The organism is Nesterenkonia massiliensis, from assembly GCF_000455245.1.
GTDB classification, from domain to species: domain Bacteria; phylum Actinomycetota; class Actinomycetes; order Actinomycetales; family Micrococcaceae; genus Nesterenkonia; species Nesterenkonia rhizosphaerae.
Genome location: NZ_HG005165.1, coordinates 567,723 through 623,765, shown reverse-complemented (window position 1 = coordinate 623,765; position 56,043 = coordinate 567,723). Strand labels below are relative to the sequence as shown.

Below are 56,043 nucleotides of genomic sequence, written 5' to 3'. Positions count from 1 at the left end.
GTTCAGCAGGGCCGAGACAATGGCCACCACGATTCCGCCCAGGACAGCGGCCCAGAAGCCGTCCACCTCGAAGGAGGACCATGGCAGAACGCTGGTCAGCCAGCCGGTCAGCAGCAGCATCAGCGCATTGATGACGATGGCGAACAAGCCCAGGGTCAGGCAGGTGATCGGCAGGGACAATAGCGACACGATCGGTTTGATGGTCACATTCACCAAACCGAAGATCGCGCCGAAGAACAGATACGACAAGATGATGTCCCCGGTGCTGTCACCTGCTCCGCTGCCGCTGATCCCCGGGACAAGCCAGGATGCTGCCCCCAGCGCAAGAGCGTTGAGAATGATGGCCAGTAAGATTCTCACAAGCATCATCTTCTCATGAGGGGGTAGCAGCACGCCATGACCCAGACCGGCAGCACCCAGACGCCCAGTAGCGGCCCGACACACGGCAGCACCCAGACATCAGGCAGCAACCCAGTATCGGGCATTCTGCCCCGACCTTCCGTAGCAGCCCTGCCCGTATATGCCGCCGGCAAACCACCGGTCCCGGCGGAGGGACTGACTCCGTTCAAACTCTCATCCAATGAGAACCCGCTGGGTCCAGTGCCCGCAGCTGCTGAGGCAATTGCAACTGGCCAGGCTCTGCACCGCTACCCCAACCCGGGAGCTGAGAACCTTCGCGCAGTCCTTGCCGAACACCTTCAAGTCCCTTTCGAGGACATCGTGACCGGCACTGGCAGCCTGGGCGCACTGACTCAGATCATCAATACCTTCGCAGGCACCGACCCGAGCGGGCACCAGGACGAAGTCATCTATGCGTGGCGCTCCTTCGAGGCCTATCCGATCGTGGTGCGCACGGCCGGGGCGAAGGACGTCACTGTCGCCGTCACTGGAGATGGTCGACACGATCTGCCCGAGATGCTGGCTGCGATCACTGAACGCACCAAGGTCATCCTGCTGTGCACCCCGAACAACCCCACCGGGCCGGCGCTGAGCCACACCGAAACTGAGGAATTCCTGCAGCAGGTGCCCGGCAACGTCGTCGTTGTCATTGACGAGGCCTACCAGGAATTTGTGCGCAGCTCCGACCCGGTGGACGCGCTGGACCTCTACCGCCGCTATCCCAATGTGGTGGTCCTGCGGACGTTCTCCAAGGCGCACGGTCTGGCAGCGCTTCGCGTGGGCTATTCGATCGCCGGGCAACCGATCACCCAGCATCTGCGTAAGACGGCAGTGCCCTTCGGGGTCAACGCGCTGGCTGAAACTGCCGCCATCGCCTCGCTTCAAAACCTTGAGCAGGTTCAGGAGCGCGTGCAGCAGATTGTGGAGGAGCGACAAAGAGTGACCACCGCACTGGCAGATGCCGGATGGCAGATACCAGAGACCCAAGGCAACTTTGTCTGGCTGCCGCTCGGCGAGGCGGCTGCGGACTTTGCCGCAGCCGCGGGGGCCCAGGCGCTGGCCGTGCGGGCCTTCGCCGGTGAAGGAGTGCGGGTCACCATCGGTGAGCCAGAAGCCAATGACCGATTTATCGCGTTGTGCAGAACCTACAGCGGCACCGGTGCAGCCGGCTGACACAATGAGGCCCATGGAACCTGTCCAGCTGCTCTCCCCTGATGGCACGCTGCGCGAGGACGAGCGCTACAGCCCGTTCCTCGAAGCGCTTGATGACGCCGGTCTGCGCGATCTCTATCGCCATATGGCGCTGGAGCGCCGCTTCGATCAGGAGGCCACCTCCCTGCAGCGTCAAGGCCAGCTTGCCCTCTGGGTACCTGCACTCGGCCAAGAAGCCGCGCAGGTAGGAACTATCGCAGCGCTGAAGCCCACTGATCGGGTGTTTCCCACCTACCGCGAGCATGCCATGGCGCTCTACCGCGGCATCAGTGCAGAAGAGCTGATGGCCACTTTCCGCGCCACCAAACACGCTGGCTGGGACCCCCACGCCTACAACTTCCACGGCTACAGCATTGTGCTCGCCGCGCAGACTCTCCACGCTGCCGGTTGGTCCATGGCGGTGAAACAGGATGAGCGACTCGGCCTGCGGGCACGGGACAAGGCCGCCGATGAGATCGTGCTGGCCTGTCTGGGAGATGGCGCCTCCAGTCAGGGCGATGTGCACGAATCCATGGTCTTCGCCAGTTCCTACGAGCTGCCCCTGCTCTACTTCATTCAGAACAACCACTGGGCTATCTCGGTCCCCACGGCCACTCAGTCCAGGCACCCCCTGGTGCACCGGGCAGACGGCTATGGGTTCGAAGGCGTGCGGGTGGACGGCAACGATGTGTTGGCAAGCTACGCCGTGGCAGCGGAAATGGCCGTCCAGATCCGCAACGGATCAGGGCCGAAGCTCATCGAATCGGTGACCTACCGGATTGGCGCCCACACCACCGCCGATGACCCGACCAAGTACCGCAGCGACGACGAGGTCCAGGCATGGGCGGCCAAGGACCCGGTCACCAGGTTCCGCAGCTGGCTGGAATCCGGTGACCGTGCAGACCAGGCCTACTTCACCCAGGTGCAGGAAGAAGCCGAAGAGCTGGCCACCGAACTGCGCCGAGCCGTGCTGGCCATGGAATCCATCGACATCGAGCGCGTCTTTGACACTGTCTACGCCGAACCGCACCGTCAGGTCGAGGTGGAAAAGGCCTGGCTGAAGGACTACGAGGCAGGCTTCGCAGAAGCTGGGGGAGATAAATGAGCCGCGTGACGCGTGAACAGGACACCGGCACCGAGTCCTCCGTGCAGACCATGCCGCTGGCAAAGGCCATCACCGCAGCCCTTCGCGATGAGCTGGCAGCTGATGAGAAGACCTTGCTGATCGGCGAAGACATCGGCAAACTCGGCGGCGTCTTCCGGGTCACTGACGGGCTGCAGGCCCAGTTCGGTGAGCATCGGGTCATCGACTCTCCGCTGGCTGAATCCGGCATCATCGGCACCAGCATCGGAATGGCCATGCGCGGCTACCGGCCAGTGGCGGAGATCCAGTTCGACGGCTTTGTTTTCCCAGCGTTCAACCAGATCACTACTCAGCTGGCGAAGATCCACAACCGCACCGACGGCGCCCTGACCGTCCCGGTCACCATTCGACTGCCCTATGGCGGGCATATCGGCTCCATTGAGCACCACTCCGAATCCCCGGAGGCGCTCTTCGCCCACACCGCCGGGCTGCGTGTGATCACGCCCTCCAATGCCCATGATGCGTATTGGATGACCCGTCAGGCGATTGTCAGCGAGGACCCGGTCATCATCATGGAGCCCAAGCGCCGCTACTGGCTCAAGGGTGAAGTGGATACCGCCAATCCGGCGCCGGACGCCTTCCGAGCTCAGGTGCTGCGTGAAGGCAGTGACATCACCATCGCCACCTACGGTCCGTTGGTCCCAGTAGCCCTGGCCACCGCGGAAGTGGCCCAGCGTGAGGGGCGCAGCGTAGAGGTCATCGACGTGCGCTCCATCAGTCCTCTCGACGATGAGACCATCGCTCGTTCCGCCGCCAAGACCCGCCGACTCGTCGTCGCCCATGAAGCGCCCACCTTCGGCGGATTCGGCGCGGAGATCGCTGCACGGGTCACCGAACGCGCCTACGATCGTCTAACTGCCCCGGTGCTGCGGGTAGGCGGCTTCTACATGCCGTATCCGCCTTCAGGGCAGGAAGACCGGTATCTACCCGATATTGACCGTATGCTCGAAGCCATTGAACGCAGCTTCGCCTATGGAAGGACTCGCTGAAATGACGCAGACCTTCAACCTGCCCGATGTCGGCGAAGGCCTGACCGAGGCCGAAATCGTCTCCTGGAAGGTCCAGGTGGGTGACACCGTCGCCATCAATGACGTGATCTGTGAGATCGAAACGGCTAAATCCCTGGTGGAGCTGCCGGTGCCATTCGCCGGAGAAGTCCAGGAGCTGGTGGCCGCCGAAGGCGACACCATTGAGGTGGGGCAGCCGCTGATTCGGATCAGCGCAGGTGCAGATCCCGAAGGTGCTTCACCGGCTTCTTCCCCGGTGGATTCCGCCCCTTCGGAGGCTGAGTCGACGAGCCCCACCCCCCAGACGCAGAGCCGTGACTCAGCCGGGGAGAATCAGGCGCTGGTGGGCTCTGGTCCGAAGGCTGACGTAGCCAAAGCCCGCCCCCGAGTCCGTGCCACAGCTCCGGATCTGATCGATGCGTCCGAGTTCGACGACGACGTGCCGGCTCCTCAGCACGGCTTTAATACCGGAGATATCGCAGACATCGTGGCCAAAGCCAGCCCGCCGGTGCGTGCACTGGCTAAGCGGCTTGGCGTTGCGGTCTGGGAGCTGGTGGGATCCGGGCGCAACGGCCAGATCACCCGTGACGACGTCGAACGTCAGGCCCGTCAGAAGAAGGCTCAGCGCGAATCCGGCAAAACACCTGCCGCCGGTGCGCCGGTACCGCAGGGGCGTCGTCTTCCCTCCGATGTGGGCCTGCTCTACGACGGACCCCGCGAGGACAAGATCCAAGTGCGCGGAGTGCGCAAAGCCACAGCACTGAACGTGACCGCATCGGCTTCCACCGTGCCGCACGTCTCAGTGTTCAAAGAAGTGGATGTCACCCGCACTATGGAGCTGCGGCAGGCGCTGAAGAACGAGCCTTCCTATAAGGGTCTCAGCGTTTCCCCGATGCTCTTCGCAGCCAAGGCCATTATCTGGGCGGCGCGGAAGAACCCGCAGATCAATGCCACCTGGCATGACACCCACTACACGCTGCGCAACTATGTGAACCTCGGCATCGCTGCAGCGACGCCGCGCGGACTGGTGGTCCCGGTGATTCACGAAGCCCACACTTACAACACTCAGGGTCTGGCTGCAGCGATTACCCAGCTGACCGTTGACGCTCGTGAAGGCAAGACCACTCCGGCAGAGATGCAGGGCGGAACCATCTCCATCACCAATATTGGCACCCTGGGACTGGACTCAGGGACCCCGATTCTTCCTCCGGGGCAGGCCTCTATCGTGGCACTTGGCGCAGTGCGTAAGAAGCCCTGGGTGGTCGACGGTCAGATCGTTCCCCGCGATGTCATGGTCATCGGTGGATCCTTTGATCACCGGCTCATCGACGGCGACCTAGCCGGTGCCTTCATTGCTGATGTGGCTGCAGTGATGGAGCAGCCAGGACTGCTCATCGACTGAGCCTTTAGTTCACGGAGTCTCTAGTTGATCTCAGTGATGGTCAGCGGGGCGCTGTCTTCCAGCCCCCAGGTCTGGGCCAGTGGCACGTCACCTACCAGGACCTCGGCCGAGGCGGCGCCGGTGGCGGCGCGGGCGGTGGTTTCAATCTGCTTCAGAATCTGCCAGGACTCGCAGTAGCCGGGGGAGACCGGCACCCCGCCGAGGGCAACAGCGACCTGAGAACCATGCAGCTCTACTGACTCCACGCTGAGGTCAGCCGACCCGGCCAGCGGATTGGAATAGCCGGCCCGAACGTGAGTGCTGCTCTGCAGTGAGAGCAGGTACTCCAGGGCGGAAACGGCCGGATCATCGGTGCGCAGCGGAACCGTCTCCACAATGGAGAGCACACTGCCGCAGCCGAAGGGTTCAGTGCGTGCGATTTCTGCATCAGATACCGCAGTTCCGTCCTCCGGCGGGGCCGAGGCAACCAGGGCCACCGGCATCCTGATGAGGTCATCGGATTCGAACTCCGGCTGCCGCAAAGGGTTCTCCGCGCCTTGCTGGGTCTCCGCCCCCTGGTTCTGATCCGGATCTTCGTCCTGAGGTGTAGGGGAGCCACATGCTGTGGCGATCAGAGCGAGACTGATTCCGGCGGCCACAAGCCTGCCGCGCGTCACCGTGGAGATCATTGAATCAGGATAAAGGAAAGCGCACGATGACTCTGTTCGGCAGCACTGTGACGGCCATTGCAGAAGACCAGGATCGACCTTCATTATCCGGCAAGCGGGCCAGGCTGAAGCCGGCTCTCGGGTAGGCTGAGACCATGCCAATCCGGAACCGTCGAGCCGCTGCTCTGCCCGCCAAACTCTCCCGCTCCTGGCTGCTGATCAACGCAGGCAAAGAGGAAGATTACGCGCCGGGTCTAGCCAGCGAGGCGGACTCGGTCATCTTCGATCTCGAGGCCTCGGTACCGGATGAGAAGAAGGACGCTGCCCGTGCCTCAGTGCTGAGGGCTCTCAACGGTGGAATGACCGCCTGGGTGCGGATCAGCCCCACCACGTCCCGGCACTGGGAGGACGACGTCGCAGCACTGGCCGAGGCCGGGGGGCTGCGCGGTGTCATGCTCGCTGAAACCGAGCGCCCGGATCAGGTCACCTACACCGCTATGCGGCTGCGCGCCGGCACGCCGGTGATCGCCCTGGTGGAATCAGCACTGGGCGTGGAGAACGCCACGCAGATCGCCTCAGCACCGGGCACATTCCGGCTCGCGTTCGGCACCAACGATTTCCGTAAAGACACTGGTGTCTCCAGCGATCCGATGGCTCTGGCCTATGCGCGCTCGCGCCTGGTCATCGCCTCTCGCGTGGGCGGATTGCCGGGGGCTATCGACGGGCCCGCCGAAGCCACCGCCGATGAGGCCGCCATCGCCGAAGCCTGCCAAGTGACCGCATCTATGGGCATGACAGGGAAGCTCTCGCTCAACCGCGCCCAGGTGGAACTGGTCAATAAAGGCCTTAGCCCCTCCGAAGATGAGCTGAACTGGGCACGCGAGCTGATCGAAGCCCACGAAAAGGGCGCCTCCATTGGCGACGGTTCCTACCTGCCGCGACTGGCGCGTGCGCAGAAGATCGCCAGCCTCGCCGATTCCTACGGTCTCTGGAACGCTTAAACCCCCTGGTGGAAGGCTCCAGCTGCAGCATGTAACCTCAGTCACATCACTGGTGGAGCGATCAGGAGGTTGGTGTTGGGCAGGGAGACCTATACGGGCGACGTCGCTTTTGAAGTCCGCGGCCACCTGGGGATGATCACGCTCAATCGGCCCAAGGCGCTCAACGCGCTGACCCAGCTGATGTGCGAGTCCATCCTCATCCAGCTGCAGGACTGGGCCGAGGACCCGACTGTCGCCCAAGTGCTCATCCGCGGTGCTGGAGACCGTGGTCTTTGCTCAGGCGGAGATATCTCCAGCGTCTACCGGGACATGCAGGAGCACCAGCCGCGGGACGGCGGGGGGCTGCTGCCCGAATCCACCCCGAGCTACGCTGCGGCGATGCCGGCTGAAGAGTTCTTCGCGGTGGAGTACCGGATGAACCTGACCATCGCTGAATATCCCAAGCCCTACATCGCGCTGATGGACGGTGTGGTGCTCGGCGGCGGCGTGGGAGTCTCCGCCCACGGCAGTCACCGGGTGGTCACTGAGCGCAGCCGGGTTGGCATGCCGGAGACCACCATCGGGTTCTCCCCGGATGTGGGCGGTACGTACTTGCTGCCCCGTTCCCCCGGCAACACAGGACTTCACCTCGGGCTTACCGGTATTCACCTCACTGCCGCCGATGCCATCTTCACCGGTCTCGCGGATACCTTTGTGCCCTCCGAAGCTCTAGAGGAACTGACCCAGCAGCTCACCGAGCACCCCGTGGATCAGATACTTCCGCGCTATACCACGCATCCTGGAGACTCTGCAGTGGAACAGGACGCCGAATGGATAGATGCCGCCTATTCCGCAGGGACCGTTGAGGAGATTCTCGAGGAGCTGGAAGAGCACAGTTCCAGCTACCCAGGTGCCCAGCAGGCCGCGGCAGCTTTACGCGCTAAGAGTCCGACGATGCTTAAGGTAGCGCTGGAGGCCATCCGCCGGGGTGCTCAGCTCAGCCTCTCTGGAGCCCTCGCCCAGGAGTACACCATTGCGATACACGCCTTGCGATCCCATGACTTCCGGGAGGGAATCCGGGCACAAGTGATCGACAAGGACCGCACCCCGCGGTGGAGCCCCGGACAGCTCGAGACTGTGGATGAGGACCTCGTTGCCCACTACTTCACCCCGGTGCCGGGCAAACTCTTAAGTCTGGAGTGAGCCCGTGCGTGCCCGTCACACTCGGCGGAGGCCGTAGTCATCCTGAAAGTATGGAGGCCTACGGGGAGTCATGCGCCTCCGGGGGAGTCATGCTGGGCATAGAGGGGTGCTGATGGGGGAAACACATAGCGCGCAGAGCGAGCCCGAATTCGTCACCAGCTATCAAGAATCGGTGCGCACCGGTAAACCTCTGCGCGGGGATGACGGCACACTCATCTATACGCACTTTAATAACCGTCCGCGTCCACACTTCACGCTCGATCCGTTCCACCGGGTGCTGTTCTGGGGGTCGGTCATCGCCCCCACGGTTCTTATTGTGTGGTTCATACTGCGGCTCATCAGCGGTTCACTTGCCGAAGAAGTGCCCCTGCATTATGGGATCGATGGTCAGCCCACTCGCTATGGTTCGCCGCTGGAGGCGCTGATACCGCTGATCCTGCTGGCTGGTTCGCTCTACGGCATCGCTGTGCTGACGCGCTACCCTCGGATCTACAACTTCCCCTTTGAACTCAACGAGCATAATGTGCAGCGCCAGTACAAGAACGCAGTGCAGATGATGATCTGGATACAGGTGTCGATGGCGCTGGTTCTACTAGCGATGCTTCTGGACTTCCAAGGCTTCAATATCCTGCTTCCGCTCATGTCTGCGGCTATGGCCACCATGTTCGGGTCCCTGGTACTGGGAATCATCCGGATGTACCGCCTGTGTTGACGCAACTCCCCAGGAGAAGGACGAAATATGCTGGAATCAGCCGCGGCCGAAGGACTCGCCACAGCACTGATAGGCCTGGCGCTGGTGCTCGGCGTCGTCGGCGTGATCCTTCCGGTACTGCCAGGAAGCCTGATCATCATCCTGGGGCTGCTGACCTGGGGTGTGCTGGTGGGAGGCCCCTTGGTATGGACTGCTGCAGTGATCGGTGTGGTGCTGGCGATCTGTGGTTGGAGCGCTTCAACGGTGCTGACAGGTCGTGCTCTGCATCGCGAAGGGATACCGCGCGGCCCTATCCTCATCGCGGTAGTGGTCGCATTGGTCGGGATGATCCTGCTGCCACCTTTGGGGCTCTTTATCGGATTTGCTGCAGGGCTCTTTGGCGCTGAGGCGGTACGCCGGGACTATGACTTCCGAGCCGCAGGCGCTGCGAGCCTTAAGGCACTGCGCGCTATGGGACTGGGCATCCTCGTGGAGTTTGCTCTGGCGGGGACTGCGGTATCCGTTTTTGTCTTGGCAGCGGTGATACATTTCCTGTTCTGAGATCCGCATTTTCCTCTCCGGCGGGGCTAACTGAGCCTGAGCTGTATATGATCTGTTGACAGGGTTTCGCGGGGTGGGAGGACGTATGGAGAGTGCCGAAGCATCGGCAGCGCAGCCGCTGCTGCGCATCTCCTCACCCGTGCTGATCCTGGCTGGACCTTCGCCGGCTTCCAATGAACTGGCCCGGAGGCTGCGTGCCCTGGACGTCAAAGTCCTCAGCGCCCCCAGTGGATCTGCCGGATTAGGCATAGCGGAGGAGGAGGGAGTGAACCTCCTGGTGGCTGATGGCCGAACCTCACGTCGCGTCAGTGACCTGCAGGAGGCTCTATCCGGAATCCGGAGTGCGCGACCGGACTTGGTTGCGCTGTTCTGGTTCGATGCGGAGGCCGAGGATGCCGAGGTTCTGCAACTGTGTACCAGCGCTGATGACCATATGACCGGCACGGTGGGCGTAGCTGAAGCCCTACGTCGGCTGCATCTGCTCAGCGGGAGGCTCCCGGAGCGGCGCGAGGGAGAACGTCTGGTGGTAGGGGACCTCGAACTGGATACCACGACCCGCACGGTGACCCGGGCAGGCCGGGATATTGATCTCTCGGATACTGAGTTCCGGCTGCTTCGACTCTTGATGCGGCATGCACGCACAGTCCTGCCCAAGGCGGAGATTCTCCAGCAAGTCTGGGAGTACGACTTCGCGGGTCAGGCCAATATTGTCGAGCTCTACATCAGCTATGTGCGCAAGAAGATCGAGGCCGATATGCCGCGCATGATTCATACCGTCCGCGGCGCCGGGTATGTGCTTCGGCCTGCTGTGGTCCAGGAGGATCCCACCGGATCAGCAGGCTAAAAGGGTCTGACGCACCTGCCGAATCGGCGTCGGCTCATCCGTGCAGACGCCGGGAGAGGGTCAGCGAACCGACACCGAGCCCGATGATCAGCAGCGCCACAATCGTTAACGCGGCTGCCGCCTGAGCGTCCATACCTGTCAGTGCCAGATCATCACCCTCATCTTCAGAGTCAGTATCAGACTCTGGGAGCTCGCTCTCTGGCGTCTCTCCAGGTGTGGCAGAAGCTGTGGGCTCAACGCCAGCTCCCGGCAGCCAGGGCAGCATCGGGATACCTGGAACAGGGAGGAGAATGCTGGGCCTCTCTGGCCCTTGGCTAGGTGACGGGGCGCCCGGCACACTCGTCGGTACAGCGGTGGGCTGGCCATCGACACTCGGCGGCTCTGGCGGAGCCGCGGTTCCGGGCTGTTCGGTGGCAGGCTGCTCGGTAGCAGGCGGAGTGGTACTTGGTGTAGGAGTCAGCTCGGGGGACTGCGGCGGGCTGGTGGCACCCTCATCCGGGTCAGGAGATCCGGGGGGAGTAGGGCTCGGTGTCTCTCCGTAGACGGTGAAGAGAATCTGGCACGTATCTCGCTGGTCCTGCGAGTTGGTGCCTTCAACAGTGAAGAAGTCCTGTCCGGTGCCCACATAGCTCGACGGCGCGGTGTAGGTCACTTCATTGCCGCTGAGGCTGACACTGCCACCCAGCTGCGAACTAGTAGAGCCCAATGCCAAGGAGGTTCCCGGAGGCGCACTGATGAAGACGGAGACCGACGCGCCGGGAGGCACGCTTGAGTTGGAGCATTGGATATTCAGCGGCGGCGGTTCAGGAGACGGCTCTTCCGGTGGCTCAGTGGCGTCGTCGTCCTCGTCCTCCTCAGGAAGCGGCGATGTGGTCGGCTCGTCCGTCGTACCTGGATCCGGTGTCGGCTCAGTCGACTCCTGAGTGTCCTCGCCTTCTTCCTCCTCAGCGGTGGGCGAGGGATCAGCAGTCAGAGCGGCCGCGGAAGAAGTATCTTCCGGGGCAGCAAGAGCCGCAGCAGGGGCGCCTAGGACCAGCGCGCTGATCAGCGCGCAGCAGGCGGCAGTGCGTTGGATAGGGGCAGCCACGGTGACAAGTTTACGTCAGGGCAGCAGTGCAAAGTGCCTAGGCCAGTCGCGCCGGCGGAGACTTGGTCAGAGCGGGGTCGTCCTGGGCCAGATGACCGACCACCGCATCAATGGCCTCCATGGTGGAACCATCCAGCTCGACACCTGCTGCGGCAACATTCGAAGCAATCTGCTCGGGACGTGAAGCCCCGACTAGGGCGGACGCAACATTCGGGTTCTGCAGCACCCAGGCGATGGCCAGCTGGGCCAAGGTGAGGCCATGGTCCTCGGCAATGGGCTTCAGCTTCTGTACCGCAGTCAGGATCTCCTCGGTGAGGTACTTCTCAATGAACTGCGCACCGCCGTCCTTATCTGCAGCACGGGAGCCCTCTGGCCAGGGCTGGCCCGGCAGGTATTTGCCGGTGAGCACGCCCTGAGCGATGGGGGACCACACGATCTGGCTGATGCCCAGCTCCTCAGAGGCAGGGATGACCTCGGGCTCGATGACTCGCCAGAGCATGTTGTACTGCGGCTGGTTGGAAATCAGCCGAATGCCCAGTTCCTTGGCCAGCGCGTGACCGGCGCGCAGCTGTTCGGCGTTCCACTCGGAGACGCCGATGTAGAGCGCCTTGCCCTGCCGGACAACATCGGCGAAGGCCTGCATGGTCTCTTCCAGCGGAGTCTCGAAGTCATAGCGGTGAGCTTGGTAGAGGTCCACATAATCGGTGCCCAAGCGCTGCAGGGATCCGTTGATGGACTCCATGATGTGCTTGCGGCTCAGGCCGGTGTCATTGTGGCCCTTGGGGCCAGTGGGGAAGTAGACCTTGGTGAAGATCTCCAGGGACTCGCGGCGCTGGCCCTTCAGGGCGTCGCCGAGGACCTGCTCGGCCACGGTGTTGGCATAGACATCAGCAGTGTCGAAGGTGGTGATGCCTGCCTCGAGCGCGGCATGGACGCACTGCGTGGCGACATCCTGCTCGACTTGCGCGCCGTGGGTCAGCCAGTTGCCGTAGGTGATTTCTGAGATCTTGAGACCGCTGTTGCCGAGATACCTGAACTCCATGCGGTCAGCCTAACTCCATGTCAGTGTCCCCGCCATAGAGTCAAGGACTTCACTTGCAGCTCAGGCGGTGCCTGGGTCTGTGGCAGAGGCTTTCACCGGGGCGCGGGCCTCTGGTCAGATTGCCGCCTTTCATGTTACCGGTCAGTCACATAGCATGTGGCTATGAATGTGATCTTCCGAACTCTGCTGATCCTGCTCAAAGCCCGACGACGCCCCCGCGTCTCTCCCTGGGAGTCCACAGAGATCACCCTCAGAGCGCTGCCCACGGATGTCGATATGCTGATGCATATCAACAACGGTCAGTACTTTTCGCTCTTTGATCTGGGGCGCTATGACCTGATGGCCAGATCGGGACTGTGGAAGGCAACCCGGCAGCGCGGCTGGCACCCCGTGGTGCAGGCCGAGCAGGTCACATTCAGAAAATCAGTGAACTTCTGGACCAAGTTCCAGATCTTCAGCAAGATCATCGGAATAGATGATCGCTGCTTCTACATCGAGCACCGCGTGGTGGTGGACGGGGAAATCTATGTTCGGGCCTTCGTGGCCGGTCGGTTCATCGGGGAGGCAGGGCCAGTCAGTAACGAGGACATCCTGCAGATGGCTCAAGAGATTGGGCATCCGGCGCCGGCTGACTTCGAAGTCAGCGAAGAGCTCCAGCGCTGGCGACGGGAGTCCGCGCTGCCGGCCGCGCGCCGGCCCGCCCCGCACACCGGATTCTGACACCATCTCGCGTGGGGCGCACCGCTCCCGAACCTAGGCCAGCGGGCGGATGAGGCGGTCGAGCGCTTCTTTCATATGCGACTCCACTGCTTCGACCAGTGCTGCGTCATTGTTCTCTGTGATTGCCTCGGCGATCAGTCGGTGTTCGTGAACCTGATCCTCCGGGTCGCGATAGGTGCCCTCCAGTGCGGTGAGACACATGCGAGTTTCGACCATGAGGGTTTCATGCATCCGTTGCAGGCGGGGGCTGCCGGAGGACGCGACAAGTGTCTCGTGGAAATGCAGATCGGCATCGGAGAGTTTCTCCAGGTCGCCTGCCTCAGCCTCTGTCTGCATGGCGGTGCAGGCCTCTCGCAGGTCATTCGCTGCTGCTTCAGTGCGCTCTGGATTATCGAGCCCGGCGCGAATGATCAGTCGCCCGCAGGAGGTTTCGATGGCAGTGCGGGCAGTGTAGAGATCACGAATCTCATCCTCGTCCAGTTCTTTGACAAAAAGACCTCTGTTGGGCTCACTGCGCACTAGTCCTTCTTGCACCAGCCGCTGCATCGCCTCTCTGAGTGGGCCGCGACTGACGCCGAATTGTGCGGCAAGGGTCACTTCCGAGAGCTGGGTCCCCGGAGCCAGGCTGCCGTACATAATTCCCTCGCGCAGTTGGCGGGTAATCAGTCCGGCAGTGGATTCCCGGTGGACCCGCTGGAACGAGGTGGCAGACATGAAAACTCCGTAGGCAACAAGGGTGGTCGATAGCGCGGTAGCACTGTGAGGATTGTTGACAATCTTCGCAGGGCTTCCCTAGTGTAGCAACATGTCAGAGCCCCATCCGGTGATCACCGTGCTTTGCCCTACTGATCCCGACGTCGAGCTGCGTACCCCTCCGGGGCTGGACTCACTGCGCGAGCAGGCCCAGATCCGCATCACCGACCCGGAGCATCTGGCTGAGGACATCAGCGGCAGCCACGTGCTATTCCTCTGGGACTTCTTCTCCGAGGCAGTGCAGCAAGCCTGGCCGCATGCCGATTCGCTTCAGTGGATCCACGTCGCTGCCGCCGGGGTGGACACCCTGCTTTTTGATGAGCTCGCCGACTCTTCGGTCACTGTGACCAACGCCCAGGGCATCTTTGATCGGCCCATCGCAGAGTGGGTGCTCGGGGCGGTGCTGGCTGAAGCCAAGGACTTTACTGGAAATTATCGGAACAAGACGCAGAAGCGCTGGGATCATCGGGAGACCAAGCGTGCTGAGGGCGCACAAGCGGTCATCATCGGCACCGGTGCCATCGCCCGGGAGATTGCCAGGTTGTTCAGCGCAGTGGGGATCGAGGTCATCGGCGCCGGCCGCACTGGCCGGGACAGTGATGAGGATTTCGGCGTCGTCGTGCCTTCTGGCTCCTTGGAGGACCATGTGGGTGAAGCCGACATCATCGTCAATGCCGCCCCGCTCACTCCCGCCACGGAAGGGCTGATCGGTCCGGTGACCCTGGCGGCGGCCAAGCCCGGAGCGCATTTGATCAATATCGGCCGCGGCGCGTCGGTCAATGAGGAGGAACTCGCCAAGGCGCTGCGCGGGGGGCCACTCGGTTTCGCTTCGCTGGACGTCTTTGCCGAAGAACCGCTGCCGCAGGACTCGCCCCTATGGGAGCTGGAGAACGTGATGATCAGCTCCCACATGTCAGGTGACGTGCTCGGTTGGAAAGAAGCACTGGCGGATCAGTTCCTGGCCAATGCCCGCAGGTGGCTGGCGGGGGATCAGTTGTTCAATGTGGTGGATAAGACCAAGGGCTACGTGCCGCGTCACTAGCGACTGTCGGTTCCCGGCGGCGAAAGGGGAGGGAAGCCCATGACGGACCTTGCGGAGCTCAGCGCAGCAGAGTTGCTCAGCGGCTATGCGCACGGAGAATTCACTCCGGTGGACGCCACCCAGGCTGCCCTTGACCGTATCGCCCAACGCGACGGTGACCTCAACGCCTTCGTCCTGGTAGACGAACAAACTGCTCTCACGGCTGCGGAGGCGTCCGCGGCCCGTTGGCGCAGTGGGGAGACCCTGGGACCAGGCGACGGCGTCCCGACCTCGATCAAAGACATCTTCCCCACCACCGGGTGGCCAACCCTGCGTGGAAGCAAACTGATCGACGAGGCAGGCCCCTGGGAGTTCGACGCCCCGTGCGTTGCCAGACTGCGGGAGACTGGTGCGGTACTGCTGGGCAAAACAGCCACACCGGAATTCGCGTGGAAGGGAGTGACGGACTGTCCGCGCAACGGCGCCACCTCGAATCCCTGGAACCCCACTCTCCACGCCGGCGGGTCATCTGGCGGATCCGCTGCAGCGGTGAGCGCGGGAATGGGCCCCTGGTCAGTGGGTACCGACGGCGGCGGCTCAGTCAGGATTCCGGCCTCCTTCACCGGGACAGTAGCCATCAAACCCACTTATGGCACTGTGCCGATGTTCCCCTCCTCACCGTTTGGAACCCTGGCTCACGCCGGACCCATGACGCGGACTGTCACCGACGCAGCCCTGCTGCTGGATATCATCGCCGGCTTTGACTCCCGGGACTGGTCGGCGCTGCCCACCCCACGGTCATCTTTCACCGACGGGCTCGGGGATGGGGTGGCGGGACTGCGCATCGCCTATTCGCCCGCACTGGGCTTCGGGGAGAACCACCCGGAGGTGGAGCAGGTGGTGACAGAGGCGGTGGGACTGTTCGAGGAGGCTGGCGCCGTCGTTGATCAGGTGGACCCCGGTTTTGAGGACCCTGTAGAGGCTTTCCACGTGCTGTGGTTCACCGGTGCGGCGAAGGTGCTTGAGGTATACGGTCCCGATGCGCTGGGTGAGATTGACCCGGGGCTGCGTGCCAGAATCGAACAATACCGCGGCGCCACAGCCAGCGATTATCTCGACGCTACCGCCGTGCGGATGTCAATGGGGGTGCTGATGGGAGCATTCCATGAGGAATATGACCTATTGGTGACACCGACCATGCCGATTCCGGCCTTCGACTGTGCTCGACAGGCCCCTTCAGGGTGGAAAGCTGACCTGTGGACCTCATGGACGCCGTATACCTATCCGTTCAATATGACTCAGCAGCCGGCGGTCTCGGTGCCCTGTGGACTGACCTCCAGCGGCTTGCCGGTGGGGCTGCAGATCGTCGGGGCCCGCACCCAGGACCGTCTGGTGCTGCGAGCGGCCCGGGCTTTCGAAATCGCGTCAGGAGAGCGCTTTACCCGCCCGGTTCCGGCCTGAGGCCTAAGCTCGTCAGGCGCGGGCTAGGCTCGAGGGCATGGGGAAGATCTTCAACAATCAAGTTGGTTTTGACCGCTGGAACCGCGGTACCGAGTGGCCCATGGCGATCATCTCCCTAGTTTTCCTAGGGGTCTATGCCTATGTGGTGATCGGTAACCTGCGGCCTTCGGATACTGACTGGCCCGAGGTGCTGATGAATGCGATCTGGGTGCTCTTTGCCCTGCATTACGTCATCTCGCTCATTCTGGTTCCGCATACCGGGCGCTGGTTCCTGACCCATCTGCATGAGCTGGCCATTGTGGTGCTGCCCTTTCTGCGTCCACTGCGACTGCTGCGCCTGGTCACGCTGCTTTCGGTGCTGCAGCGCTCCGCCGGGGCGGTCCTCCGCGGGAAGATCACCCTGTACGTGGGGTTTACCTCCGGTCTGCTGGTGCTCATCGCGGCGCTGGCCATCCTTGATGCCGAACAGAACCACCCGGAGGCCAACATCACCAGCTTCGGCGACGCCACCTGGTGGGCTGTGGTCACTATCACCACGGTCGGGTATGGCGATCACTATCCGGTGACTGATCTTGGACGATGGATCGCAGTGGGCCTGATGATTGCAGGCCTCGGCCTCATCGGTTCGATCACCGCAACACTGGCGAGCTGGTTTGTGGAAAAGGTCCGCGAAGCTGCCCAGGAACATGAGTCAGCGGTGGTCCACGAGCAGGCCACCAGCCAGGCTGAGGGTTAAGCGCCGGCTCGGAGCTGATTCCTGCGTCGCGGTCTCCACTGGGCCAGTGCCACGCCGGTGAGGCAGATCGCGCCGCCGGTAATAGCCAGCGGCGGCGGGACTTCGCCCAGGGTCAGCCAGGACATCACGACGACGACGGCGGGGACCGTGAGGGTGGCTGAGGCAACACGACCGGTGGGGAACCGGGTCATGGCGTAGCCCCAGAACCAGAAGCCCAGCGCAGTGGGGCCAATGCCCATATACACCGCGCCCAGCAGGGTTGCGGTGCTGATGCCATCGCCGCTGCCGGTCCAGCCCAGCTCGGAGAAGGTCTGCGGAAGGAAGGGTAGAAGTGCCAGCAGGCCGGAAGTGCAACCCAGCCAGGTGGCGGTGAGTGGGTCGGTGTGCTGCAGTGCCAGCTTCTGCACCATCATGCCAGCGGCATACAGCACAGCTGCAGCGAAGCCGATGAGCAGCCCGGCGACGGCGAGCTGGCCGGTGCTGCCAGCTGCGGTGATGAACCCGATACCGGAGAGCGAAACCAGCATTCCCAGGAAGAGCCGGCGCGGGAAGGCCTCCTTAAAAACGACGACGGCGGCCACACCCACCATCAGCGGTGCCAGGTTGACCACCATCGCCACAGTCCCGGCATCCAGGAAATGACCTGCCCAGTTAAAGGCCAAGGTGTACACCGCGAACCAGATCACGCCGAAAGCCGCTGTCAGCAGCAGCCCGCGCGGACCTGGCATCTTCGGGCGGCCCCGCCGGGAAATCAGCACCAGGGCTGACAGGGTGAGGGATCCCGCGAAGAGCCTGATCAGAGCCAACGGACCAGGGGAGATGTCCACTGCCGCCGCACGCATAATGACGAAGGTGGAGGCCCACATCAGCACAGTTGTCACAATCGCGGCCACAGGGAGCAGGGGCGCAGCTGGTTTGTCCTCAGCAGCGGCGGAGGCAGGGGCAACGGTCACTGCATGATCATCTCAGGAGAATCGTCGCAGCACCGGCTTTGCCGAATGCGATCAGCCGGGATACCATTGACAGTCGCAAGCTGAACTGTGCTGTGCCCGGAAACGGGTTCGGCTCCGGAAAACAGTCCAGCCCTGTGAAGCCTGGATTCCAGCGCACCACAGACAACACCGTCAAGGCACTTCGGTTGGATCTCACCCAGCCTGGTCGTCCTCGTACGTCACGGTGATTCAAAGGTGGCGGGACTCGGCTCAACGATTGCGTCCTTCACAGTCTGCTGTGCAGAAGAGCGTGTTCGCGGGTACCGCCCGTTACATCTACGTACTGATAGTTAAGAGGAGTGATCATGGCAGCACGTTGCCAGGTGACGGGAGTGACGCCGCAGTTCGGCAACCAGATCTCCCACTCGCACCGCCGCACCAAGCGCCGGTTCGACCCGAACATCCAGAAGAAGACCTACTGGGTGCCTTCGCTGGGTCGTAAAGTGACCCTGAACCTGTCCGTTAAGGGCATCAAGACCATCGACGTGCGCGGTATCGACGCCGTCGTCGCCGACCTTCTGAAGCGTGGTGAGAAGATCTAATGGCAAAAGATAAGGACGTACGTCCCATCATCAAGCTGAAGTCGACCGCCGGCACCGGGTTCACCTACGTGACCCGTAAGAACCGTCGCAATAACCCCGACCGCATCGTGCTCAAGAAGTACGACCCCGTGGTCCGCAAGCACGTCGACTTCCGAGAGGAGCGCTGATCATGGCTAAGAAGTCCAAGATCGCAAAGAACGAGCAGCGCAAGGTCATCGTTGAGCGTTACGCCGAGAAGCGCGCCCAGCTGAAGAAGACCCTCGTTGATCCCAACGCATCTGACGAAGAGCGCGAGGCAGCTCGCGTGGGCCTGCAGAAGCTGCCCCGCGACGCTTCCCCGGTCCGCGTCCGCAACCGCGACAGCATCGATGGTCGCCCCCGCGGTACCTTCCAGAAGTTCGGTATTTCGCGTATCCGTTTCCGCGAGATGGCTCACAAGGGTGAGCTGCCGGGCATTACTAAGTCCTCTTGGTGATGCTGGCCTAAGCCGCTGAAGCAGCATAAGCGGGGTCTCCTTCGGGAGGCCCCGCTTTTTGTTTGCGCGCACGGGCCCCGCCGGAAACACAGAGGGCTGCAGGAACAGGCGAAGAGCGCCTCAACGGTCCGCTGGCAGCGGAATGACGGCCCCAACACGCTGTACACGCCCGATTTCATGCGGGTTTGACCCCCGCTGCGTGGTAAGTTGCCTTTCTGAAAGCCCAAAGGGCCTCCCGATCCGCGGAAATCCGCGGATTTTCCGGACCAATGGGAACTCATAGAACAGTCCAGGAGGACACAGTTATGGCACTGAACCGCAGCGAGCTCGTCGCAGCCGTCGCCGAGAAGTCCGGCAACTCCCAGGCCGCCGTCAACGGCGTGCTGGATGCCGTCTTCGAGGTCTTCACCGAGCAGGTCTCCAAGGGCGAGAAGGTCTCCATCCCCGGTTGGCTGTCCGTGGAGCGCACCGAGCGTGCCGCTCGTACCGGCCGCAACCCCCAGACCGGCGAGACCATCCAGATCCCCGCTGGTTACTCCGTGAAGCTTTCCGCAGGCTCCAAGCTGAAGGCTGCCGCTTCCGGCAAGTGAGCTTTCACGCTCGGCTAGCATCACGCTAGCCCCGAATACGACGACGGCTCCTGACCTGTAATGGGTCAGGAGCCGTCGTCGTCTGGTGTCACGTGGGGTGCGCCCCAGTTCTACCGGGCGTAGAATTCTGGTATGGCATCTGGCCCCCTCCCTCTCCCGCTCACCGCAGTCTCCCAAGTGGGGGCGATGGCCGCGGACGCGCCGACCTGGGCACCGATCGTTTTCGCCGCCGGAGCCTTCGCGGTGGTCGTCCTTGTCCTGATTCTGATGCGCCAGAAGCTCAAGCAGTCAGAATCCTGGCACAAGGACCACGAGGGGCCGGGTTCCGAGAATCTGGGCCCCGGGCAGTCCGATGCTGAGGACGACGCTGAGGACCACCGGCCGGGAGACGAAGCCCGGTGACAACTCAGACTTCTTCGCGGCGGGCCCTCTGGGCGGCGCCGCTTCCGCTGACCGCGCTGACGCTCGCTACTGGTTTGGCGGCGTTGATCCTGGCTGCGGTGCTTACTGGTATGGGCCGTTCCGGGGTGATTTCCAATCCCGGCCTGCTGACTCAGTGGGGGCTGCCGGTGGCGCGTTATGTCCACCACATCTCCATGGCGGTGGCGGTCAGCGCGGCGATCCTTGCCGCCGTCGCGATTCCGGCCCGCACAGGTCCTAGACAGCGACAGAAACGCTGGGCGGGCCAGGAGCACCCGTTGTTCTCTCGGGCCGTGCTGATCGCCCAGTCTGCCTCGGTCGTTTGGACGATGGCGGCACTAGCGGTGCTGGTGCTCTCTTTCTCGGCCTTGGCCGGCCTGCCGGTTTCAGCTGGCGAGGGCTTCTCTGCCGGTTTCTTCGACTACGCGGTCAACATCGCGACCGGCCAGGCTTGGCTGAGCATCGTGCTGATCGCAGCACTGTTCTCCACACTGGTGGCGGCAGTGCGCAACCCGGCCGGGCTTGGCTTCACCGCGGTACTAGGGTTGGGCGCCATTGTTCCCATGGCCATGGTGGGGCATTCGGCCTCTGGAGATGATCACACTGCAGCTGTGAACTCTCTGGGACTGCACCTGCTGGGCGTGGTGGTCTGGGTGGGGGGCCTGCTGGTGCTTGCCCTGCTTGCCCCGCAGATTGCGCGCACTGCGCAGGAGCTGACCGCCCGCGATCAGGGCGGTCCCCAGATCCTGGGTACTCTGCTTCGTCGGTACTCGGTGCTGGCGGGGCTGGCGCTGGTCACGGTGGCGGCCTCGGGAGTGGTCAATGCGGACTTACGCATTGAGAACCTGCAGCAGCTGGTGAATACCCCATATGGTCTGCTGCTAGTGCTGAAGGCAGCGGCCACTGTGATGCTGGCGGCCATCGGCTGGATGCACCGAGCCTGGATCATCCCACGACTGGCCGGACCGCATACTGGAGCTGGCGCTCCGCGCGGTGAGGGCTCCGAGGTCTCTACCAGCTACACAACATCACGGCTGCTATGGCAGCTGATCTTGGTGGAGGCCGCCATCATGACTGCGGTGATCGGCATCAGCGCGGTGCTGGGCCGGACCCCACCGCCGGTTTCCGAGGACCTGCCACCAGATGCCACGCCGGCGCGTATTCTCACCGGCTACCCGCTGCCTCCCTCTCCTGAACTGGCGAACTACTTCACCCAGTGGCGCATTGATTGGCTGTGGCTGGCGGTCATCATCTTCCTCGCCGTCTGGTACGTCCGGGCTACTGTCCAGGTGCGACGCCGCGGTATCCGCTGGCCGCTGCCGCGTGCAGCCGCTTGGCTCTTCGGGCTGCTGATCCTCTTCTGGGTCACCTCCGGTGGACCCGCCGTCTATGGGATGGTGCTGTTCTCTGGCCACATGGTCCAGCACATGACGTTGACCATGGTGGTGCCGATATTCCTGGTGCTCGGCTCTCCGGTCACGCTGGCCATGCGCGCCCTGACACCTCGCTCAGACGGCACTCGCGGTGCCCGCGAGTGGATCCTGTGGCTGGTGCATTCGAAATGGTCCAAGCTGGTGACTCACCCGGTGGTGGCAGCAGTGAACTTCGGCGGCTCGATCGTGTTGTTCTACTACACGCCGGTCTTCGGATGGTCGCTGGAATATCACCTGGGGCACGTCTTCATGACGGTGCATTTCTTACTCACCGGCTACATCTTCGCACTGGTATTGATCGGCAGAGACCCGCTGCCCAGCCGCCCGCCGCATTTCCTCAGAGTCATCATCCTGCTGGCAACTATGGTCTTCCATGCGTTCCTGGCGGTAGTGATCTCCGGTTCTGAGGAGCTGATTCAGGCCGCCTGGTTCGGCAATATGGGCCATGGCTGGTTCCCAGCGCTGATGGACCAGCGACGCGGCGGTGAACTGATGTGGGGACTCGGCGAGATTCCGGCGGTGCTGATGGGCGTCATCGCTGCGGTGCAGTGGTCCAAAGACGACACCCGAGAGAGCAAGCGCCTGGACCGTGAGGCTGACCGCAGTGGGGACGCCGAGCTGGAAGACTACAACCAGATGTTTGCTGCGATGAACCAGCGGAACAACCTAGGACGATGACACGTTGGGGGAAAGTATGACTGAGACTATCCAGCGCAGCGCACGTGTGCGGGCTTCGGAGCTGATCGGCCGAGGCTGGCTGAACACCGGAGGTAAGCAGGTCACCCTCGAGGACCTGCGCGGCAAAATCGTCATTCTCGATTTCTGGACCTTCTGCTGCATCAACTGCCTCCATGTGCTGGACGAACTGCGTCCGCTGGAGGAGCGTTTCCACGATGTGCTGGTCACCGTGGGCGTGCACTCGCCGAAGTTTGAGCATGAGGCTGACCCCGATGCGCTGGCCGCTGCGGTGGAGCGCTACGAGATCGAACACCCTGTCCTGGATGACCCTGAGCTGGTCACCTGGCAGAATTACTCCGCCCGGGCCTGGCCCACATTGGTGGTCATCGACCCCGAGGGCTACATTGCCGCTTCTCTCTCCGGTGAGGGCCATGTGGCGGGTCTGACCTCACTGGTGGAGGAGCTCGCGGCTGAACATGAGGCGAAGGGCACACTGCATCGCGGTGACGGACCCTATGTCGCACCCGAGCCGGTCTCTCGGACCCTGCGCTTCCCCAGCAAAGCTGTGCCGGTGAACCGGACTCTGGGTGCCGACGACGACGCCCCTGGCCGATTCCTGGTAGCCGACACCGGACATCACCGTATTGTGGAGCTGGCCGGTGATCTGGAGACGGTCACCCGTTCCTGGGGAACTGGTGAGAAAGGCTACGGTGACGGCGGGCCCGAGTCCGCGCAGTTCAATGAGCCCCAGGGCCTGGCGCTGCTGCCGGAGAAGCTGGCTGCCGAAGTCGGCTATGACATTGTGGTGGCCGATACGGTCAACCACCGGCTTCGCGGAATCAACGTGACTACCGGTGACGTCACCACGCTGGCTGGAAACGGTGTGCAGCGACTGTTGGATGCTGAGCGGACCCGCAGCGACGTCGTCGTCGGTTCCTTGGGAACCGATCCGTTGAACGTCTCGCTGTCCTCCCCCTGGGATGTGCTCTGGAGCGATACCACCGGCCGGGTCATTGTGGCCATGGCCGGTACTCACCAGATCTTCAGCTTTGATCCGTTGACTGGTGAGCTGGCGGTGTACGCAGGCACTGGCCTTGAAGGTCTTGTCGACGGCGAGGCGGGGGAGTCCTGGTTCGCGCAGACCTCCGGGCTGACCGAGGACGCCGCCGGTGATATATGGATTGCTGATTCTGAGACTTCGAGCCTTCGGGTGCTGCGAGTGAGCCAGTCTCCAGAGGCACCGGCAGTGGAGACTGTGGTCGGTGAAGGACTCTTTGACTTCGGTTTCCGTGACGGGGATCCTGCTCAGGCCCGACTGCAGCACCCACTGGGTGTCACCGCACTTCCGGACGGATCAGTCCTGGTAGCTGATACCTATAACGGCGCCATCCGCAGGTACCAGGCGGAGCACCTGGCTGCTGATGGCAGCACTGTGCCGGCGCAGGTGTCCACCGTGGCACGCGGGCTGAAAGAACCATCAGATGTGCTGCTGGACGCGGACGGTACAACCCTCTTAGTAGTGGAGACCAACGCCCACCAACTGGTACGCATCGCGGTGCCGGAGGAGTACCTGTCTGTGGATGAGGGTGCTGCGCAGACGCAGCGTCCGGCCACAGCAGTTGCTCCGGGCCAGGTGCAGCTCAGCGTGGGCTTCTCAGCACCTACCGGCCAGAAGCTCGATGACCGGTGGGGAGATCCCACCCAGCTGCAGGTTTCATCGACTCCAGCTGAACTGTTGATGGAGGGATCGGGCACCTCTGTGGGGCTGCAGCGCACTTTGCAGCTGAACTCTGAGATTTCTGCAGGGGTTCTGCATATCACTGCCCGAGCTGCGGCATGCGACGGTGCACCGGGTGAGGAGATCCCCATGCACGCTGCCTGCCACCTGTACCAGCAGGACTGGGGCATCCCGGTCACGCTGGAAGAGGGGGGAGACTCCGAGCTTCACCTGGACCTCCGCGGTGTGAGGTAGACGTCCATGTCAGTCGAAGGGCAGGGGCGGCAGCGCCCCCCGTCTTCCGCGGTTCTGGACGGGAATTCACTCGGCTGTCACGCTGGCGTTCCTCGCTGACCTCTGGCGCAACGAGGGTGATGTGCTGGCACGTTTGTTGATCTACCTCATGCTGGCTGGACTCGCTGCCTTTATGGTGCTGCGGTATGTCGCATCGCAGGAAGAGATCCCGGGCAGCGAGGGCGAGCAGGACACAGAGGGTGAGCAGGAACACAGGGGATGAGCCCGGTAGCCCATCGCGGGGTTAGCAGCAGCCGGTGAGTCGGGTTACACCGGGTCGCGTTGGGTGGGACAACTCATGCAGCGGGGGCCACCTCGACCTCGACCGAGTTCTGCGCCTGGAACTTCATGGACTTCAATCCCTGAATCGCGCAGAAAGGCGTTGGAGGTGGGTGTCCGGTCATAGGTGATGACCACACCGGGTTCAAGTGCCAGGGCGTTACAGCCGTCATCCCACTGTTCCCGGGCCGCGGAGTGCAGGTCCTGCTCCGGAGTGAGGATGCGCAGGTGATCGAGTCCCAGCGCATCGGCAATTGCGGCGTGCATGCGTTCTGGCGGGTGGTCCTGGATTTTCAGCTCTGGGTCTACGCCATTCTCGCGTGGAGTGATGGTGTAGGACGGCAGTGTCCCAAGTCCTGCGTATTCGATGAAGGACCGTTCATCCACCATGGTCATCACCGTGTCTAAGTGCATGAACTCGCGTGACTTGGGCATACTCAGTGCCACCACGCGGTCAGCCGAACCCTCGGCGAAGAGCCGCTTCGCCAGGCGTTCCACGCCCTGCGGGGTGGTGCGTTCGCTCATCCCGACCAGAACTGCGCCGTCGCCCAGAACCAGCACATCCCCACCTTCTACAGTGGCCTGACCGTCTGTGAGGCCGTCAGACCAGCGCTGCCAGCTCGTAGAAGCGAAGCGGGGATGCCATCGATAGATTGCTTCATAGGTGATGGCTTCCCGAGTGCGGGCCGGCTTCTGCATGGAGTTCACAGCCACACCGTCGTAGACCCAGCATGAGGCATCGCGGGTGAAGAGGTGGTTCGGCAGTGGAGCCACCACAAGGTCATCCATCGCGAGGGCATGGATGACCACGGACCGGGGTTCAGCGGTGAGTTCCAGAAGTTCCCGCTTGGTGAGCCCGCTGATGACTAACTCTGCGAGGTCGGCGTGCGGCATTGAATCGGCCAGCTCCCGAAGCAGCGGGGCGGCGGCCGGGCCGAAGAGGCGCTCATCGAAGGTGTGGTCGAGGACAAACTGGCGGGCCTGCGGCACCGAAAGAGTCTCAGTCAGGAGCGTATCGAGGTAGAGGACGTCTGCCCCTGCTTCACGAAGCACGTGGCAGAACTGATCGTGTTCTTCCTGAGCGCGTCGGACCCACAACAAATCGTCGAAAAGCAGATCGTGCTTGGTCTCGGGGGTCAGTCGCAGCAGCTCTACTCCCGGACGGTGAACGATCACCTGGCGCAGTCGTCCAACTTCAGAACCTACGAACGGTCCACTCTGATGCGGTCGTTGGGCTAGCGGGCTGCCGGGAACAGCCTTCTCGGCGGTCTGCTCACTGTCGGTGACTGTTTCAACCATGGGCTCCACAGTAGAGGGATGGATGTACGGCGGACAGGTGCGTGGTGCATATTTTTGTGCAATCAGCTGTCGCTTTGAACGCTGAGAGTTAGCATTCTGTTCATGGAGAGACTCACGGACCTGGACCGTCGCCTGATAGCAGCCTTGCGTAAGGATGGGCGTGCGCCTATCTCATCGCTGGCCCAGCAGTTGGGCGTTTCCCGTGCCACTGTCACCTCCCGTATCGAGAAGCTCACTGCATCTGGGGTGATCGTGGGATTCAGCGTGCGCGTGCGGGAGGATGCGGATCTCTCCAGGGTGCGAGCGATTTCGTTTATCGAAGTAGCAGGCACCAATACTGATCGGGCGATCGATGAACTGCGTGGTTTGCCGGAGATCATCGCCTTGCACACCACCAACGGCGCCTGGGATCTGGTGGCGGAAATCAGCTGTACGGATCTGCGCGATCTGGACAGGGTGCTTCGCCTCATGCGGGGCGTGAAGGGAGTTCTCAACAGTGAGACCTCGTTGCTGCTCAGTTCAGTGGTGACGTAGCAGGACTGCTGCCCGGCGCGCACGATTACGCAGCAAGGTCATAGCGCACGGGCATGGGCGCGGACCAGATGAAGTCTGGTCTTGCCGGGTGCCCCGGAGCTGGGCCCGGTGGTTCGGGTTCGGGCTCGGGCTCGGTCTTGGGCCCGGCGTTGTGGGGCTGTTGTTTATCCGGTGGGTGGAGGAAGCCGTGGGATTTCATCCGGTGATGACGCCGGCATAACGCCCAGAGGTTGTCGGCGGTGGTTTCTCCGCCGTGTTCCCAGGGGGTTTGGTGGTCGATGTCGCAGCGCTCAGCGCTGATGGTGCACCCATCGGCTTGGCAGGTCCCGTCCCGGAAGATCAGCGCGTCGCGTAGGTGCTCTGGTGGGTACCGGCCGATATACCGAGCACTGAGCAGGTCATACTCGGCGTTCCTAGAATCCTTGCGGGTATGGCCTTGGTACCAGTGGTGGTTGGCTTCGGGGTCTGCGGCGAGGTTCCTGGCCTGGTGGGCGGGGATCATCCATGACCGATCTGCTGCCATCGCCGGCTCATCACTGTCACCGGTGAGGGTGGCCTCGGGGATCATGATCATGATCTTGGCATCAACCGCGGCGTCATAGACGCGTCCATCGCGAAGCCATGCGGTGAGGAGGTCTGCTTCCCGCTGAGCAAGGGTGCGAGGGTCACCGGTGCGTGGGTCCGTGGTGCGGGGGTCTGTGGTGCGGGGGTCCGAAGTTTGAGGATCGGAGGTAGGGCCGTCAGTGGTACTGGAGTGGGCGCCACTGGCGTCCTTTGGAGCTGCGGTCGGGCTGCCCTGTCCTGGGTTGCCGTGTGCGATGCCTGGTTCCGCGGCCCCAGGGTCTGCCTGGCGGTGTTCAGTCGCGGTGTCCCCGCTCGAGGTGTGCTGGTCGAGTCCGCGGGCCGCAGCTTTGAGTCGCTTCTCAATAGCGGCAGCTTCCAAGGTGGGGATGTAGGCCTGGAGGTAGCTCATCCCGTGGGACTGGTGCTGAAACCTCACGAACCGGGACTGGGTTTCTTTCTCACAAGCCCTGGCGTAGGCCTCTGGGTCGAGTGAGGCGATGTAGCGGGTGAGCCAGTGATGAAACTCTGAGAGACTACGGCGTTGGGCTTGTTCTGCCGCGGCCTGGTCCAGTTGTCGCAGCACGTGATCAGGCAGGCTACTGGTGGTGGCGGCGTCGACGGTTTTCCGCACCCGGGGCAGGTTAATAAGACCCTCACAGAATGCTCCCCACGTGCGGGGGAGAAGGCGCTTAGCGTCCTGTGTGGTGTTCAGGACAGTGGTCGCGGTGCGGTCACTGGTCCCGAGGATCCGGGCGGCATCACGAACAGCGGCACGGTCTGCCTCAGACCGGGTGACCAGGGGTTCCTGGGCATAATGCGTGGCAGTCCGTTGCCGGTAGTCAAGAAGTGCGGTGATGGTGGCTGCTTCAGCTCGCCGTGCAGCGACCTGCTGCTCCCAGGCTGCAGACAGTTCTGGTTCCCCGGCGAGGGCTCTCAGGTGCTCAGGCATAGGAGGGGCACTGCTGGCGCTGCTGGTGGAAGAAGCTGCCATGGTAATCACCCCTGTCCCTGTGCCGGCCTTGCGGCCTGGCCTTATACCTATGCGCACATGCCTGCGTGCACCTGTCTGCGTGGTTGGCTTCGCGCTCGCCTGTGTGGCTGTCGTCCTGGCTGTTTACTTGGGTTTCGCCCTGCGGCACTGTCGCCACATAGAATCTATGTTCTATTATTCCATGCTTCAGCGTGATGGTCGAGGGGTTTTGATGAGTTTTTTCGCTCTTTGGTGTTTCTGGGTGATCATGCCGAGCGAGCGCGCCTCCGTTGAGGCACCAGACGCGTCTCCGCAGCCGAAAGACCGCGCCACCATGCTCTCGCCCGTCCGTCATCGTCGTTCGTCACTCATGGCCGCTCCGCCGCATCCCGGCGCGTGGCAATCTGTCACCACCGGCTGATCGGTCTGCTCAAGAACTAGGCAAAAGTCAGACATTTCTGCTCTGTTGCACGCACATCGATATTCCTAGTGTTGGTTCCATCAGCCCCAGCCCGTCTCAAGATGGAGGAAACCATGACTCAGTTCGTCGACGTCGCCCATATGGTCCAGTGGATCCAGAACCGGGGCGTAGAGCCCATCATGACTGGCATGGTCGAGTACCTCGAGTCTGACTTCAGCCGCTGGGAGAGCTTCGACAAGATCCCGCGCATCGCCAGCCACACCCCCTTCGGGGTGATCGAGTTGATGCCCACCTCAGATCACGAGACCTACGGCTTCAAATACGTCAACGGGCACCCGTCCAACCCTGCGCGGGGGTTCCAGACTGTCACGGCATTCGGCGTGCTAGCGGACGTGGACAATGGCTACCCGACTTTTCTGGCCGAAATGACTCTGCTGACCGCACTGCGCACCGCTGCTACCTCGGCCATGACCGCCAAGCGCCTTGCGCGGGCGGATTCCAGGGTGATGGCCATGATCGGCGCAGGATCCCAGGCAGAATTCCAGGCACTGGCCTTCAGAGCCGTCCTGGGCATCGAGGAACTCCGCGTCTTCGACATCGACCCGCATGCCATCTACAAGCTGCGCCGCAATCTCGAACCACTCGGATTCCGGATCACCACTGCCACCGACGCTGATGATGCGGTGACCGGTGCTGACATCATCACCACCTGCACTGCAGACAAAGCTGTCAACACCATCCTGGCAGACCGCCAGGTCCGCCCCGGCGTCCACATCAATGCCGTAGGAGGCGATTGTCCCGGCAAGACCGAGCTAGACTCCCGCATCCTGGACCGGGCCCGGGTCTTTGTGGAGTATCCGGAACAGACCCGCATCGAAGGCGAAATCCAGCAGAAGCCCGCGGACTTCCCGGTCATTGAGTTCTGGCGGGTGCTCACCGGAGCCGAACAGGGCCGTCGCAACGATGAAGACATCACTCTCTTCGACTCCGTCGGATTCGCCATCGCCGACTTCTCGGCACTGCGCTATCTGCGTGATGACACCGTTGGTTCATCACTGCAGACCAGTATCGACCTCATTGCAGACCCGGAGGACCCCAAAGATCTCTTCTCCCTGGTGACCTCGCTGAAGCCGGTGGGCTGAGCTATGTCAGAGCCCCCGGCATTGACCTCGCATCCGCCGGTGACTGTGACAGCGGCATCACCGGTCGCGCCGTCGGCCGCTGTGGACCACCGAATGGGGCGAGCTGGGCACAGCGTTGTTGCATACGAGCAGACCAACGACGACGGCGGCTCCTCTGCCAGGGCCCTCATGAAGGGGTACGAGGCAGCTGGAGACCCGCAGCTGGCAGCCCGAGTAGTGATGGTCCGGCCGCATCACTTCAGGCCGAACCCGGTGACCGCCCAGGACAACGCCTTTGGAGCGGAAATCACCGAGGATCCGGTGCTGGTGGGCAAGCGTGCCCACGGGGAAGTCTCCAGGCTCGCCGAGCAGCTTCAGCGGGCCGGCGTCGGCGTGGAACTTTTCGAAGACACCGGAACTGTCACGCCCGACAGCGTGTTTCCCAATAACTGGTTCAGCACGCACGCCGATGGCCGGCTGGTGCTCTATCCGATGTTCGCCCCGAATCGGCGCGGCGAACGCCGGAGGGAGATCGTGGAGCACCTGAAGGATCGCTACCGCGTCACAGAGGTGCTGGACCTCTCCGGCGCCGAAGAGCACGGCGCATATCTAGAAGGTACCGGAGCGATGGTGCTGGACCACGCCAGCCGGACCGCCTATGCGTGCTATTCCCAGCGTATTACCGCGACTCTGTTCTTCCGCTGGTGCAATGAGTTCATGTACGAGCCCGTACTGTTCCATGCCGCTGACAAGACCGGCACACCGGTCTATCACACTAATGTCATGCTCAGCGTGGGCAGCGCCAACCTTGAGCATGGTCTAGCGGTGATCGGCAGCTCGATGATCCACAGCCGGTACGAGCGCGACGCAGTCCTGGACCGACTGCGCAGCTCGGGACGCACCGTAGTGGAACTGAACGAGACGCAGATCCGAAGCTTCGCCGCCAATGTGCTTCAGCTGCAGGGCCGCCACGGACCGGTTCTGGTGATGTCGACGACGGCGCGTGCCAGCTTTACCGCCACACAGCTCCAGCAGTTGGAAGCCAAGGCGCAGATTATTGCTGCGGAGGTCCCCACTATTGAACGAGCCGGGGGATCAGTGCGCTGCATGCTTGCGCAGAACTACCTTTCGCCGCAGGCTCCCAGGAAGACGTGGGGTTACGGAAACTCAGCTGAAACATCCCGCCGGTACCCTCGTCTCTCATGACTGAGGCCAGCAGCCAGAAGCCCTCACTGTGGCGCCGTTACCTAGGGATCTCACTGATCTGAAACTGGCCGTAGCCCTGGTGCTAGGCGTGGTGGCCAAGCTGGATCTTCGGCCCTGATATTGCCGTGATCGCGGTAGTGGTGGGCGAGACCGGAACCGATGCTGACCGCCTTTGTCACCCGTTCTTCCGGGGGCACCCTGCCGGTGGGTATCCAGGCCGCCGAGCGTCTAGGGGTGCGTAAGGGTGTCTACTCCTTCACCCTGCCACTGGGTTCGAACGTGAACATAGACGGCACCGCTATCTACGTCGGCGCTGCCACGGTCTTCGTTGCCAATGTCACCGGCACGGACTTGAGCCTGACCCAGATCGTCACCGGCGATCTGACCTGCACCCGGGTCGTGGCAAAAACCGAGCCCGGCATGCTGGCCGAACCCGAGGCTGCCGCTGACACAGCAAGGTCCGACGGCGCAGACTCACCACCTCAGACCTGATATCCGCGATAAGCTGAGGCCAGCACCGAAGTCCCTGGCGAAAGGTGAAAGATCCATGACCACCATGGTCGTAGTCGCGAGCAAACACGGTTCCACGGCGGAGATCGGCGAGCGCATCGCCTCCACGCTCAGTGCCCGCGGCGTCAAGGCACACGTCAAGGACGTCGGGGAAGCGGGCAAGTGGCTCTACGAGACCGATAACGTCGTCGTCGGCATGCCTGTCTACCGGCAGAAGCTGCTAGGCGCTGGAACCCTGTTCCTGGAGGCCCACCGCACAGAGCTGATGGGCAAGCCGCTTTTCCTCTTCGCCGTTGGCGGAGGACCGGTGCTCGCCCCAGAACTGACCGAGCGGCTGAAGCAGTTCCCGCATCGGGAGATCGCCTACTTCCGCGGGGCCCTGGATGCTGAGAAGCTCAGCTTCCTGGAGAAGCTGCAACTGCGTGCAGCGCGGCAGCCCAATAACGCTGACTACCGCGACTGGCCGGCTGTGGAGGACTGGGCCAACTCGCTGATCGCCTACGGCATCAGCTAAGCCGACAGGTCCCGGCGCCAGCGGATAATCCTCCTGAGATGGGGATTTAATAGCGGCGTTCGGTGGTTTGACTTATGGCGTAACGAAAAGTGCGCGCTGAAGCTTGCGGGGTGTTAGCGTACACCCTCGTTGCACGCTTCCATGTCCTTGAGAAAGAGCACTAAACCCATGAGCTTCCGCCGTCATTCTGTACTCGCCGTCACTGGTATCGCCGCACTTGCTCTAGCTGCCTGCGGTAACGACTCCGCGGAGCCGGCTGCCGAGCCCACCGCAGAGGAGACCTCCGGCGGCGTGAGCCTGGAGCAGGTCCAGGAATCCGGTCTGACGGTGGGCACCGAAGGAACCTACCGTCCCTTCACCTTCCACGAGGGCGGTTCCGGTGACCTGACCGGCTATGACGTAGAGATCATCGAAGCCGTGGGTGAGAAGCTGGACATCGATATCCAGTTCCAGGAAACCCAGTGGGACGCGATGTTCGCCGGCCTGGACGCCGGCCGCTTTGACGTCATCGCCAACCAGGTGTCAATCACCGAGGAGCGTCAGCAGAACTACCTCTTCTCCGAGCCCTACACCGTCTCCAACGGTGTGATCGTCACCCTTGCCGATAATGATGAGATCAGCAGCTTCGATGACCTCGACGATAAGACCACCGCTCAGTCCCTGACCTCTAACTGGTACGAGCTGGCAACCGAGTCCGGTGCCAATGTTGAAGGTGTCGAAGGCTGGGCTCAGGCTGTGGCGCTGCTGGAGCAGGGCCGGGTTGATGCGACCATCAATGACAAGCTCACCTTCCTCGATTACCAGACCACCGAGGACAACGAGAACATCAAGATCGCGGCTGAAACCGATGACCACTCCTATGCTGGTTTCATCTTCCGGCAGGGCAGTGAGACGTTGGTCGAGGCCTTCGATGAGGCTCTGGCCGAGCTGGCCGAGGAGGGTACGCTGACTGAGATCAGCGAAAAGTACTTCGGCGCTGACGTCTCTCAGTAGTCCCGCAGTGCGGCACCAAGATCCGCGCCCGACTCGAGGAAAGGCAACCTGGACGTGACCATCGACTGGGAACTGGCGGCCAGTTCCTTCTGGCCGATGCTCGAAGGGGCCATCAAAGGCACCATTCCGCTGACCCTGGCAAGCTTCTCGATCGGCCTGGCGATCGCCCTGGTGGTGGCGCTGATGCGCATCAGCAGAAACCGTGTGCTCGCCGGTGTGGCACGGGCCTATGTCTCGGTGATCCGCGGCACCCCGCTGCTGGTGCAGCTGTTTGTGATCTTCTTCGGGCTGCCATCCATTGGGGTCAACATTGACCCGTGGCCCAGCGCGATCATCGCCTTCAGCCTCAATGTGGGCGGCTATGCCGCTGAGGTCATTCGTGCTGCGATTCTCTCCGTGCCGAAAGGCCAGTGGGAGGCCGGATACACCATCGGCATGTCGCAGACCCAGACGCTGCGTCGGATTATCCTGCCGCAGGCCGCCAGAGTTTCTGTGCCTCCGCTGTCCAACACCTTCATCTCTTTGGTGAAGGACACCTCACTGGCTTCGCTGATTCTGGTCACCGAAATGTTCCGTGTTGCGCAGCAGATCGCGGCGTCGTCCTTTGAGTTCATGGCCCTGTATCTTCAGGCAGCAGCTATGTACTGGGTGATCTGTCTGCTGCTGTCCATGGTGCAGGTCAGGTTGGAAAGGAGACTGGACCGCTATGTCGCCAAGTAAACCGCTGCTGGACGTCACTGGTCTGCAAAAGTCCTTTGGAGAGAACACAGTGCTCTCCTCCATCGACCTGAGAGTCAATCCCGGGCAGGTCACCGCGCTGATCGGTCCCTCCGGCTCGGGCAAAACCACCGTGCTGCGCTGCCTCAACGGGCTTGAGCAGCCCGACGCAGGGACGGTGGCCTTCGACGGCGGCCCGCAGGTGAACTTCGACTCGCGCACCTCACGCCAGCAGCGGGAGAGCCTGCGCACGCGCAGCGCGATGGTCTTCCAGGGCTACAACCTGTTTCCGCATATGACCGTGCTGCAGAACGTCATCGAAGGTCCCGTGCAGGTCCAGCGCCGCCCGAAGGCGGAGGTTATCGCCGAAGCCGAGCAGCTGCTGGCCCGGGTCGGTCTGGCTGAGAAGCGGGACCAGTACCCGCATGAGCTCTCCGGCGGTCAGCAGCAGCGTGTAGGCATTGTGCGGGCGCTAGCTCTGCGGCCTTCACTGCTGCTCTTTGATGAACCGACTTCAGCGCTGGACCCGGAGCTGGTCGCAGACGTGCTGACGGTCATCAAAGAACTCGCCGAAGAGGGTTGGACCATGGTCCTGGTCACCCACGAGCTGACCTTCGCCCGAGAAGTCGCCGATCAGGTGGTCTTCATGGACGGCGGCGTGGTGGTGGAGCAAGGTCCGGCCAGTGAAGTGCTGCGCGCGCCTCGCGAGGAGCGCACCCGCCGGTTCGTGCACCGGCTGCTGAACCCCTTCTGAGCCAGCGGTTCAGGCCTGCTTACTTAGCCGAGATGGCCACCAGATGCGCCGGTCCAGTTCCACGCACAGGGCGGGGACCTGCAGGGTGCGCACAATGAAGGTGTCGATAAAGACCCCGACCGCCACCAGGAACGCCAGCTGCACCATAAACATCAGTGGCAGGACGGCAAGGGCCATGAAGGTCACCGCCAGCACAATGCCCGCGCTGGTGATCACCCCTCCGGTGACGACTAGGGAACGCAGCACTCCCTCTTTCGCCCCATGTTCAGCGGTTTCCTCCCGGGCGCGAGTCATAAGGAAGATGTTGTAGTCCACCCCAAGAGCCACCAGGAACATGAAGCCGAAGAGCGGCACACTGGCGTCAGCACCAGGGAAATCGAAGACATGATTGAACACCAGCGCGGAGATCCCTAGCGCGGCGAGGTAGGACAGCACAGTGGTGCTGATGAGGATCAGCGGGGTGATCAGAGAGCGCAACAACAGAATCAGGATGGCGGTAATAGCTATCAGCACCAGCGGGATGATGACCAAGAGATCGCGCTGAGCGGTGTCATTCGTATCCAGCTGGGTGGCCGTAGTGCCGCCTACAAGGGCTTGGCCGCTGAGCTCATTGAGATCCTCACGAAGCTGCCGAACCGTCTCCTCCGCCTCAAGCGAGTCACCCGCGGCGGTCAGGGTCGCAGAGATCTGCACGACGCCGTCGACGTCCCGGGCCTGACCCGGAGTTTCAGCCGGCGAGTTGTTCTCCCCGACCAAGTAAGCGGTTGCGACACCCTCAACCTCGGAGACAACTTCCAGGGCCTGTTCGGCCTCATCCGTTGGAACGAAGATGGTGCTGGGCGCACCGGTTCCGGCGTCGAAATGTTCCTCCAACAGCTCCTGGCCGGCGCGAGTGTCCGTTTCTCCCAGGACCAGATCCGACTGTGGAACGCCGTTGGCCTTCAGTTGGGTGACTCCTGCGGCGCTGACCAGCAGCAGAAGCGTCACCACGAGCCATACGGTACGCGGCCGACGCCGTACGACTCCTGCAGTGCGGCGCCAGAAACGGTACTGCGAGGCTGATGTGTCGGTCTCCACATGGGGCACTTTCGGCCAGAAAGCGGGGCGACCGGTCAACGCGAGCATGGCTGGCAGGAACGTGAGGGTGGCAGCCATGGCGAAGACAATGCCGGTGCTGGCCACCGGCCCCAGGGCTCGGTTCGAGTTGAGGTCGGAGAAGAGCAGACAGAGCAGGGCAACCGCCACCGTTCCGCCCGAAGCCAGGATCGGAGGCGCTGAACGGCGCACCGCCGTGCGCAGCGCAGCGAACCTGTCCTCAGCGCGCGCGAGCTCCTCGCGGTAGCGGGCCACTAGCAGCAGGGAGTAGTCGGTAGCCGCACCGATCACCAGAATGGACAGGATCCCCTGAACCTGCCCGTTGAGCTGGATCCAGCCCTGCTGAGCCATGAAGAAGACCACCGTAATGGCGGCGCAGAGCGCGCCTATCGAGGAGAGCAGCACCAGAATAGGCAGCAGCGCCGAACGGTAGACCACGATCAGAATGATGAAGACGGCGACGACGGCGACAAGCAGCAAGATCCCGTCGATACCCGCGAACGCATCGGAGAGGTCAGCTGACAGTGCCGCTGGGCCGGTGACATAGGCGGTCCATTCGGCCTCATCAAATGATTCGCTGACCAGTTCGCGCAACGCCTGGAGTGCCTGGTCCTCGGTGGCATCTTCCTCAAGGAGCACCAGCACCTGCAAGGCCTGGCCGTCCTCGGAAGGCTGTGGAGGGATGACCTGGAGAACACCGGATAGTTCTGCCGCCTCAGCCACCATAGTCTCGGCGGTGCTGAACTCCTCAGAGGTCAGCTCCTCGCCCTCGGAGACGGCCACCACAGTGGCAGGCACGGCGTCCTGATCGCTGAAGCGCTCCTGCAGCTCCAGAGCCCGAGTGGACTCAGCCTCAGCGGGAAGGAAGGTGGCCTGGTCGTTGGTGGTGACTTGAGAGAGGTTGCCGAAGGTCTGGCCGCCCCAGGCAGTCCATGCCAGCCAGATAATCGCCAGCACTGCGGGGATCCACAGACGCAGACCCCGCGACTGTGACGGCGCACTCCTGGCCCTGCGCCGCTCTCGCCGTGTCTCAGGTGCTTCGTTGTGCTGGGTTTCCATAGAGTTCACGAGAGGTCACTTTCTTGCTGCTCAGAGGAGAGTCGGGTGGCCAGAGTCTCGAGGAACCCGGCGATGGTGTGCAGATCTGTGCTGTCCATTGGCTCCATCAATTCACGCATCGTGCTCAGATGACCGCCGAAGTGCTGAAAGAAGTGCTCGCGGGCTTTTGGTGTCAGGACGAGGATCCGTGAGCGACCGTCGCGGGGATGCGGATGTCGCTCGGCGAAGCCCTGTGCCGCGAGTCTGTCGATGAGTGTGGTGACTGCAGCAGTGGAGATACCGAGGTGTTCGGCCAGCTCATGCGGACTCACCTCCCGCTGCTGCTGCTCACGGATGGCCAACATGCGCAGGGCTTTGAGGTCCGAGGCGTTCATCTTCATCAGTCCGGTGAGGTCACTGTGCATGCGATCCAGGGCGTCATTGAGCAGTTGGATAGCTCGCAGAGTGCGCATCACCGCAGAAGGATCGGACATGTTTACGATAGTACAGATAGCTAGATTATTTAGCTATCTGGGTGAGGCGAGGGCTCGTTCTGCATAGACTCAAGATCATGCGCCGTGCCGATGAGACGATCACGTGGAAACGCCAGCGTATTGCGGTGGCAGGAACCAGCGGGGCTGGCAAAACCACACTGTGCACGGAGCTGGAGAAGATCACCGGCTTTCCGCGTGAAGAGCTTGACGGCCTCTACTGGGGGCCGGACTGGACGCCCAGAGGGACTTTCGACGACGACGTCGAATGTTTCACCGCGCAGCCGCGCTGGATCATTGAACTGCAGTACCGCGCGGTCCGGCCGCTGATTGCTTCACGCGCGGACACCGTGTTGTGGCTGGACTATGCGACCCCGCTGAAGATGCAGCGGCTCATCCGGCGCACTCTGAGCCGGCGAATCCGGGGCACCGAACTGTGGAACGGTAATATCGAACAGCCGTTGTCCAGGATCTTTACCGACAGAGACCACATCATCCGATGGGGCTGGAGGACGCGCAACAAACTCAAACCCGTAATCCCCACCCTGGAAGAGCGATTCGAGGGTCTGACTGTGGTGCGACTGCGCAGCCCACGGGAGACCAAGCGCTGGTTGCAGGGGCTCAGCGACGGCATGCAGCAGTAGACGCACAAGGGGCCGGCGCTCATTCCTCGCGGAACAAGATCGCCGGGCCCTTGTGCGGGAAGCAAGACGACTACTTCATCAGTGCTTCCGTGGCCTCAATGGCGGTATCGAAGCGGCTGGGCAGTACGCTGCTCCAGGCTTCCTTGAGCTCATCCAGTCCGATGCCGAAGCTGCCTCCCTCGAAGGGGCCGGTGACCTCCAGGCCGCCGGACTCGGCATCGACCACACCGATCCGTAAGGCAGCAAAACCACGGGCGCTGGTCATATCGGTGAAACGCAGCTCCTCTGAACGCGGCAGTGCCACCAGAGCCCGGGCCTGGGATTCGCTGAACAGCGCGGTGAAAGCGTCCACACCATCGCGTTCGCAGATCCCGTCAACAGCCACTCGCGCCCCGACCCCGAAGCGCAGCGACATCTCGGCCAGAGCCGCCGCCAGACCGCCCTCGGAGAGATCATGGGCGGAGTCGATCATGCCGTCACGTGAAGCATTGATGAGGATCTCACCCAGGGTCTTCTCCGCGGCGAGGTCCACCTTTGGGGGCAGACCGCCCAGGTGGCCGCGCATCCGCGCGAACTCTGAGCCATCGAGTTCATCACGGGTCACACCCAGCAGGTAGATGGCCTGGCCATCAGCCCAGCGCTGGAAACCGGAGGGGGTGCGGCGTCCGACGTCGTCGAATTTGCCCAGCACGCCCACCACCGGAGTCGGGTGAATAGCCCGGCCGGCGGTCTGGTTGTACAGCGAGACGTTACCGCCGGTCACCGGGACTCCCAGTTCCATGCAAGCATCGGCGAGCCCGCGCACGGACTCAGCGAACTGCCACATGATCTCAGGGTCCTCCGGCGAGCCGAAGTTCAGGCAGTCGGAGACCGCCATCGGAATGGCCCCAGAAGTTGCCACATTGCGGTAGGACTCTGCCAGTGCCAGCTGCGCACCGGTGTAGGGATCCAGGTAGGCGTAGCGGCCGTTGCAGTCGGTGGACAGCGCCACGCCCAGGCCGGTCTCCTCGTCCACGCGGATCACCCCGGCGTCGTCGGGTACAGACAGCGCGGTATTACCGCCTACAAAGCGGTCATACTGGTCGGTGATCCAGGAGGCATTAGCCATATTCGGCTGAGCCATCAATTCGACGACGGCGCTGCCCAGCTCTTCTGCGGTGGCGGGAAGATTCTGTGCGGCGGGGGAGGCGCGGAAAGTATCGGCCTGCAGTTCGTCCTGCCAGGAGGGACGGTGATACGGGCGCTCATAGACCGGTCCGTCATGAGCCACGGTGCGCGGGTCGACGTCGACGATGGTCTCACCGTTCCACTCGATGATCAGCCGGCCGGTGTCAGTCACCTCGCCCAGCCAGGAGTACTCCACGCCCCATTTGCCCATCACGGCCTCGAAGGCCTCGACGTTCTGTGGAGTCACCACGGCCATCATGCGTTCCTGGGATTCCGACATCAGGATCTCCCCCGGAGTCAGAGTGGGATCGCGCAGCAGCACATTAGTCAGCTCTACGTGCATGCCGCCCTCACCATTGGAGGCCAGTTCTGAGGTCGCGCAGGAAATACCGGCGGCGCCGAGGTCCTGAATGCCCTCGACGAGCTCATTCTTGAACAGCTCCAGGCAGCACTCGATGAGCACCTTCTCTGCGAAGGGGTCGCCCACCTGCACGGCAGGACGCTTGGATGGCTTGGAATCATCGAAGGACTCCGAAGCCAACACAGAGGCACCACCGATGCCGTCGCCACCGGTGCGTGCACCGAAGAGCACCACCTTGTTGCCCACACCGGAAGCGTTGGCCAGGCGGATGTCCTCGTGGCGCATCACCCCTACAGCCAGTGCGTTGACCAGCGGGTTGTCCTGGTAGACGGAGTCGAAGACCACTTCACCGCCGACGTTGGGCAGCCCCAGGGAGTTGCCGTAGCCGCCGATTCCGGAGACCACTCCGGGCAGCACGCGCTTAGTGTCTGGGTGATCGATATCGCCGAAGCGCAGTGGATCCATCACACCCACCGGACGGGCGCCCATGGAGATGATGTCGCGAACAATGCCGCCGATGCCGGTGGCCGCACCCTGGTAAGGCTCCACGTAGGAGGGGTGGTTGTGGGACTCGATCTTGAAGGTCACGGCCCAGCCATCGCCGAGGTTGGTGACACCGGCGTTCTCGCCGATGCCCACCATCAGGTCCTTCTTCATCTCCTCGGTGACCTTCTCGCCGAACTGGCGCAGATGGACCTTGGAGGACTTGTAACTGCAGTGCTCGGACCACATCACCGAGTACATCGCCAGTTCCGCGGCGGTAGGGCGGCGGCCCAGGATGTCCACGATCCGGTGGAACTCATCCTCTTTCAGGCCGAGCTCAGCCCAGGGGAGTTCGGTCTCCGGAGTGGCCGCAGCGTTGGCCACGGTGTCGATGTTGAACTGGGTCTGGTGCACCGGCACCTCTGCGGCGGTGGGCTGCTCGGACGCATTTTCGGTCATTTAGTTGCTCCTGCCAGGGACGAGATGACGGAGGTGAACAGGGTCAGTCCGTCGGTGCCGTTGCGCATCCCGGTGGTGTCGTCCGGTCCGTAGCCAGCTTCTACGGCATGCTCCGGATGCGGCATCAGGCCCACCACATTGCCGGCCTCATTGGTGATCCCGGCAATGTCATTGCGGGAACCGTTGGGGTTGCCGCCTACATAGCGGAACACCACGCGGCCCTCGTCCTCGAGTTGGGCGAGGGTGGCGTCGTCGGCCACATACTGGCCGTCCTGGTTCTTCAGCGGGATCGCGATGATCTCATCATCGGTGAACTGGCTGGTCCAGGCGGTCTGATTATTCTCCACGCGCAGTGCCTGGTCGCGGCAGATGAACTTCAGGTGGTTGTTCTTGATCATCGAACCGGGCAGCAGATGCGCTTCGGTGAGGATCTGGAACCCATTGCAGATACCGAGGACGGGCAGAGCAGCCGCAGAGGTGTCCTTGGCCTGAGCTTCTTTGACGATGGTGTCCATCACCGGGGCGAAGCGGGCAATGGCGCCAGCGCGCAGATAATCTCCGTAGGAGAATCCGCCGGGCAGCACCACAGCGTCCACTCCGTGGAGGGACTGGTCTGCGTGCCACAGTGCAACGGGGGTGCCGCCGCCGAGGCGAACCGCGCGGGCGGCGTCGCGGTCATCGAGTGTTCCGGGGAAAGTCACCACGCCGATACGCGCACCAGCCAGCCGGGATTGAGCAGGTGCGGCGGTGAAATCGCCAATCAGAGGGGTCTCCACGCTCACGCGGCGTCACCCTCGTCATCAACTCGCACAGCCACCACGTCTTCAATCACCGGGTTGGAGAGCATCTCCGCGGCGGCCTTGCGGGCCTGCTGGAGGATCTCCTCGGTGACCTCGCCGTCGACTGTCAGCTCAAACCGCTTACCCTGGCGGACGCCGGAGAATTCGGTGAATCCCAGGTGGGGGAGTGCGTTGACGATTGCTTTGCCCTGCGGGTCGAGGATCTCAGGTTTGGGCATGACCTCGACAATAATGCGCGGCATCGATTCTCCTGCGTTTAAGTAGATGCGGTGATCTGCCCGCTGGAGTGCCGTCTCACGCTCGAGTCCGAGCGCTCCGCGAGCTTGCCCATCAAGTCTACCCGTGATGCGCTGGCCCGCAGGGCCGGTGACCTCCGCCACGTCGGGAACAGTTGGCGTCGTCGTCGTGTTCTTTCAAATTGGAAAGACCTTGACCTCCAGCCATACCGATCCAGATGAGGGGACACGCTCATGCCGCAGCCACTGACTATAGGGATTCTCGGCGCCGGTCGTGTAGGCACTGCCGTGGGCCGGCAGGCCGTGCGCGCCGGGCACACCGTGAAGATCGCGACGAGTCGGCCTGCTGAGGAGATCAAGCTGCTGACCGAGGTGATCGTCCCCGGTGCCACCGCCGTCAACCGGGACGAGCTGCGCGGATCCGACATCATCGTCCTGGCAGTGCCGCTGCACAAATACCGCTCCATTGATAACAGCGTGCTCCAGGGTCACGTGGTCATCGACACCATGAACTACTGGGCGCCGGTAGATGGGATCATGGAGGAGTTCGAGACCGGCCGCTCCACCAGTGAAGTCATTGCTGACTTCCTCGGCGATGTACGCCTGGTCAAGACACTGAACCACATCGGCTACGGGGACCTCGAGGTTGATTCCTACCCCGCCGGTGACACCAAGCGCCGCGCCTTAGCTGTGGCCTCTGATGACGAGGCCGCCAAGCAGCTTGTGGCTGAGTTCGTTGACTCCCTGGGCTACGACGGCGTGGACGCAGGTCCGCTCAGTGCAGGGAGGACGTTTGAGAACGGCACAGAGATCTTCAACGGCCGGCATACCGCGGAGCAGATGCGCGCGCTGCTGGACCAGTGCCAGCAGGTACTCACCGGCGCCAGCGCCTGATCCTCAGGGGTCTATGCCGGCAGTGCCTCGAGGTGGTCCAGGGCTGAGAGAATCTTGCCGCGCAGCACCTGCGCTTCTTCACTGAAGGACTTTTGGGTCCGGGCATACTCTGCTCGCCCTGAGGGCTCCTCAATACGGACCGGCTCATAGCCCCAGGCCCGCAGATCATAAGGTGAGGCCCGCATATCCAGTTCTCGGATGCGCCAGGCTAGGTCGAAACACTCCATCAGCAGATCACTGCTGATGGCTGGGGTGAGCTTGTACGCCCATTTGTACAGGTCCATATTCGCGTGAAGGCAGCCCGGCTGTTCCATCTGGACCTGGGTCTCGCGGGTGGGCTGCTGGGCGTTCAGGGGCTTGGCTGACGGGGTGTAGAACCGGAATGCGTCAAAATGCGTGCACTTAATGCTCAGAGATTCCACGAGATCGTCGGTGCCGGCTGCACCTAATCGCAGCGGTACCTCATCGTGGCGCTGACCGTGCTTCTGGGATTGATAGACCATGGCCCACTCATGCAGTCCGAAACAGCCTAACTGGGCTGGCTTCGCGGCAGTGGTGCCGAGCAGCCGCCGCGCAAAATCAATCATCTCCGCCCGTTCTTCGCGAAAACGGGCGACGTCGACCGTAGCCCCACCGGCTGGCGTTCCGTCATCAACGGTGGTGTAGAACTTCCAGGTTGCCTGCTCAGAGCTGCCGGCTTCTGCAAGCACCACGCCTGCGCCAGGATGCCAGCGAGAGAGTTGGCCCGGGGTATGTGAGTAATAGGTGAACAGAAAATCTTCCACCGGGTGTTTCTTGCCAGCCTGCCTGCGCTGAAGGAAGCCCTCAGCAAAGCGAGCGACGGTGCGCTGGTGGTCGATCGCACGCGCGCGGTGCTGTTCCCTGGAGAGCTCAGTGAAGGACATTGTCTGTGTGGCCATAGGCAGCTTCTAAGGATACAGAGCCGTATCACGAGGCAATACTCAGGCAGCAGTTCCTAGCCGCAGAACTGCTGACTGCTGGCTGAAAGTTCGCTACACTGATGGGCAACTCGCACCAGACACTTAGGGCGCAGGATTCTCACGGAACCTGCGCCCTAAGGTTTTCTAGCTTCAGGCCGAGCGGTTCAGCGTCCGGTGCCTGCGTAGACGGTGGCCTCTTCTTCGGCGTCGAGTCCAAAGGCTGTGTGGATGGCCTGTACTGCCTTATCCAGAAGCTCCACATCAGTAATGACCGAGACGCGGATCTCCGAGGTGGAGATCAATCCGATGTTGATTCCGGCATCCCGCAGGGCGCTGAAGAAGCGCGCGGAGACGCCTGGATGATTGCGCATTCCACCTCCGACCAGGGAGACCTTGCCCACGCGCGGAACGAAGTCAAAGTCCTTGAATCCAATGCTCTCCCGGTGCTGGGTCAGAATGTCCTGAGCCTTGGGCCCATCGGCCCCCGGGAGAGTGAAAGAGATGTTGGTGGTCTTGGTCTCCATGGACACGTCCTGGACGATCATGTCGATGTTGATACCGGCCTCAGCGATCAGGTTGAAGATCTCTGCCGCCTTGCCGGGAACATCGGGGACACCGGTGATGGTCAGTTTTCCTTCGGAGGCATCGTGAGCGACGCCGGAGATGATGGGCTGTTCCAAGGGTTCACCTTCCTGGAGGGTGACTTTGTCTTTTTCATCTGGGATAACCCAGGTGCCTTCCTTCTGGCTGAAGCTGGAGCGCACATGGAGCTTCACTCCAAAGCGGCGGGCATATTCCACACTGCGCAGGTGCAGGACCTTTGATCCGGCAGCGGCCATTTCCAGCATGTCCTCGCTGGAGATCACATCGATTTTCCGCGCAGTCTTGACCACCCGCGGATCGGCGGTGAAGACCCCGTCAACATCGGTGTAGATCTCACAGACATCGGCCTTCAGCGCAGCAGCCAGAGCCACTGCCGTGGTGTCAGAACCGCCACGGCCCATAGTGGTGATGTCCTTGGATTCCCGGCTCATCCCCTGGAATCCGGCGACAATGCTCACATGCCCGGCATCGACCGCTTCCTGCACGCGCTGCGGGGAGACCTCGATGATGCGGGCCTTGCCGTGGATGGCATCAGTGATCATGCCGGCCTGGGAACCCGTAAAGGACTGGGCGGACTCTCCGAGCTCGTGGATGGCCATAGCCAGCAGCGCCATGGACATGCGTTCTCCCGAGGAGAGCAGAATATCCATTTCGCGCAGGGGAGGATGGCTGGAGATAGCGGCGGCTAAGTCGAGGAGATCATCGGTGGTGTCTCCCATGGCCGAGACCACTACTACGACCTGATGGCCGGCTTTCTTGGTCTCGACAATGCGTCTGGCTACGCGCTTGATGCTCTGCGCATCCTGCACAGAGGATCCGCCGTACTTCTGGACAATCAGGCTCATACGTGTGGTTCTCACTCCCGGTGAGTCTTGTCAGGGTTTCTCGGTCACAGTCTATGGTCGGGCGCCAGCAAGTCCCAGCGCTGAAGCCAGCGTCTCGGTCAGCGGTCCCCAGAGTTGGGCAGGGCGACGCTTCGGTCAGCTCTCCCCGAGCACGGCGGAGAGGAATTGCTGGGTGCGGGCGTGGGTCGGTGAAGTGAAGATCTGATCCGGATGACCCTCTTCCACTACGCGCCCGCCGTCGAACATCATCACTTTGTGCGAGACATCGCGGGCAAAGCCCATCTCATGGGTGACGATCAGCATGGTGACGTTTGTGGAATCTGCGACGTCGCGCAGGATATTCAGCACATCTCCCACCACTTCGGGATCCAGGGCGGAAGTCACTTCGTCAAGCAGCAGGATCTCCGGATCCATCGCCAGCGCGCGTGCGATGGCAACGCGCTGCTGCTGACCGCCGGAGAGGCTCAGCGGATGAGCATCGGCTTTATCCGGCAGCCCTACCTGCTCCAGGAGGGAATACGCTTTGCTCATAGCGTCCTTCTTGGACTGGCCGAGCACGTGGATCGGGGCTTCGATGATGTTCTCCAGCACGGTCATATTGGGGAAGAGATTGAACTGCTGGAAGACCATGCCGATCCGTGTGCGTAGGGCCTTCTGCTGCTTCTTGGGCACGGGAACTCGACGCCCTGCACGGTCCTCGTAGGTCAGTGGCTGGCCGTCGACGTAGATGTAGCCGCCGGTGAGCTCCTCAAGAGTCATGACTAATCGCAGGATGGTGGTCTTGCCCGAGCCGGAGGGCCCAATGAGTGTGACCCGCTCTCCGCGGGCAACGCTGAAATTGAGGTCTTTCAGGACGGTGTTGCTGCCGAAGCGCTTTTCCACGTCGACGAACTCGATGACCGGAGTCGCGGCTGAAGACGGTGATGAGTGGTCCGGGTGAGCGCCGGCTGAGTCAGTGTGCGTAGGCAAGACGCTTCTCCAATCGATTGATGAGCACAGCGGTGGGGTAGCTGGCCGCAAGGAAAATGAGACCCGCGATGACGTAGACCTCGGTGTATCGGAAGGTGGGCGCACCGATCTGTCCGGCTACGGTCACCATCTCCGCCACCGAGATGACGATGAGGAAAGGCGTGTCCTTGAACATCGAGATCGCGTAGTTACCCAGTGAAGGCACCGTGGAGCGCAGCGCCTGCGGGATGACAACTTTGCGCCAAACTCGCACGGGCGGCATAGACAGTGCGGTGGCAGCTTCCCATTGGCCTTTGGGTACGGACTCTATTCCGGCCCGGTAGACCTCAGACATATAGGTTGCGTAGTGCACTCCAAAGACCACGATGCCGATGGTCAAACTGTCTAGCCACATAAAGGTCCAGAAGACGAAGATCAGCTGGACCACGATCGGGGTCATCCGGATGAAGTTGGCGGCCCATTTGAGGACCCAAGCCAAGGGAGCGGGCAGGACGCGCAGGAGTACAGCGATGACCAGCCCCAGGACGGCGGCGATCAGGGTTCCCACCACGGTGACGACCAGCGTGACCTGCAGGAAGGCCAAGAGCATATCTGGCAACGCATCGAGGGCGAATTCCCAGTCCCAGAAAGGGCTCTGGCGGACCTGGTCCTCATCCACCAGTGTGGGGTCCTCGATCTCTGCCGCGCTGATAGTGACACGGGTCATCGCGAACCTCCTGAGGTCGTGGCAGTGGAGCTGGGCTGGTCCGCGGAGGTGGACTGACGGACGGGCGCGCCGCGTCCCAGTCGTCGTTTCGCCCGGGTCTCCAGCAACTGCATCAGCAGAGTGATGCTGAGTGCCAGAAGGAAGTAGACAATGAGGCCGATAAATGCGTGGGAGAACCAAATGTCGGTAGGCCGGCGCAGATTGTTCAGCTCCGCAGTGAAATCGCTGACGAACGGAATGATGTACGCGATGGCGCTGCCTTTGAGCAGATGCACCCAGAGATTCGACAGGGAAGGAATCATCAGGGCCCATGCCTGCGGGAAGATCACTCGCCGCATCTTGTGCGGCCATGACATGGACAGTGCCGTGGTGGCCTCCCACTGGCCCTTTGCCACGGTGGTCAGCGACGCGCGCACGGCTTCGGCACCGTAGGCGCCATAGTTGATGCCCAACGCCAGCACACCCACCAGGAAGGTGTTGCGGACTAGTCCCTCAAAGGGCAGCCCGGGGTTTCGCATCCAAATCTGGGGTAGGACGTAGAGAAGCAGGAAAAGCAGCACCACCAACGAAATTCCGCGGAAGAACTCGATGATGATGCGGGCCGGTACGCGTAGCCACAAGCTCGGGCTACCAGCCATAAGGCCCAGAACGATGGCGATGACAAAAGCTAGTGCACCGCCGTAGAGCGTTAGTTGGATTGTGGTTAACAGTCCGTCCAGCAGACGGTCAGACCAGTTGATGACTACTTCGAAATAGTCAGACCAGTCCTCGAAGAAGTCCATCGAAGTCCTCTCAGATCAGTGCGGACCTGACTCTGCGGCCAGCCCCTTGGGAGCTGGCCGCAGAGTCAGAGGCGAGGATCAGTCCTCGAGGTACTGTTCTGTGAGCTCGGCGGGATCCTCTTCGCAAAGCTCCTGAGCGGTCAGGCCGCTAGGGGGCATTTCGTCCTCGGTGAAGCCGAACTCGCTCACGAGATCGAGGTACTCACCGGAGTCCTGAAGTTCAGCGAGGTGCTCGTTGAACTCTGCCACCAGGTCTTCGTCTTCGAGGCGGAATGCGTGTGCGCCGACGGAGATTTCGTGGGCGAAGGAGTCAGTGACCTCAACCCCGTCCATGTCGCCGGCCATAGACTGCAGCGAAATGGCGGTCAGCGCAAAGACATCAGCACGGCCGCCCTCGACGAAATCGATGCCGTCGTCCGGTGTGTCCACTGTGCTGTATTCAATGCCGAGGTCATCCATCCAACCGGCCTCCACAGCGCCGGACATGGCAACAACATTGATGTTCGCCTCGGACAGATCATCGAAGTTGTGGACGTTGTGGGGATTGCCGTCCTCTACCAGGAACGCGGTGGTGTAGACCAGCTCAGGCTCTCCGAAGGCAGCTTCGGCGCAGCGATCGGGGGTGATGGACATACCTGCGGACACCACATTCCAATGTCCTGCACCCAGGCCCGGGATCAGGTTGCCCCAGGTTGGTTCTTCGGTGATATCCACTGCGTATCCCATGCGCTCACCGAAGATCTCCTGCGCCACGGCTACTGTGGCCCCCGTGGGTTCGCCGTTTTCGTCGAGGTAGGAGTATGGATCTTCGCCAGCTATGGCGATGGTGACGGCTTCTGCGCCGTCCGCGGCGGCGCCGTTCTCGGCAGCACCGTTGGATTCCGCAGTGGTGTCATCACCGGCGTCGTTTCCGCAGGCAGTCAGGGCAAGCAGGGCTGCTGCCCCGAGTGCGCCCAGGCGCAGCGCGGCGGGAGTATTGGTATTCATCTTCTGGAGTACCTCAGCTTCTCTACGTATGGACGAGTGGGAGGCAGGTTCACCTTTTCGGCGGGTGTGTACCGCCTGAAAACAACCTGCATCTGCCTACACGCTAATGAGATATCCACCGTCTACAAAGTGCGGATGTGGTCTGAAGCGGAATTCGGGCGGGGATGGAGGAGGTCCGGAAATGCAGCTGAAAAACTCCTGGGTACTTATGCATCGCTGTGATGTCACGGCTGCGCGCCGGCAATCAATTCCTTGGAAAAACGGCGTGCACTTATTCTTATTACAGTTGCGTAACCTTTTAGAAAGCGCGGCTATTCTGGCTCTGAGTGTCCGGTTTGCAGGTCAGCTGACGCTGCGCCGACCCTCAAAAGCCCGGCCGAGGGTGACATCGTCTGCGTATTCCAAATCTCCGCCTACGGGCAGGCCTGAGGCCAGTTGGGTGATGTTCATGCCTAACGACCCCAGCATGCGCACCAAGTACGTGGCGGTTGCCTCGCCCTCCAGGTTGGGATCGGTGGCGATGATGACCTCCTGGATGGTCTCATCGGAGAGACGATTCAGCAGTTCGCGAATATGCAGCTGGTCCGGACCGATGCCGGCAATGGGATTAATTGCGCCACCGAGGACGTGGTACCGGCCGCGGAAGGAGCGCGTGCGCTCGATGGCCATGACATCCTTGGACTCCTCCACCACGCAGATCACGGTGGCATCGCGCCGGGTGTCCTGACAGATCCGGCAGGTGGTCTCTTCGGAGACGTTGAAGCAGATCTCGCAGAACTTCACCTTTTCCTTGACGGTGCGGATCGCCTCAGCCAGCCGCTTCATATCTTCAGCGTCGGCCTCCAGGATGTGGAAAGCCACACGCTGAGCGGATTTTGGCCCGATGCCCGGCAGTCGGCCGAGTTCATCGATCAGGTCTTGTACAGCGCCCTCGTACACAGCGGGTCGGGTGCCTTTCAGGTGGGGTGAGGCCGCAGGGGAGTCCCCGCCGCAGCCGCTTCAGGACAGCGAGGAACAGTCTACTGGCGGGTGCTGACAGCGGCTGCCACGCGTGACCTTTAGGAGCTGTCCTCGTGGAGACTGCGTTCTTCCAGCAGCACACCGCCGAGGATTCGCTCGATGGCGCGGCGTCCGAAGACACCGGAATGCTCCAGCTGGACATCGTCCTCACTGGGGATATCCTCTTCGGCCGTCGGTGGCGCGGCTTCAGCCCAGTCCGGAGGCGGTGAATTGTCGTACATCGGGTCAGGCGGCTCGTAGCCGTAGGGGTCCGCGGGAGGCTCCGTTGCGGCGGGCCGCTTGGAGGCCAACCGCTGCCTGATCTCCTGTGCGCGGCTGCCGGGCTGACCCGCCGAGCTTGCCGCTGAACCCGAGCCGGCGGCGCCACCAGCCGGAGCCGAAGGCCTTGGTTGCGCCGGGGCAACGGCCGGGGCTGCGCTGGCAGCAGCTGTGGTGCCGTTCCGGCGCGCAAATGCCGGGATAGGAGGCTTAGGCGGTTTTTGCGCGGCATCCCGGTCAGTAGCTGTCGACGTAGCGTGAGGCTGTTCAGCTGCGACGGCTGGACCCCGGTGATCAACTGTTGGCGGAGTCGTCGCGGAGGGTGGGTGATCCAGCGCGGGCGCTGGTGGGGAGGCCGGTGACACGACAGGCGAATGCGCCACCGGAGCGGAGTCGGGCTGAGCGGAGTCGGGTTGAGCTGCATCAGGCCGGGCTGACTCGGGCTCGGTTGAATCAGGACGGGCTGATTCGGGCTCAGCGGCGGCAGCCTGTGGAGCGCTCAGCTGACCGGTGTCTGTGGCCAGCGCTGAGGTGATGGGCTCAGGCCGGCCTTCAGCTTTTGGGGGTTCCCCACCGCCTGAGGGTGGAGCGCCTCCGGTGACCAGCTCGAAGCTGACCTGCATGCCCAGGATTTCCTGGATGGCTTCGTTGAGTGCTTGGTCCCCGGCCCGGTTAGAGAAGGTGGCTCGGGCGCCGTCGTTGCTGAATCCCAGGGTCACGGTCTTGCCGTCAAATCCGGCCACCGAGACATTGCCTTTGACCAGCATCCACAGCATGCGGGAGCGAGACTTCATGGCTTCGACGATGTCCGGCCACGCCCGCTTCATCATCTCCGCAGAGCCGCCGCTGGGAGCACTTGACGACGACAGCGCCCGGGTGTGTCCGGCAGGTGCCTGAGCGGGAGCGTCCTGGGTTGGAAAGTTCTGGCTTGGAGCGTCCTGGGTTGGAGAGTTCTGGGCGGGAGAGCCCTGGCGGGGAGCATGCTGGCTCGGCGAGCGCTGGGCTGCGGGAGCCTGTGTTCCAGAAGTCGGTGCTCCAGGAGCCTGCGGTGGGGCTGCATGTGCCGCCGGTGCAGAGTCCCGCTCAGGGCGTGCTGGCGCATGAGCGGTGGGTTCAGCGTAAGAATCTGAGGTTGTCTCTGCGATGCGCTGCGAGGGCGCTGAATCCACCGGCACTGGGTCACCCCAGCTGACGCCGGGGGTTGCCCAGCCGTCGTCGCTACGAGGCGGAGCAGTCTCGGCTGGTGTCTCCGCAGATGCCCCAGCTGCGGGAGCGTCCGCGGGGGAGGGGGCCGGTTCCTGGGTCGGCTTGGGTTCCTGGACCGGCTTGGGTGCCTGGGCCGGTTTGGGTGGCTGAGCCGGTCTAGGTGTTTGGGCCGGTGTGGGTATTTGGGTCGGTTCAGGCGCTTGGGCCAGCTCGGACGGTGCTTCCGCAGCCGGGGTGACGCCGGCGCCGGAGGTGAAGTCCATGCGGCGCTCCAGGCGCTCCAGCCGGGCGGCCAGGCTCGAGTGGCCCTGCTCAGCATGAGGCAGCAGCAGTCGGGCCATCAGCAGTTCCAGATGCAGCCGCGGGGAGGTGGCACCGACCATTTCCGTCAGCGCTGTAGCGGTAATGTCTGCAGCCCTGGAGAGTTCAGCAGGGCTGAGCGTCTGGGCCTGAGCCTGCATAGTGCGGATCTGGTCTTCAGGGACTCCACGCAGAATAGCCGCAGGATTCTCCGGCACTGAACTGACGATGATGAGATCACGCAGCCGTTCCAGCAGATCCTCTACAAATCGCCGCGGATCCTGCCCCGACTGCACCACACGGTCCACTACGGAGAAGGCCCGGGCGCCGTCGAGGGCTGCCACCGCCTCCACCACATCATCGAGCAGCGCGCTATGCGTGAAGCCCAGCAGCGCCACAGCACGGTCATAGTCGATGCCGCCGGTGCCGGAGCCGGCAATCAGCTGGTCCAGCACCGAGAGAGTGTCTCGGACGGAGCCGCCACCGGCGCGCAGCACCAGCTGCAGCACACCCGGGGCCACAGGAACGTTCTCCGCAGCGCAGAGCCTTTCCAGATAATCCAGCAGCGGCTCCGGGGGAACCAGCCGAAAAGGATAGTGGTGGGTGCGGGAACGGATAGTGCCGATGACCTTATCCGGTTCCGTGGTGGCGAAGATGAACTTGATGTGTTCCGGCGGTTCCTCAACGATCTTCAGCAGCGCGTTGAAGCCAGCCGCGGTGACCATATGAGCCTCATCGATGATGAAGATCTTGTAGCGGTCCCGCACCGGGGCGAAGGTGGCCCGCTCGCGCAGGTCACGGGCGTCGTCGACACCGCCGTGGCTGGCGGCGTCGATTTCAATGACATCCAGGGAGCCCGGCCCGCCGGTGGCCAGCTCGCGGCAGGACTCACACTGACCGCAAGGAGACCCGGTGGGGCCCTGCGCGCAGTTCAGGCAGCGCGCCAGAATACGGGCTGAGGTGGTCTTGCCGCAGCCGCGCGGACCGGAGAAGAGATAAGCGTGGGAGACCGCATCCTTGCCCAGCGCGGTCACCAGCGGTCCGGTGACATGCTCCTGCCCAATGACGTCAGCGAACGTATCCGGGCGGTAGCGGCGATAAAGGGCGGTACTCACGCAGTAGACCTTACCGTGGGCATCAGACAACTGTCCTTCGCGGCTGATCCTCTGGCTGAAGATTAGTGCTGGGCCTGTTGCGAGCCGCCCAGTGCAGCCCGGTTGTGCAGCCGCGCAGCGACCCGTTGATGGTGCGGGAAGACATAGAGCCATGCGGTCCATGGGCGCAGCCGCACCATGAGCAGCGTCAGCGCCATACCGAAGACCGTGCACATGGAGACATACAGTGCCGGATCCGCATCCAGGTGCCGCATCAGCCGGTGAATCAGGATCACCAGCGGAAAATGCGTGACATAGATGACAATCGAATTGCGCCCAGCCCATTCCAGGATTTGGGTGAAATTCCCGCGCGGCACCCGCGGAGCAACCCACAGCAGTACAGCGATCCCGAGTATCGCCGTCGCAGCTGAAAAAGGAGTACCCAGCCGGAAGCTGCGGTCATCAAGTCCCAGATTTGCCAGTACGACGGCGACTGTCCCCAGTCCCACCACAATGCTCACCGGGGCGTTCACCCACTTCACCACGAGCTTGGCGCATGCGGCGCCGAGGAAGAAGAACGCCCCGTAGTAGAGGGTGCGGTTGATCAGGGATTGGCTGATCTCGCTGTGGTAGCGCAGCAGAATCATCGCCACGAAGAGCCCGGTGCACAGGAGGCTCATCACCACCGGACGCGACGCTACCGGCTTCAGCAGCATGGCCATGCCGTAGCAGGCGCACAGCGCTAGCAGGAACCACAGATAGTCACCGGTTCGCCAGTACACAGGATCTGTGGGCCCGCCGTGGTAGATCAGGAAACCGAAGAGAAGCATCCACACCAGCGCAGGCCAGACGATGGCCGCGAACTTCCCCCAGGCATACTGCGGCAGTGTCTTCCCTAGGGCTCGGGGCAGCAGCAGGCCGGAGAGGAACATCAGCATCGGCATCCGGAACGGTTCCAGATACAGGTGCAGGCGGGACCACTCATCCACACCCTTGCCATTGGTCATGGGGATGTCCGCTGCGTGCATGACCACCACCAGCAGGACCGCCACTCCGCGCAGCATGTCCATCCACCCCATGCGCGCAGCAGGGGTGCTGACCGGCGCTGAAGAAGGAGTGGTGGCGGCAAGCATTCCTCCCACTTTACCGAAGAACCGCAGAATACCGCTGCTCCTGCCGGAAGCGCAGACTGCTCGGGACCAAAGAAGTCCGTGACCGCCGTTAGGGTGGAGGCTGCCAATTAGCCGGATGGACCGGGGACAGCACCGTCGAATCGCAGCAGCACAGAAGGGCAACACCATGGACTTTGAGCAGGTCAGCTCCTTGCGTGAGCGTCATCCTGCCTGGCGGCTGCTGCGCCGTGACCACGCCCCGCTGATCCTGTCCTTCCTGGGCAGCTACTACCTCGAGGGCGGTCGGGGTGCTCAGCCGGCACATGAAGTAGCCGGTGCTCTGGAAGACCATCTCTACACCCTCAACGCGCCCTACCCCGAAGCCCCGCCCTTTCCGCGGACCGCAGAGGAATACCTCGAAGACTGGGCCTCGGCGGAGTCCGGCTGGCTGCGGCGCTTCTATCCTGCGGGTTCAGATGAGCTGCACTACGACGCCGCCCCCGCCCTGGAGAAAGCACACTCCTGGATCTCCAGCCTCCAGGTAAGACCCTTCATAGCCACCGAATCCCGGCTGCAGACCGCCGTGGACCTGCTGCGTCAGATCACCTTGGGCACCGAGGACGATCCGCAGGTGCGTTTAGCTGAGCTGCGCCGTCGTCGTGAGGAGATCGACCGGGAGATCCAGCAGATCGAGAAGGATCCGCAGTCCGGGCTGCTGGACCCCACCAGTGTGCGAGATCGGTACCAGCAGTTCGCCTCCACCGCACGTGAGCTGCTCAGTGACTTCCGGGAAGTCGAGGAGAACTTCCGGCGTCTGGACCGCACTGCTCGAGAGAAGATCGCCACCTGGGGCGGCAGCAAAGGTGAGCTTCTGGAGGAGCTAGTGCGAACGCGCTCCAACATCACGACAACCGATCAGGGCCGCAGCTTCCAGGCCTTCTATGACCTACTGCTGTCCCAGACGCGGCAGAACGAGCTCTCCGAACTGCTGGCTCGGGTGTATGAGCTCGATGAGGTTGAGCCCGATCAGCGGCTGCGCACTATTCACCACGACTGGGCCGACGCGGCTGAGCGCACCCAGCAGACGGTCCGGCAGATCTCAGAACAGCTGCGGCGATTCCTGGATGACCAGATCTGGGTGGAGAACCGCCGGGTGCTGGAACTGGTGCGATCCATTGAAACTGCTGCACTGAGCATCCGGCAGAACGCCGGGGTCCTGGAACCGAATATGGGACTGGAAGTCGATGATCAGGGCATCGGGATCGACATGATCATGGAACGCCCGCTGTATCAGCTGCAGCCAGAAGCAGACGTGGACAGTGCCGTGGAGGTAGCCCACGCCCAGGACATCAGTACTGCGGCGCTGGTCTCGCAGACCTTTGTTGATCAGGGCAAACTCGCCCAGCAGCTGCGCGCGGTGGTGCCGCCGGGGGCCTCGGTCCTGCTGGAAGACGTGATTCAGATGTATCCGGTTCAGCAGGGGGCAGCTGAGATTCTTGGCTACCTGTCATTGAAGGACGAAGACATCGACGTCGTTATTGAAGACGAAGGAGACACTGTCATCGAGTATCAGGAGGCAGGAGAGCCTCGTCGTGCCCGCCTATCCCGTGTGGTGGTGAAGCGCCGGTGAGGACACTGCAGGAACAGCAGACTGCCTTGGCCATCATCCGGTTGATGAACGGGGTGGTCTACCAGGAACTGGATGAGGATGCATGGCAGGCCCTGCACCGTCATACCGCGGCAGTAAAGGATCATTTCGCCAGCATCGGGGTAGAGGTGGTGATCGACGACGCCGAGGGCTATGCCTATCTGCGCGCCCAGCCCGAGTCCGAGACCGAACGTCCGCTTCCTCGCCTGGTGGCCCGGCGGGCACTGCCCTTTCACGACAGCTTGTTGCTGGTGCTGCTGCGCAAGCGCCTGGTGGAATTCGAAACCACCGGCGGGGAGACCAAACTGGTGGTCACCCGTGAGGAACTGATCAGCATGCTGCAGATTTTTCTTGCCGACACCCAGGATGAAGCCCGTGCCGTGGACCGGATCGACACCATCATCCGCCGCGTCACCGAGATGGGTTTCCTGCGCCCGCTGCGCGGTGAGGAGAACACCTGGGAAGTGATGCGGATCCTGAAGGCCTATGTGGACGCCCAGACGCTCGCTGATTTCGAGGCCAAACTGGCCGAGTACGCCGCCACGGCGGGGAGGTTTGACCATGCATGACACCGACGCCCTCTTCTCCGCGGTAGACCTCGGCATCAAAGGACGCCCCGGCTTCCGACTGGCCTCCCTGGAGGTCTATAACTGGGGAACCTTCGACAAACAGGTCTGGACGCTCAAGCCCGACGGCGACACCACTCTGCTCACCGGAGACATCGGCTCCGGGAAATCCACGCTGGTGGATGCAGTGAGCACCCTGCTGCTGCCCTCGCAGCGGATCGACTACAACAAGGCTGCCGGTGCTGAACGCAAAGAGCGCACCCTGCGCAGCTATGTGGAAGGCCACTACAAGACCACCCGGGATGAGGCCACCGGCATTACCCGCCCGGCTGCCCTGCGCAGCTCGAGGTCATATTCGGTGATTCTGGGAGTCTTCACCAACGAAGGCTATGAGGAGACCGTCACCCTCGCACAGGTCTTCCAGCAGCGGGAGGCCTCCGGCCAGCCCTGGCGGCGGTTCATCACCGCAGCCGGCAGGCTCAGCGTGGAGGAGGACTTCGCGAACTTCGGCAGCGATCTCGGTGAACTGCTGCGCCGACTCCGTGAGAGCGGAGCCCAGGTGGAGAAGGACTTCCCTCCCTATGGCAGGGCGGTGCGCCGGCTGCTGGGTATCCGGTCCGAACAAGCCATGGAGCTCTTCCACCAGACCGTCTCGATGAAGGCCGTGGGCGATCTCAACGAGTTTGTCCGTACTCACATGCTGGAACCAGCAGAGTCTGAAGAGCGTGTCCGCAAGATTGTCAGCCATTTCGACAACCTCAGCCGGGCCCATGAGGCGGTGCAGAACGCCCAGCGTCAGCTGGAAACGCTGGCTCCGCTGAGTGAAACCGTCAGCATCTACGACCGGTCCCTGGAACAGCGTCAGCAGCTGCAGGCCCAGCAGGAAGCCGCTGCACTGTACTTCGCTGAGCTGCGGCTGCAGCTGCGCAAAGCGGAGACCGCCCAAGCTGAGACCGAACACGAGGAACTCAGCCGCGAGGCGGTTGCTGCAACCGCCCAGCGTGAGGAGCTTGAGGCAGAACACGATGAACTGGTGACCGCTCAGGCACAGGCTGGCGGTGATCGCGTCACCGTTCTGGAGAACGAGGCCGAACAGGCCCGCGCCGAAGCTCAGCGCCGTCGTCGTGAACGTGAACGCTACAACCAGCTCCTCGAGCGTGCCCAGCTGGAGACAGCCGACGACGACGCCCAGTTCCGCCAGCGTCAGACTCAGGCCGCTGAACTGCGCGAGGAGCTGGCGGCGCAGACTGCAGCTCTCGAGGACCAACGATCCAGGCTGGAGGCCGCCCGCGGACGCGCCGAGGACGAGGCTCAGGCGGTGCGCGAGGAACTGGCCAGCCTGCAGAAGCGGCGCAACAACTTGCCCGGCAGCGTCCTGGAGATCCGCGAGCGCATCTGCGCGGCCCTGGGTCTGGACTATTCCGAA

General features: G+C 62.6%; 56 protein-coding genes (1 of these 56 cut by a window edge). 34 read left to right on the top strand and 22 right to left on the bottom strand.

The genetic code is table 11. From position 1 onward, the window contains the following. Positions 1-366, bottom strand: partial view of a phage holin family protein gene (locus TX78_RS13055; protein ID WP_081652536.1) — the 5' portion only. The gene continues 30 nt to the left of window position 1, outside the view; 366 of the gene's 396 nt are visible here — the first part of the coding sequence; its start codon is at positions 364-366; its stop codon lies beyond the left edge, outside the window. A 30-nt stretch (positions 367-396) separates the two neighbouring features. On the opposite strand from TX78_RS13055, the gene hisC reads away from it, so the two are divergent. The 4 genes from hisC to TX78_RS02855 are packed head-to-tail and all read left to right on the top strand — an operon-like array spanning position 397 to position 5,143. Continuing rightward, positions 397-1,572, top strand: a complete 1,176-nt coding sequence (gene hisC, locus TX78_RS02870; RefSeq protein ID WP_044493315.1) for a histidinol-phosphate transaminase — start codon at positions 397-399, stop codon at positions 1,570-1,572. Between the two features lie 13 nt (positions 1,573-1,585). Beyond that, positions 1,586-2,695 carry a thiamine pyrophosphate-dependent enzyme gene (locus TX78_RS02865; RefSeq protein WP_044493313.1) on the top strand — a complete coding sequence of 370 codons (1,110 nt, stop codon included), beginning with the start codon at positions 1,586-1,588 and terminating at the stop codon, positions 2,693-2,695. After that, positions 2,692-3,723, top strand: a complete 1,032-nt coding sequence (locus tag TX78_RS02860) for an alpha-ketoacid dehydrogenase subunit beta (RefSeq protein WP_044493311.1) — start codon at positions 2,692-2,694, stop codon at positions 3,721-3,723. Before TX78_RS02865 ends, TX78_RS02860 begins: the two co-directional genes overlap by 4 nt. A 1-nt stretch (position 3,724) precedes the next feature. Beyond that, a complete protein-coding gene (locus TX78_RS02855; protein WP_044493309.1) occupies positions 3,725-5,143 on the top strand; it encodes a dihydrolipoamide acetyltransferase family protein in 1,419 nt (472 codons plus the stop codon). A gap of 20 nt (positions 5,144-5,163) precedes the next feature. Here TX78_RS02855 and TX78_RS02850 read toward each other — a convergent pair whose 3' ends face one another. After that, positions 5,164-5,811 carry a hypothetical protein gene (locus tag TX78_RS02850; protein WP_044493308.1) on the bottom strand — a complete coding sequence of 216 codons (648 nt, stop codon included), beginning with the start codon at positions 5,809-5,811 and terminating at the stop codon, positions 5,164-5,166. A gap of 134 nt (positions 5,812-5,945) precedes the next feature. Here TX78_RS02850 and TX78_RS02845 point away from each other — a divergent pair, with 134 nt between their 5' ends. The 5 genes from TX78_RS02845 to TX78_RS14505 all read left to right on the top strand — a co-directional run bounded on the left by TX78_RS02845 (position 5,946) and on the right by TX78_RS14505 (position 10,069). Continuing rightward, on the top strand, positions 5,946-6,791 hold the full coding sequence (locus TX78_RS02845; RefSeq protein WP_044493307.1) for an HpcH/HpaI aldolase/citrate lyase family protein: 846 nt from the start codon (positions 5,946-5,948) through the stop codon (positions 6,789-6,791). 75 nt (positions 6,792-6,866) lie between these two features. Next, positions 6,867-7,973: an enoyl-CoA hydratase/isomerase family protein gene (locus tag TX78_RS02840; RefSeq protein ID WP_147640396.1), complete on the top strand. Its 1,107-nt coding sequence runs from the start codon at positions 6,867-6,869 to the stop codon at positions 7,971-7,973. A 112-nt stretch (positions 7,974-8,085) separates the two neighbouring features. Beyond that, positions 8,086-8,685: a DUF1648 domain-containing protein gene (locus TX78_RS02835; RefSeq protein WP_044493303.1), complete on the top strand. Its 600-nt coding sequence runs from the start codon at positions 8,086-8,088 to the stop codon at positions 8,683-8,685. 27 nt (positions 8,686-8,712) lie between these two features. Further along, positions 8,713-9,225, top strand: a complete 513-nt coding sequence (locus TX78_RS02830; protein ID WP_044493302.1) for a DUF456 domain-containing protein — start codon at positions 8,713-8,715, stop codon at positions 9,223-9,225. 85 nt (positions 9,226-9,310) lie between these two features. Beyond that, positions 9,311-10,069, top strand: a complete 759-nt coding sequence (locus tag TX78_RS14505; protein WP_049897356.1) for a winged helix-turn-helix transcriptional regulator — start codon at positions 9,311-9,313, stop codon at positions 10,067-10,069. Positions 10,070-10,103: 34 nt separating this feature from the next. On the opposite strand, the gene TX78_RS12465 is transcribed toward TX78_RS14505, so the two are convergent. Beyond that, the gene (locus TX78_RS12465; protein ID WP_049897355.1) at positions 10,104-11,156 is read right to left on the bottom strand and encodes a hypothetical protein; all 1,053 of its coding nucleotides are present in this window, start codon (positions 11,154-11,156) and stop codon (positions 10,104-10,106) included. 37 nt (positions 11,157-11,193) lie between these two features. Next, complete coding sequence (locus tag TX78_RS02815; protein ID WP_044493300.1) at positions 11,194-12,198, bottom strand: aldo/keto reductase family protein; 1,005 nt, start codon at positions 12,196-12,198, stop codon at positions 11,194-11,196. 162 nt (positions 12,199-12,360) lie between these two features. Between TX78_RS02815 and TX78_RS02810 the strand changes: the two genes are divergently transcribed. Beyond that, positions 12,361-12,918, top strand: coding sequence for a thioesterase family protein (locus tag TX78_RS02810; protein WP_044493298.1), 558 nt, complete (start codon positions 12,361-12,363; stop codon positions 12,916-12,918). A gap of 33 nt (positions 12,919-12,951) precedes the next feature. On the opposite strand, the gene TX78_RS02805 is transcribed toward TX78_RS02810, so the two are convergent. Next, entirely contained in the window at positions 12,952-13,632 is a 681-nt protein-coding gene (locus TX78_RS02805) for a GntR family transcriptional regulator (RefSeq protein ID WP_044493296.1), read from the bottom strand. A 91-nt stretch (positions 13,633-13,723) separates the two neighbouring features. Here TX78_RS02805 and TX78_RS02800 point away from each other — a divergent pair, with 91 nt between their 5' ends. Genes TX78_RS02800 through TX78_RS02790 form a run of 3 tightly spaced genes read left to right on the top strand, consistent with a single transcriptional unit; the run spans position 13,724 to position 16,889 of the window. Continuing rightward, positions 13,724-14,713, top strand: coding sequence for a D-2-hydroxyacid dehydrogenase (locus TX78_RS02800; protein ID WP_044493295.1), 990 nt, complete (start codon positions 13,724-13,726; stop codon positions 14,711-14,713). A 39-nt stretch (positions 14,714-14,752) separates the two neighbouring features. Then, on the top strand, positions 14,753-16,153 hold the full coding sequence (locus TX78_RS02795; protein WP_044493294.1) for an amidase: 1,401 nt from the start codon (positions 14,753-14,755) through the stop codon (positions 16,151-16,153). Positions 16,154-16,190: 37 nt separating this feature from the next. Continuing rightward, a complete protein-coding gene (locus tag TX78_RS02790; RefSeq protein WP_044493293.1) occupies positions 16,191-16,889 on the top strand; it encodes a potassium channel family protein in 699 nt (232 codons plus the stop codon). Here the strand turns inward: TX78_RS02790 and TX78_RS02785 are convergent. Continuing rightward, positions 16,886-17,842 (bottom strand): DMT family transporter, encoded by a 957-nt coding sequence (locus TX78_RS02785; protein WP_049897353.1) that lies wholly within the window; start codon positions 17,840-17,842, stop codon positions 16,886-16,888. The genes TX78_RS02790 and TX78_RS02785 overlap by 4 nt on opposite strands. Before the next feature lie 344 nt (positions 17,843-18,186). Between TX78_RS02785 and rpmB the strand changes: the two genes are divergently transcribed. From rpmB to TX78_RS13625, 8 genes are all read left to right on the top strand, one after another. Further along, positions 18,187-18,423: a 50S ribosomal protein L28 gene (rpmB, locus tag TX78_RS02780; protein WP_044493292.1), complete on the top strand. Its 237-nt coding sequence runs from the start codon at positions 18,187-18,189 to the stop codon at positions 18,421-18,423. Next, positions 18,423-18,590 (top strand): 50S ribosomal protein L33, encoded by a 168-nt coding sequence (gene rpmG, locus TX78_RS02775; RefSeq protein WP_022872124.1) that lies wholly within the window; start codon positions 18,423-18,425, stop codon positions 18,588-18,590. The genes rpmB and rpmG overlap by 1 nt, the downstream gene beginning before the upstream one ends. A gap of 2 nt (positions 18,591-18,592) precedes the next feature. After that, complete coding sequence (rpsN, locus tag TX78_RS02770; protein WP_044493285.1) at positions 18,593-18,898, top strand: 30S ribosomal protein S14; 306 nt, start codon at positions 18,593-18,595, stop codon at positions 18,896-18,898. Positions 18,899-19,203: 305 nt separating this feature from the next. Next, the gene (locus TX78_RS02765) at positions 19,204-19,488 is read left to right on the top strand and encodes an HU family DNA-binding protein (protein ID WP_044493282.1); all 285 of its coding nucleotides are present in this window, start codon (positions 19,204-19,206) and stop codon (positions 19,486-19,488) included. A gap of 132 nt (positions 19,489-19,620) precedes the next feature. Further along, positions 19,621-19,890 (top strand): hypothetical protein, encoded by a 270-nt coding sequence (locus TX78_RS02760; RefSeq protein ID WP_044493280.1) that lies wholly within the window; start codon positions 19,621-19,623, stop codon positions 19,888-19,890. Further along, positions 19,887-22,019, top strand: a complete 2,133-nt coding sequence (locus TX78_RS02755) for a cytochrome c oxidase assembly protein (protein WP_049897350.1) — start codon at positions 19,887-19,889, stop codon at positions 22,017-22,019. Before TX78_RS02760 ends, TX78_RS02755 begins: the two co-directional genes overlap by 4 nt. Positions 22,020-22,035: 16 nt before the next feature. After that, a complete protein-coding gene (locus TX78_RS02750; protein WP_044493277.1) occupies positions 22,036-23,991 on the top strand; it encodes an NHL domain-containing thioredoxin family protein in 1,956 nt (651 codons plus the stop codon). Between the two features lie 121 nt (positions 23,992-24,112). Further along, complete coding sequence (locus tag TX78_RS13625) at positions 24,113-24,253, top strand: hypothetical protein (RefSeq protein WP_158644287.1); 141 nt, start codon at positions 24,113-24,115, stop codon at positions 24,251-24,253. Positions 24,254-24,297: 44 nt separating this feature from the next. Here the strand turns inward: TX78_RS13625 and TX78_RS02745 are convergent, their stop codons facing one another. Further along, a complete protein-coding gene (locus TX78_RS02745; RefSeq protein WP_081652510.1) occupies positions 24,298-25,608 on the bottom strand; it encodes an arginine deiminase in 1,311 nt (436 codons plus the stop codon). A gap of 102 nt (positions 25,609-25,710) precedes the next feature. Here TX78_RS02745 and TX78_RS02740 point away from each other — a divergent pair, with 102 nt between their 5' ends. Then, on the top strand, positions 25,711-26,142 hold the full coding sequence (locus TX78_RS02740; RefSeq protein ID WP_044493275.1) for an Lrp/AsnC family transcriptional regulator: 432 nt from the start codon (positions 25,711-25,713) through the stop codon (positions 26,140-26,142). Between the two features lie 25 nt (positions 26,143-26,167). Here the strand turns inward: TX78_RS02740 and TX78_RS02735 are convergent, their stop codons facing one another. Further along, the gene (locus tag TX78_RS02735) at positions 26,168-27,697 is read right to left on the bottom strand and encodes an HNH endonuclease signature motif containing protein (RefSeq protein ID WP_044493274.1); all 1,530 of its coding nucleotides are present in this window, start codon (positions 27,695-27,697) and stop codon (positions 26,168-26,170) included. A gap of 513 nt (positions 27,698-28,210) precedes the next feature. Between TX78_RS02735 and TX78_RS02730 the strand changes: the two genes are divergently transcribed. From TX78_RS02730 to TX78_RS02700, 7 genes are all read left to right on the top strand, one after another. Beyond that, positions 28,211-29,239: an ornithine cyclodeaminase gene (locus TX78_RS02730; RefSeq protein WP_101750598.1), complete on the top strand. Its 1,029-nt coding sequence runs from the start codon at positions 28,211-28,213 to the stop codon at positions 29,237-29,239. Positions 29,240-29,242: 3 nt separating this feature from the next. Continuing rightward, positions 29,243-30,424: a citrulline utilization hydrolase CtlX gene (gene ctlX, locus TX78_RS02725; protein ID WP_199765243.1), complete on the top strand. Its 1,182-nt coding sequence runs from the start codon at positions 29,243-29,245 to the stop codon at positions 30,422-30,424. A gap of 159 nt (positions 30,425-30,583) precedes the next feature. Beyond that, a complete protein-coding gene (locus TX78_RS02720) occupies positions 30,584-30,916 on the top strand; it encodes a cation:dicarboxylate symporter family transporter (protein ID WP_044493270.1) in 333 nt (110 codons plus the stop codon). Positions 30,917-30,971: 55 nt separating this feature from the next. Beyond that, the gene (locus TX78_RS02715; protein WP_044493269.1) at positions 30,972-31,448 is read left to right on the top strand and encodes a flavodoxin domain-containing protein; all 477 of its coding nucleotides are present in this window, start codon (positions 30,972-30,974) and stop codon (positions 31,446-31,448) included. Between the two features lie 168 nt (positions 31,449-31,616). Next, on the top strand, positions 31,617-32,441 hold the full coding sequence (locus tag TX78_RS02710) for an amino acid ABC transporter substrate-binding protein (RefSeq protein WP_044493268.1): 825 nt from the start codon (positions 31,617-31,619) through the stop codon (positions 32,439-32,441). 96 nt (positions 32,442-32,537) lie between these two features. Further along, complete coding sequence (locus tag TX78_RS02705) at positions 32,538-33,161, top strand: amino acid ABC transporter permease (protein ID WP_187118350.1); 624 nt, start codon at positions 32,538-32,540, stop codon at positions 33,159-33,161. Continuing rightward, positions 33,148-33,912: an amino acid ABC transporter ATP-binding protein gene (locus TX78_RS02700; protein WP_044493267.1), complete on the top strand. Its 765-nt coding sequence runs from the start codon at positions 33,148-33,150 to the stop codon at positions 33,910-33,912. Before TX78_RS02705 ends, TX78_RS02700 begins: the two co-directional genes overlap by 14 nt. A gap of 9 nt (positions 33,913-33,921) precedes the next feature. Here TX78_RS02700 and TX78_RS02695 read toward each other — a convergent pair whose 3' ends face one another. After that, positions 33,922-36,066, bottom strand: coding sequence for an MMPL family transporter (locus TX78_RS02695; RefSeq protein ID WP_081652534.1), 2,145 nt, complete (start codon positions 36,064-36,066; stop codon positions 33,922-33,924). Between the two features lie 5 nt (positions 36,067-36,071). After that, positions 36,072-36,539, bottom strand: a complete 468-nt coding sequence (locus tag TX78_RS02690) for a MarR family winged helix-turn-helix transcriptional regulator (protein WP_044493264.1) — start codon at positions 36,537-36,539, stop codon at positions 36,072-36,074. A gap of 77 nt (positions 36,540-36,616) precedes the next feature. On the opposite strand from TX78_RS02690, the gene TX78_RS02685 reads away from it, so the two are divergent. Next, entirely contained in the window at positions 36,617-37,180 is a 564-nt protein-coding gene (locus TX78_RS02685; protein ID WP_044493262.1) for a P-loop NTPase family protein, read from the top strand. 70 nt (positions 37,181-37,250) lie between these two features. On the opposite strand, the gene purL is transcribed toward TX78_RS02685, so the two are convergent. Genes purL through purS form a run of 3 tightly spaced genes read right to left on the bottom strand, consistent with a single transcriptional unit; the run spans position 37,251 to position 40,692 of the window. After that, entirely contained in the window at positions 37,251-39,650 is a 2,400-nt protein-coding gene (gene purL / locus TX78_RS02680; protein ID WP_044493260.1) for a phosphoribosylformylglycinamidine synthase subunit PurL, read from the bottom strand. After that, positions 39,647-40,432 carry a phosphoribosylformylglycinamidine synthase subunit PurQ gene (gene purQ / locus TX78_RS02675; protein ID WP_081652509.1) on the bottom strand — a complete coding sequence of 262 codons (786 nt, stop codon included), beginning with the start codon at positions 40,430-40,432 and terminating at the stop codon, positions 39,647-39,649. Before purQ ends, purL begins: the two co-directional genes overlap by 4 nt. Next, positions 40,429-40,692, bottom strand: coding sequence for a phosphoribosylformylglycinamidine synthase subunit PurS (gene purS, locus TX78_RS02670; RefSeq protein WP_044493635.1), 264 nt, complete (start codon positions 40,690-40,692; stop codon positions 40,429-40,431). The genes purQ and purS overlap by 4 nt, the downstream gene beginning before the upstream one ends. A gap of 228 nt (positions 40,693-40,920) precedes the next feature. Between purS and TX78_RS02665 the strand changes: the two genes are divergently transcribed. Next, positions 40,921-41,580 carry an NADPH-dependent F420 reductase gene (locus TX78_RS02665; protein ID WP_044493258.1) on the top strand — a complete coding sequence of 220 codons (660 nt, stop codon included), beginning with the start codon at positions 40,921-40,923 and terminating at the stop codon, positions 41,578-41,580. Positions 41,581-41,591: 11 nt separating this feature from the next. Here the strand turns inward: TX78_RS02665 and TX78_RS02660 are convergent, their stop codons facing one another. The 9 genes from TX78_RS02660 to TX78_RS02620 form a co-directional block, all read right to left on the bottom strand. After that, positions 41,592-42,500, bottom strand: coding sequence for a hypothetical protein (locus tag TX78_RS02660; RefSeq protein WP_044493257.1), 909 nt, complete (start codon positions 42,498-42,500; stop codon positions 41,592-41,594). 185 nt (positions 42,501-42,685) lie between these two features. Next, on the bottom strand, positions 42,686-43,969 hold the full coding sequence (locus TX78_RS02655; protein WP_044493255.1) for an aspartate kinase: 1,284 nt from the start codon (positions 43,967-43,969) through the stop codon (positions 42,686-42,688). A gap of 135 nt (positions 43,970-44,104) precedes the next feature. Then, the gene (locus tag TX78_RS02650) at positions 44,105-44,938 is read right to left on the bottom strand and encodes an amino acid ABC transporter ATP-binding protein (RefSeq protein WP_044493254.1); all 834 of its coding nucleotides are present in this window, start codon (positions 44,936-44,938) and stop codon (positions 44,105-44,107) included. Continuing rightward, positions 44,922-45,644, bottom strand: coding sequence for an ectoine/hydroxyectoine ABC transporter permease subunit EhuD (gene ehuD / locus TX78_RS02645; protein ID WP_081652508.1), 723 nt, complete (start codon positions 45,642-45,644; stop codon positions 44,922-44,924). Before ehuD ends, TX78_RS02650 begins: the two co-directional genes overlap by 17 nt. Continuing rightward, entirely contained in the window at positions 45,641-46,426 is a 786-nt protein-coding gene (locus tag TX78_RS02640; RefSeq protein WP_044493253.1) for an amino acid ABC transporter permease, read from the bottom strand. Before TX78_RS02640 ends, ehuD begins: the two co-directional genes overlap by 4 nt. 78 nt (positions 46,427-46,504) lie before the next feature. Next, positions 46,505-47,413 (bottom strand): transporter substrate-binding domain-containing protein, encoded by a 909-nt coding sequence (locus tag TX78_RS02635; RefSeq protein ID WP_044493251.1) that lies wholly within the window; start codon positions 47,411-47,413, stop codon positions 46,505-46,507. A gap of 342 nt (positions 47,414-47,755) precedes the next feature. Further along, a complete protein-coding gene (gene recR, locus TX78_RS02630) occupies positions 47,756-48,352 on the bottom strand; it encodes a recombination mediator RecR (RefSeq protein WP_044493250.1) in 597 nt (198 codons plus the stop codon). Between the two features lie 119 nt (positions 48,353-48,471). Beyond that, on the bottom strand, positions 48,472-51,312 hold the full coding sequence (locus TX78_RS02625) for a DNA polymerase III subunit gamma and tau (protein WP_044493631.1): 2,841 nt from the start codon (positions 51,310-51,312) through the stop codon (positions 48,472-48,474). Positions 51,313-51,374: 62 nt separating this feature from the next. Then, positions 51,375-52,424: an acyltransferase family protein gene (locus tag TX78_RS02620; RefSeq protein WP_044493249.1), complete on the bottom strand. Its 1,050-nt coding sequence runs from the start codon at positions 52,422-52,424 to the stop codon at positions 51,375-51,377. 115 nt (positions 52,425-52,539) lie between these two features. Between TX78_RS02620 and TX78_RS02615 the strand changes: the two genes are divergently transcribed. From TX78_RS02615 to TX78_RS02605, 3 genes are all read left to right on the top strand, one after another. Further along, positions 52,540-54,033 carry a DUF3375 domain-containing protein gene (locus TX78_RS02615; protein ID WP_233722127.1) on the top strand — a complete coding sequence of 498 codons (1,494 nt, stop codon included), beginning with the start codon at positions 52,540-52,542 and terminating at the stop codon, positions 54,031-54,033. Continuing rightward, the gene (locus TX78_RS02610; protein WP_199765242.1) at positions 54,030-54,620 is read left to right on the top strand and encodes a DUF4194 domain-containing protein; all 591 of its coding nucleotides are present in this window, start codon (positions 54,030-54,032) and stop codon (positions 54,618-54,620) included. The genes TX78_RS02615 and TX78_RS02610 overlap by 4 nt, the downstream gene beginning before the upstream one ends. After that, the coding region (locus TX78_RS02605) for an ATP-binding protein (RefSeq protein WP_276508318.1) at positions 54,613-56,043 on the top strand (1,431 nt) is incomplete at its 3' end. The genes TX78_RS02610 and TX78_RS02605, both read left to right, overlap by 8 nt.

What these genes read in the sequence shown, in the direction of transcription:
- hisC (WP_044493315.1), top strand. Translation starts at nt 397, where the DNA reads ATGACCCAGACCGGCAGCACCCAGACGCCCAGTAGCGGCCCGACACAC.
- TX78_RS02865 (WP_044493313.1), top strand. Translation starts at nt 1,586, where the DNA reads ATGGAACCTGTCCAGCTGCTCTCCCCTGATGGCACGCTGCGCGAGGAC.
- TX78_RS02860 (WP_044493311.1), top strand. Translation starts at nt 2,692, where the DNA reads ATGAGCCGCGTGACGCGTGAACAGGACACCGGCACCGAGTCCTCCGTG.
- TX78_RS02855 (WP_044493309.1), top strand. Translation starts at nt 3,725, where the DNA reads ATGACGCAGACCTTCAACCTGCCCGATGTCGGCGAAGGCCTGACCGAG.
- TX78_RS02850 (WP_044493308.1), bottom strand. Translation starts at nt 5,811, where the DNA reads ATGATCTCCACGGTGACGCGCGGCAGGCTTGTGGCCGCCGGAATCAGT.
- TX78_RS02845 (WP_044493307.1), top strand. Translation starts at nt 5,946, where the DNA reads ATGCCAATCCGGAACCGTCGAGCCGCTGCTCTGCCCGCCAAACTCTCC.
- TX78_RS02835 (WP_044493303.1), top strand. Translation starts at nt 8,086, where the DNA reads ATGGGGGAAACACATAGCGCGCAGAGCGAGCCCGAATTCGTCACCAGC.
- TX78_RS02830 (WP_044493302.1), top strand. Translation starts at nt 8,713, where the DNA reads ATGCTGGAATCAGCCGCGGCCGAAGGACTCGCCACAGCACTGATAGGC.
- TX78_RS14505 (WP_049897356.1), top strand. Translation starts at nt 9,311, where the DNA reads ATGGAGAGTGCCGAAGCATCGGCAGCGCAGCCGCTGCTGCGCATCTCC.
- TX78_RS02815 (WP_044493300.1), bottom strand. Translation starts at nt 12,198, where the DNA reads ATGGAGTTCAGGTATCTCGGCAACAGCGGTCTCAAGATCTCAGAAATC.
- TX78_RS02810 (WP_044493298.1), top strand. Translation starts at nt 12,361, where the DNA reads ATGAATGTGATCTTCCGAACTCTGCTGATCCTGCTCAAAGCCCGACGA.
- TX78_RS02805 (WP_044493296.1), bottom strand. Translation starts at nt 13,632, where the DNA reads ATGTCTGCCACCTCGTTCCAGCGGGTCCACCGGGAATCCACTGCCGGA.
- TX78_RS02800 (WP_044493295.1), top strand. Translation starts at nt 13,724, where the DNA reads ATGTCAGAGCCCCATCCGGTGATCACCGTGCTTTGCCCTACTGATCCC.
- TX78_RS02795 (WP_044493294.1), top strand. Translation starts at nt 14,753, where the DNA reads ATGACGGACCTTGCGGAGCTCAGCGCAGCAGAGTTGCTCAGCGGCTAT.
- TX78_RS02790 (WP_044493293.1), top strand. Translation starts at nt 16,191, where the DNA reads ATGGGGAAGATCTTCAACAATCAAGTTGGTTTTGACCGCTGGAACCGC.
- rpmB (WP_044493292.1), top strand. Translation starts at nt 18,187, where the DNA reads ATGGCAGCACGTTGCCAGGTGACGGGAGTGACGCCGCAGTTCGGCAAC.
- rpmG (WP_022872124.1), top strand. Translation starts at nt 18,423, where the DNA reads ATGGCAAAAGATAAGGACGTACGTCCCATCATCAAGCTGAAGTCGACC.
- rpsN (WP_044493285.1), top strand. Translation starts at nt 18,593, where the DNA reads ATGGCTAAGAAGTCCAAGATCGCAAAGAACGAGCAGCGCAAGGTCATC.
- TX78_RS02765 (WP_044493282.1), top strand. Translation starts at nt 19,204, where the DNA reads ATGGCACTGAACCGCAGCGAGCTCGTCGCAGCCGTCGCCGAGAAGTCC.
- TX78_RS02760 (WP_044493280.1), top strand. Translation starts at nt 19,621, where the DNA reads ATGGCATCTGGCCCCCTCCCTCTCCCGCTCACCGCAGTCTCCCAAGTG.
- TX78_RS02750 (WP_044493277.1), top strand. Translation starts at nt 22,036, where the DNA reads ATGACTGAGACTATCCAGCGCAGCGCACGTGTGCGGGCTTCGGAGCTG.
- TX78_RS02745 (WP_081652510.1), bottom strand. Translation starts at nt 25,608, where the DNA reads ATGGTTGAAACAGTCACCGACAGTGAGCAGACCGCCGAGAAGGCTGTT.
- TX78_RS02740 (WP_044493275.1), top strand. Translation starts at nt 25,711, where the DNA reads ATGGAGAGACTCACGGACCTGGACCGTCGCCTGATAGCAGCCTTGCGT.
- TX78_RS02735 (WP_044493274.1), bottom strand. Translation starts at nt 27,697, where the DNA reads ATGGCAGCTTCTTCCACCAGCAGCGCCAGCAGTGCCCCTCCTATGCCT.
- TX78_RS02730 (WP_101750598.1), top strand. Translation starts at nt 28,211, where the DNA reads ATGACTCAGTTCGTCGACGTCGCCCATATGGTCCAGTGGATCCAGAAC.
- ctlX (WP_199765243.1), top strand. Translation starts at nt 29,243, where the DNA reads ATGTCAGAGCCCCCGGCATTGACCTCGCATCCGCCGGTGACTGTGACA.
- TX78_RS02720 (WP_044493270.1), top strand. Translation starts at nt 30,584, where the DNA reads ATGCTGACCGCCTTTGTCACCCGTTCTTCCGGGGGCACCCTGCCGGTG.
- TX78_RS02715 (WP_044493269.1), top strand. Translation starts at nt 30,972, where the DNA reads ATGACCACCATGGTCGTAGTCGCGAGCAAACACGGTTCCACGGCGGAG.
- TX78_RS02710 (WP_044493268.1), top strand. Translation starts at nt 31,617, where the DNA reads ATGAGCTTCCGCCGTCATTCTGTACTCGCCGTCACTGGTATCGCCGCA.
- TX78_RS02705 (WP_187118350.1), top strand. Translation starts at nt 32,538, where the DNA reads ATGCTCGAAGGGGCCATCAAAGGCACCATTCCGCTGACCCTGGCAAGC.
- TX78_RS02700 (WP_044493267.1), top strand. Translation starts at nt 33,148, where the DNA reads ATGTCGCCAAGTAAACCGCTGCTGGACGTCACTGGTCTGCAAAAGTCC.
- TX78_RS02695 (WP_081652534.1), bottom strand. Translation starts at nt 36,066, where the DNA reads ATGGAAACCCAGCACAACGAAGCACCTGAGACACGGCGAGAGCGGCGC.
- TX78_RS02690 (WP_044493264.1), bottom strand. Translation starts at nt 36,539, where the DNA reads ATGTCCGATCCTTCTGCGGTGATGCGCACTCTGCGAGCTATCCAACTG.
- TX78_RS02685 (WP_044493262.1), top strand. Translation starts at nt 36,617, where the DNA reads ATGCGCCGTGCCGATGAGACGATCACGTGGAAACGCCAGCGTATTGCG.
- purL (WP_044493260.1), bottom strand. Translation starts at nt 39,650, where the DNA reads ATGACCGAAAATGCGTCCGAGCAGCCCACCGCCGCAGAGGTGCCGGTG.
- purS (WP_044493635.1), bottom strand. Translation starts at nt 40,692, where the DNA reads ATGCCGCGCATTATTGTCGAGGTCATGCCCAAACCTGAGATCCTCGAC.
- TX78_RS02665 (WP_044493258.1), top strand. Translation starts at nt 40,921, where the DNA reads ATGCCGCAGCCACTGACTATAGGGATTCTCGGCGCCGGTCGTGTAGGC.
- TX78_RS02660 (WP_044493257.1), bottom strand. Translation starts at nt 42,500, where the DNA reads ATGGCCACACAGACAATGTCCTTCACTGAGCTCTCCAGGGAACAGCAC.
- TX78_RS02655 (WP_044493255.1), bottom strand. Translation starts at nt 43,969, where the DNA reads ATGAGCCTGATTGTCCAGAAGTACGGCGGATCCTCTGTGCAGGATGCG.
- ehuD (WP_081652508.1), bottom strand. Translation starts at nt 45,644, where the DNA reads ATGACCCGTGTCACTATCAGCGCGGCAGAGATCGAGGACCCCACACTG.
- TX78_RS02640 (WP_044493253.1), bottom strand. Translation starts at nt 46,426, where the DNA reads ATGGACTTCTTCGAGGACTGGTCTGACTATTTCGAAGTAGTCATCAAC.
- TX78_RS02635 (WP_044493251.1), bottom strand. Translation starts at nt 47,413, where the DNA reads ATGAATACCAATACTCCCGCCGCGCTGCGCCTGGGCGCACTCGGGGCA.
- TX78_RS02620 (WP_044493249.1), bottom strand. Translation starts at nt 52,424, where the DNA reads ATGCTTGCCGCCACCACTCCTTCTTCAGCGCCGGTCAGCACCCCTGCT.
- TX78_RS02615 (WP_233722127.1), top strand. Translation starts at nt 52,540, where the DNA reads ATGGACCGGGGACAGCACCGTCGAATCGCAGCAGCACAGAAGGGCAAC.